The sequence below is a fragment of the Polaribacter sp. Hel_I_88 genome, assembly GCF_000687935.1.
In the GTDB taxonomy this organism is placed as follows: Bacteria; Bacteroidota; Bacteroidia; order Flavobacteriales; family Flavobacteriaceae; genus Polaribacter.
On record NZ_JHZZ01000001.1, the window covers coordinates 1,153,428 to 1,211,098 of the forward strand.

A 57,671-nucleotide genomic window follows, 5' to 3' on the forward strand; every position below is an offset into this window, starting at 1 on the left:
ACTTTACGTTCACAGTATAATCATAATGACGCATTGCCTTTATTAAATCTGGATCTTGTTGAGTTTCTTTTGGTAATTGTTTAAATTTAAGTGATAAATTAATATCATTATAATCTTCCATAAAATCGATAAACTCACCTAAATATTTTTTCTCAAATAAATTTAATAACGTTGATTTTTGCCCAGTTGTATAATTTTTACCAGCAGCTTGCCAATATAAATGATTGTATGCGTTTTTAAATGATGAATTTCGATCTATTTTATCTCTAAAACGTGCATCAATTAAATTGATTAATTCTGTAGATGCAAACTCAATTTTACGATATTGTGCTGATTGAAAACCACTTGCAGGCGTTAAAGTGTTTCTAAATTTTAAATATTGCTCTTTTTCCATGCCATCTGCCATCACATTAAAAGAACTGCAAAGCATATCAAAATATCTACTAATTCTATTTAAGTGCGTCGAAAATTTATCCGAAGAAACTTCTATTGTTTTTGCAACTTGATCAATTTCCCACAAAATCATTTTAAATAACAACTCGTTTACCTGATGATACATGATAAATACCATTTCATCTGGCTGATCTGTTCTTTGCGTTTGCAGACCTAAAAGTGAATCTGTTTGAATATAATCCCAATACGTAATTGGTGTGCTGTGCAATAAACCCTCTAACATTGCATCAACAGGAACACCTAATTTATCGTACTTTTCTTCAATTGCTTTTAGTATTTCGTCTCTTTCCATTACTTTTTAGAATCAGGATATTTTTTAGAACCAAGAAACAAGATGTTTTTGATTTTGAATGCAATTTACTACAATAATTGAAATTTAGTTGTGCATTGTTGATGAAGAATTTGTTAATTCCAAATATAGCGTACAATAGATTTAATTACTAAAGCTAAACAAAAAATTAAAAAAGTATGTACAAAAAATCTTAGAATAGGTTTTTCTTTAGTTCATTTTTCAACTAATTGAAGTGATACTTTTAGTGACCTATTCATTATTTTTCTGATTAGTTTTACTAAAATAAAGTAAAAATAGAAACTTAAAATACCTACAAGGTTTTTGAAACCTTGCAGGATAACTGTAAACTGCAACTAAAAACTGGACACTGTTTTAAAGTGTTCCTCTTTTTGCTTGTTCTCTTTCTATAGACTCAAACAGGGCTTTAAAGTTTCCTGCTCCAAAACCTCTTGCTCCCATTCTTTGAATAATTTCAAAAAATAAGGTTGGTCTATCCTCAACTGGTTTTGTGAAAATTTGCAATAAATAGCCTTCTTCATCTGCATCTATCATTATTCCTAACCCCTTTAGTTTTTCGATGTCTTCTCTTAATTCATGACTAAAAGTTTCTAATCTTCCTGGAACTGATTTGTAATATTCATCTGGTGGTGTTGATAAAAATTCGATTCCATTTGCTTTTAATTGCGATACTGTTTTTATGATATCATCAGTTGCCATAGCAATATGCTGCACTCCTGCTCCTTCATAAAAATCTAAATATTCTTCAATTTGAGAACGCTTTTTTCCTTCTGCTGGTTCGTTAATCGGGAATTTAATTCGCCCATTTCCATTGGACATTACTTTACTCATTAATGCCGAATATTCTGTATGAATCTGCTTGTCATCAAAAGATAAAAAGTTAACAAAACCCATAACATCTTCATAGAATTTTACCCAAGTATTCATTTGATTCCAACCCACATTACCAACCATATGATCTATGTATTTTAAGCCTGATGTTGGTGGATTATAATCTGATTCCCATTTTTTAAATCCTGGTAAAAATGCACCTTTGTAATTTTTACGTTCTACAAACATGTGCACAGTTTCTCCATACGTATAGATTCCTGCTCTTACTACTTCACCAAATTCGTCTTTTTCAACAGTTGGTTCCATGTACGATTTTGCGCCACGTTTTGTGGTTTCTTCATACGATTTTCTGGCATCTTCCACCCAAAGTGCAACCACTTTTACTCCATCTCCATGTTTTACAATATGATCGTTTATGGGTGATTTGCTATTTAATGGCGTTGTTAAAATAATTTTGATTTTATCTTGCGTTAACACATAACTTACAGAATCTTTTGCGCCAGTTTCTAAACCTCTATATGCGTAAGATTGAAACCCGAAAGCTGTTTTGTAGAAATGTGCGGATTGTTTTGCATTACCGACATAAAATTCTACATAATCTGTACCTAATAATGGAAGGAAATCTTGAGCTCCTTCAAATATTTTTTCTAATCCGTAATTAACTGACTTTATATCTTTTTTACTCATCTTTATCTTTATTGAAGAAAGAAAAGAGAAACAAGAAAAGAGACTTTTTATAGCTTATTTTGAAAGCCCATTGTCATCTTTTGGAATTCTTGAATCTTTAATTCAATCTTTGTTAATTGTTCTTTTGTTATATAACTTCGTTTAAAAGCTATTATTAATTGTGTTTCAAGCTCGAATGAAGAACCAAGGGAAATATCTAAAAAATGTGAAAATGATTTATCAGTTCTTGATGAACCTTCTGCAACATTACTTGGAATAGAAACCGAACATCTGCTAATTTGAGAGATTAAACCAAACCTTTCTTCTTTTGGAAAATCTTCAATAATAGCATAAACATTATCTACAATATCGATACCAATTTGCCAAATTTTCAAATTCTTGTAATTATGTCTTTTTCTCTTTTCCATTTTTCTAGTTTTCAAAGATTTCTCTCTTCTTTACTCTTTTTTCTCTCCTCTAATTACTCCAACCAACTCTTATAATAATCTTCATCCGCAATTTTCATGGCTTCTTCTGTAACTTGCAAAGGTTTAAAAGTATCTACCATAACTGCTAATTCTTCGGTTTTGGTTTTGCCAATACTTTTTTCTGCAGTCCCTGGATGTGGACCATGAGGAATGCCTGCTGGGTGCAAAGAAATATGTCCTTGATCTATATCGTTTCTGCTCATAAAATCGCCATCTACATAGTACAAAACTTCGTCTGAATCGATATTACTATGACTATAAGGAGCAGGAATTGACAGTGGATGATAATCGTACATTCTTGGTACAAAACTGCAAATTACAAACGCATTTGTTTCAAAAGTTTGATGCACAGGTGGTGGTTGATGAATTCTACCAGTAATTGGTTCAAAATCATGAATTGAAAACGCATACGGATAATTATAACCATCATAACCAACTACATCAAAAGGATGAGAAGCGTAGGTCATTTCTATAATTTCGCCTTGCTTTTTTACTTTGATTAAGAAATCTCCTAACTCATTATTGGTTTCTAACTCGTAAGGTCTTCTTAAATCTCGCTCGCAAAATGGCGAATGCTCCAACAACTGACCAAAATAATTTCTATATCTTTTTGGTGTATAAACAGGGCTGTAAGATTCAACAATAAAAAGGCGGTTATTTTCATCATCAAAATCTAGTTTGTAAATTATTCCACGTGGAATTACCAAATAATCTCCATATTTAAAATCTAAATTTCCAAGATGTGTTCTTAATTTTCCTGATCCTTTATGTATAAAAATTACCTCATCTGCATCTGAGTTTTTATAAAAATAAGATGTTGTTGATTTTTTTGGTGCTGATAAAATTATGTTACAATCCGAATTTGTTAAAACGATTTTTCTACTTTCTAAATAATCGTTTTCAGGCGGAACTTGAAATCCGATAAACTTATAAGACTGAATGTTATTTGCTTTGGCAATTTTTGGCTTTACAGAATATTGTTTCCCAATATTTTTGACCATGGTTGGTCTGTATTCGTGATAAGAATTGGTAGACATTCCATCAAAACCAATAGTACCAAACAATTGTTCGTAATATAGACTCCCGTCTTTTTTACGAAATTGTGTGTGTCTTTTTGGTGGGATTTTCCCTAATTTATGATAAAAAGGCATAAAATGTGTTTAATTGTTGAACTGTTAAATCGTTTAATTGTTTCCTGAATTATAAAACTTGTTGATGAGATTCTGAAACAAGTTCAGAATGACAAACTTATTCGGAAATAGAAAATACTATTCTGGATTTCGTTTTATTAAAAACTTTAGATGTATTAATAAGTCTTGAAACATTTCAATCGATTTCGTGATAAAAACAAAGATACAAAAAGTGATTCACAAATATTCATTGAAAATTTTTTGCATAAAAAAACCGAAACATTAGAGTTTCGGTTTTTAAAACTAATAAATATTAATTACTTAAATTGAGTTTAAATAGTTTACTATTTTTAACAAATCTTCCCTATTCTTTACATTTAAATTATTTCTTTTCATAAAGTCTTTTACGTTATTAGGTTTGTTTTGTAAAAAAGAGAAAAAATCTTCGTTTTTAGAAGGAACTTCAACAATTTCTTTATCAATCTTTATATATAATTTATCGCTCTTTCTTATAAAATTCGGTTCTATGCTTTTGTCGTAAGACGATGTTTGTTTTTTTCCTTTCTTGAATTCAACAATTTTTCTTACCAATAATTTTACATTTCTATCGTCCAATACTTCAAAATACTTCAGTTTTCCATTGAAATTAACAACTTGAAAGTAACTAGAAGAGTTTTTAAAGTATATTTTTTGACCAATTTCTTTTTCTAATGTAAATACTTTATCATCTTTCTCAAACTCCATTTCATCTGTAAAAATATTATACTTCACTTTAAACAACTCTGAATTACCATCTATTTTTGCTGATAAATAATCTGGAGATAAATACATTTTTGGTGCAATGCTATTTAGTATTTCAGAAGTATTCACATCTTTAAATGATGTCGATGATTGTGATTGTCCTGGTGCCAAAGCTGGAAAATAAAAAGGGCTACCTGAAGAATAGTATTGAGAAAAAATTGTTGTGGCTAAACAAATAAAAATAATGGTTAAATTTGTAGATAATGTTTTCATAATTTTAAATTTAATTAGTTATTATTAAAAAAAGTATGATTTATAAATAACAAAAATTGTACCAAAGTAAAAAATTTAATTAAGATTATTCTGTTGGTAATCTTTCATCAATCATTTTTAATGGCATTCCTTCCATTAAATCAAAAATATCTATGATGCTTCTAACAGTATCTTCTTCTTCTACTTGCTCGTTTACAAACCATTGCAAGAAAACCTCTGATGCAAAATCATCTGTATTTCTAGCTTTCTTAAAACATTTATAAATAGATTGTGTTACTTGTATTTCTTGATCTAACGATTTTTCATAGATTTCTCTTAAACCTTCAAATTCGTTATTTACATGAGGAATTGCTGGCGAAATTGCTGCTCCACCTGCATCGTTTACAAAGTTAAAAATTTTCATTCCATGTTCTCTTTCCTCTTCTGCTTGCTTATAAAAAAATGCTTTACTATTTACCAATTCTCTTTGGTCGCACCAAGAAGCCATTGCTAAATAAGATGCAGATGCGTGCATTTCTAATGCTATTTGTTCGTTTAACAAATCCATAACATCAGTGTTAATGGTCATTTGTCTTCTTATGGCTGTTTTCATATTTTCTAATGTTTATAATACAAAGATACAGGAAAATAAGGTTGATTTTGAATTGAAAACAAGATTTAAAGACAGTCTAAATAAAGATATTCGTGTTTTAGAAATCAGAAAAACAGTAGGCTAACTCTTCTTTTAAATCTAATAATTTCGGAACTTCTAAAAACACCAAGTGTTTTTTATCAGCAATAAACAGCAACACAAAATTTTCATTTTCGATGATGTTTTCTAAATTTTCTGTGGATGTTAAAATATTTACTTTATTTCTCAATTGAAGTACTTGTGGAAAAGTAAGTGTCATAATTTTGTCATCTATCTTTAATTGATAGTTGCAAAAAGTATGTTTTGTAAGCTGAATATTGAAAGTTACGTCACTTAATATTTCCATACCGCAAATTTAATTATTATTTAGAATAAATAAAAACAATAATCTATAAAAATTTGCTCTTTTATTAATAAAAAAAATTAAACAAAGTGTTCAACTCCAAATAACTGATATAAAGGAGTAAATACAACAATTGCAATCATTACAAATACTATTATTTTTGTGAAGTTTGATGTAGTTTTTTCTGCTACAATAAAGTTTGAATCTAAATTATTAGATTGTAGTAATATATCTTTTGATTGATAAATTGGAGCATCAATCTCTGATTTTGGAGTATTACTTTTCGGGATTTTGTTGTAATAAAGAAGTAAAATTGATATTAATACAAATGACCCTAAAAAAAACATTAATAAATCATAAAACGATAATGATTTAGTACCAAAATCACCACATAATATTTCTAATAAGCTATTTGTTTCTGACATAATTAATTTATAAAATCACTAAAAGGTTTTATCACAAAAACAATTATTAAAGAATAAATAATAATTTTTGAGGAAATTGACAATGATTTTTGAGAAAATAATAAACCATCATTGTTATTAATTGATTCTATTAAAAAATCTTTTGATTGATAAATTGGGTTATCAAGTTCTAGCTTTTGATTATTATTTCTTGGAATTTTATTGTAATAAAATATCAAGATTGATATTGTAAAAAAAGAACCTAAAGCAAAAACAATTAAAGCTTCTAAATCTAAACCATATTCGTAAGGAAAAAAATGTATTGTGTTTAAAGCTATCATAATTCTAATTTTCAACTAAAATAAGAAAATAAATCAAAAGACCTGACAGGTTTTAAAAACCTGTCAGGTCTGAATAACAATTTTAAACTTATCATTATTAAACCTCAAAGGGTTTGAAACCCTTTGAGGGTTCTCGTATCTTAAATTTACTCAATCTTTTTAACCACAGCTTTTGGTGCTTCTTTTCTTGTTCCGTCAAAACCATCTACGCCACCAACAGTTGTGTATTTCATTACATACTTTTTATCTGGAAAAATACGTTGGTATGCACTTTGACACATTAAAGTAGCTTCGTGAAAACCACAAAGAATTAGCTTTAATTTTCCTGGATAGGTATTTACATCGCCAATTGCGTAAATACCTGGAATATTTGTTTGATAATCTAAAGCGTTATTTACTTTAATGGCATTTTTTTCTATTTCTAATCCCCAATCTGCAATCGGTCCTAATTTAGGTGATAAACCAAAAAGCGGAATAAAATGATCGGTTTCAATGGTAAAAGGTTCTTCTCCTTTTTGTACCACTGAAACACCTTCTACTTTATCAGTTCCAACAATTCCTTTTACTTCTGCAGGAGTAATCATGGTAATTTTACCTGCATTTTTTAATTCTTGCACTTTATCTACAGAGTCTAAAGCGCCTCTAAATTCGTTTCTTCTATGAATTAAAGTTACTGATGAAGCAACATCTGTTAAAAATATTGCCCAATCTAAAGCTGAATCTCCACCTCCAGAAATCACAACTTTTTTATCTCTGTAAAATTCTGGATCACGAATAATATATTCAACACCTTTATCTTCAAAATCTGCGATATTTGGTATTGGTGGTTTTCTTGGTTCAAAAGAACCTAAACCTCCTGCAATTGCCACAATTTTTGCGTGATGTTTTGTGCCTTTGTTAGTCGTTACAATAAAGGTTTCATCTTCTTGTTTTTCGATAGTGTCTGCACGTTCTCCTAATGTAAAACCTGGTTCAAATTGTTTAATTTGTTCCATTAATTTATCAGTTAAATCTCCCGCCAAAATTTCTGGATACGCAGGAATATCGTAAATAGGTTTTTTGGGATATATTTCTGAACATTGACCTCCTGCTTGTGGTAAAGCATCTATTAAATGACAACGAAGTTTTAATAACCCTGCTTCAAAAACGGTAAATAATCCAGTTGGTCCTGCACCAATAATTAAGATATCTGTTGTAATCATTTTTTTATTTTTTAAAACCTTACAAGTTTTTATGCTTGTAAGGTTTTTTTTTAAAATTCTCTTGATTGCGTTAGGGATTGTAGTGACATCCTTTTTTGTTTTTCTCAAAAAAGATATAACGAAAAGCCCGACCTTTTTAGGGAACGCCCAAAACTATCATTTTATAATAGCTTAAAGACTTTTTCTCTTCAGCTTACGCCACGTTTATAACTTCTTGTATTTGTGGTGCGTATTTTTTTATGGTTGCTTCTACTCCGTTTTTCAACGTCATTTGGTTTACAGAACACCCCATACAAGCACCCTCTAACTGCACTTTTACAATAGCATCTTCTATGGAAAGTAATTTAATATTACCTCCATCGCTCACTAAAAAAGGGCGAATTTCTTCTAACGCTTTTTCTACATTATCATGTGTTTCTTGTGCTGTCATAATTTATTTTTTAACTGCGCTACAACCGCTCATTGTTGTAATTCTTACAACTTCGGTTGGTGGTAAGTTTTCATTTCTTTTTAATAACTCAGCAAGCATTTCTTTAGTAATATCATTAAAAGATTTTTCTAAAACTGTACCTTCTTGTAATGCTACAGGATGCCCAACATCTCCAGCTTCTCTAATACTTTGTACCAAAGGAATTTCGCCTAAAAACTTTGTTTTAATATCTTCTGCCAAGTTTTTTGCACCATCTTTTCCGAAAATGTAGTATTTATTTTCAGGCAATTCTTCTGGTGTAAAATATGCCATATTTTCGATAATTCCTAAAACTGGTACTTTGATGCTATCTTGTTGAAACATAGCAACTCCTTTTTTAGCATCTGCCAACGCAATATTTTGTGGTGTAGAAACTACAACTGCACCGTTTATTGGTAAGGCTTGTACAATTGATAAATGTACATCTCCAGTTCCTGGAGGCAAATCAATTAAAAGAAAATCTAATTCGCCCCAATCTGCGTCAAAAATTAATTGTTTTAAGGCTTTAGATGCCATTGGTCCACGCCAAATTACAGCTTGATCTGGATTTGTAAAAAAACCTAAAGACAATAATTTGACTCCATAATTTTCTATGGGTTTCATTTTTGAACGCCCATCAACATTAACAGAAAGTGGCCTAGACTTTTCAACATCGAACATGATGTGTTGTGATGGTCCATAAACGTCAGCATCTAAAACTCCTACACTAAAACCCATTTTTGACAATGTAATAGCAAGGTTAGATGTGATTGTAGATTTACCAACACCACCTTTACCAGAGGCAATTGCGATGATATTTTTTATATTCGGAATTTCTTGACCTCGAATTAAATTAGGGTCTTCTTTTGCAGCTGGTTTTTCTACTTTTAAATTGATTTTTACCTCAATTTTTGCATCAACATTGGTTTGGATCGCCTTTGTAATTTCAGCCTCAATTTTCTTTTTTGCCTGTAAAGTTGGATTACTGATGGTAACATCTACGTTTACTTCATCTCCAAAAATTACTACATTTTTAACATTATTACCTTCTATTAAACTTTTTCCTTCTCCAGGAGCTGTAATAGTTTCTAATGCTTTGTATATATCTTGTTTATTAAAACTCATTTGTTTTGCTATTTGCTTTTAGCTCTTGAGCTAATAGCATTATTTTTATTTAATCTCGATTACAAAGATACGTTTTAACAATAAGAAAATAAAGCTAATAAATTGTGAATATTTATGGTTTGATAAGTGGAAATTATAGACTATAATTTTAGTAAATAGTGAGTATTTTTTTAGACACGAATTTCACAAATTTCTCTAATTATATTTTATAATTTTCGATAAATTGAGAAATAATAAAATAAAGATTTTAAACTAAAGTTCTTCAGAAGGATTCCAATAAACTTTGTCTAGCTCTTGAATTTGGTTATCAATCACAACAATGCCTTCATTTTCTAATAATTGTTGCATTAAATTTGTGCCATCAAAATGATGTTTCCCTGTTAGCAAACCTTTTTTATTGACAACTCTGTGCGCAGGAACTTCCTCTTTTTGAGTGTGAGAATTATTCATGGCCCAGCCTACCATTCTTGCAGATTTTGCGGCTCCTAAATACGCACCAATGGCTCCATAGCTTGTAACTCTACCAAAGGGAATTTTACGTGCAACTTGATACACTTTCTCGAAAAAATTATCGGAATCTTTCATTTTAGGAAGGTAAAGATTATTTTAAAATATTTTACACAGAGATTCACAGAAAAAAAACATCAATAAAGAATATACAAAATTTATAACTTAAAAATCACTTCGACAAGCTCAGTGTGACATTTTGAGTTTTAACCGAAATTGTGTAAGATTTTTTCTTCCTGAAACCTGCATTTAGAGCAGACGAAATGGAAAAGTTAAGAGGGGCTATACTTTAATCGAAATTGAATATATGTAATTGGCTTATTAACTTCTAAATATTGGTTTTCGTAAAAAGTCTGAGTTTCTGTAACTTCTTTTGGAGCGCCTTCATTTTTATATACATTATGGTTTGCATATAAAATTTCATGACCTTCTCCATGCAATAACCCTAAAGTATAACCGTGCATAAATTCAGAATCTGTTTTTAAGTTCATAATACCATCTTCTTTTAAAATAGTGTGGTATTTTTTCATAAAACTAGCATTCGTCATTCTATGTTTTGTACGCTGAAATTTTATTTGCGGATCTGGAAATGTTATCCAAATTTCTGAAACTTCATTTTTTGCAAAAATAAAATCAACCAACTCAATTTGCGTTCTTACAAAGGCTACATTTGGTAAATTTTCTTCAGTAGCCGTTTTTGCACCTCGCCAAAAACGAGCACCTTTTATATCAATGCCTATATAGTTTTTGTTGGGGTTTTTTCTAGCCAAAGCAATTGTATATTCGCCTTTTCCACAACCCAATTCAACAATAATAGGATTATCGTTTTCAAAAAAAGAATACCATTTACCTTTTAAAGAAAAGTTAGTAATAACTTCTTCTCTAGTAGGCTGAATGACATTTTTGAACGTTTCATTTTCTTCGAAACGTTTTAATTTATTTTTACTTCCCAAATCGTAAAATTAGGCTCTATCTTCTGTTCCTTCGTCTACGAATCTTTTAGATTCTTTCATCCAGTAAGCGAATAAAACTAAAAGAACTAGTAAAAAACCAAAATTTGGAATGTTAGAAATCCACCAACCTGCATCTGCAGTAGCTATTTGTAGTCGCAACCACTCAAAAGGCAGGAACAAAATATCTGTGAACAAACTACCAATCCATTTAAAAATATTGCTTGCTATCATAACTTAATTATCTTTACAGTTGCAAAAATAACAAAAGAAACAATGCTAGCCAATTTTTTAAACAAATCTAAACCAATCAATTTTATTGGTTTGCTTATTTTATTTTTTATAGGCTTTCTATTTAGCGTTTTTTCTACCTTTTTTGCAGAGACTTTTAATGGCGATTTGTTTATTAAAAGTGTTGTTTTATTATTGCTTTTTATGCTTGTTTTTTTCGTGTATAATTTTATCATCAGTAAAAATAAATTAACGCACGACAATTCTTATGCTTACTTCTTTTTTACACTATTAACATTGTGTTTTTTGCAGGAACTATTAGAATATCGAGTTTTAATTTTAGCAACTATTTATCTTTTGTTTATCCGAAAATTATATAGTTTACGCTCTTCTAAAAAAGTTTTAGAAAAGCTTTTTGATAGTGGTTTTTGGTTGGGCATTTTATGTATTTTAGAACCACTAACTATTATTTTATTTTTATTAATTTATATAGCTAGCTATTTGCATAAAAAAATTACAATACACACTTTATTAGTGCCTATTATTGGTTTTATAACACCTATTTTTCTTTATTTTACGTATTTCTTTTGGTTTGATAGAACAGAGGAGTTTACCAACAATTTCAATTTTAACATTTATTTTGACGCTCAATTTTACACAGAGTCAAAATTTTATTGGGTGTTTAGTTGTCTATTAATTTTTACAATAATATCCATTTTCTTTAAATCGATTGGAGCATTATCCGTAAATAATACGTTTCGTAAAAATTGGATTTTAATAATCACTAATTTTTCACTCTTACTAACATTCTTATTATGTATTCCTGAAAAAACCGGGGCTGAAGTAATTTATATTTTATTTCCTATTTCCATAATTTTAGCAAATGGCGTGGAACTTATCAGTAAAAAAATACTAAAAAATATTGTTTTGTATTTCTTTTTAATCTGCGCAATTTCAGTTTGTGTTTTGTTATAATTTTTGACCAAAAGCTAAATCTCCAGCATCTCCTAAACCAGGTATAATATAGCCTTTTTCGTTTAAAGAATCATCAATAGTAGCAATCCATAAATGGGTATTTTCAGGAAAATGTTCTGCCACAAAATCTACACCTTCTTTTGCACCAATAACAGCTAAAATATGAATGTCTTTTGGAATTCCTTGTTTTTTAATAGCCTCGTAAACAGCCACTAAACTTTGCCCAGTTGCCAACATTGGGTCTGCTAATAACAAAGTTTTATTTTCAATTTCTGGTGATGCAAAGTATTCTACCACAATTTCAAATTCTTGGTCATTATTTGGGTGATGTCTGTAAGCTGAAATAAACGCATTTTCTGCTTTGTCAAAATAGTTTAAAAGTCCTTGGTGCAAAGGCAAACCAGCTCTTAAAATGGAACATAAAACCAAATCGTTTGTTGGTAATTGTACCTCTTTATTTCCTAATGGAGTTGTTACATCAACCTTATTATATGAAAGTGTTTTGCTTAATTCGTAGCTTAAAATTTCTCCTATTCTTTCGATATTTCTTCTAAAACGTAAAGAATCTTTTTGGATATTTTTATCTCTTATTTCTGATAAAAAAGTGTTTAAAACTGAATTATTTTCTGCTATGTGATGAATTGTCATTGTGTAAGAATTTTATCAAACTTACAAAAAAAGCAAATAAACTTTTAAAGTAAGTTGTGATAAATAGGTTTTAATCATTTTCGAACTGTTTTTTATACATCAGATTTAAAATTTATCATCAACTTTGCAAACTAATTTTTTTAGTAGTTTATAATGAACAAAAGAGTACTTGCCTTAATTGCAGTTTCTATAGCCACACTTATTTACGGATTAAATTACACCATTGCAAAAGAAGTGATGCCAACGTATGTAAAGCCTTTCGGTTTTATATTGATTCGAGTTTTAGGAGCTACTATTATTTTTTGGTTGGTAAGTTTATTTGTTAAATCAGAAAAAATAGAAAAAGGTGATTACAGCAAAATTTTTATTGCTTCAATTTTTGGTGTTGCCTTAAATATGCTAACTTTCTTTAAAGGTTTAAGTTTAACTACACCTATTAGTGCCTCTGTAATGATGGTGATGTCACCAATTATGGTGCTGATATTTTCGAGTATCATCATTAAAAAAACGATTGGAAAACAGCGAATTTTAGGTGTTTTCATTGGCTTAATTGGTACTATTTTACTAATTACGTATGGTAGTTCTAACAATTCGACAGCTACTAATAGTAATTTTGGTAACTTTTTGGTTTTTATAAACGCAGCTTCTTACGGTTTGTATTTGGTTTTAGCCAAAGATTTAGTTAAAAAATACCATCCAATTACGTTTATAAAATGGTTTTATTTGTTCGGACTAATTTTGGTATTTCCTTTTGGATTTCATGAATTTTCCCAAATTTCTTGGCAAGAAATGCCTACAAATATTTATTGGAACATAGGTTTTGTCGTTATTTTTACAACTTGTATTACCTATCTTTTTAATTTGTATGGCTTATCGAAATTAAAACCTACAACTGTAAGTGTTTTTATTTATTTGCAACCTGTAATTGCCACAATTTATGCGCTAATTGTTGGAAGCGATTCTTTGAATATCATAAAAATTATTGCAACTATTTTTATATTTTTTGGTGTTTATTTGGTTACAAAACAGGTTGATAAATCTACCAAATAAAAAGTATCTTTGCATTTCATTTAAAAAATGAATTTATATGATTCAATCTATGACTGGTTATGGAAAATCTGTGTTGCAATTGCCAACCAAAAAGGTAACCATAGAAATAAAATCTTTAAACAGTAAAAATTTAGATTTAAACGTTCGAATTCCTTCTTATTACAAAGAGAAAGAATTAGATGTGCGTAAAAAATTGGCAAAGTCTTTAGTAAGAGGAAAAGTAGATTTTTCTATTTTTGTTGAAATGACTGCTGATGAAACGTCTACAACTGTAAACACTGGCGTTGTAAAACAATACATGCAGCAGTTAAGAAATGTTGTTCAAACAGGAAGAACAGATGATGTTTCGCTTTTAAGAATGGCAATTTCTATGCCTGATGCTCTAACAACTGCACGTGAAGAATTAGATGAAAATGAGTGGAGTATTATAGATAAACATATTGATGAAGCACTCAAAAACATTATACAATATAGAGTGGATGAAGCTGCTTCTTTAGAAATTGATTTTAGAGAAAGAATTACCAACATTAGACACTATTTAGAAGAAGTTAAAAGTTTTGATGCTGATAGAGTTGAAAACGTAAAAACACGTTTGCAAAAAGCTATCGACGATTTAAAAGTGGATACAGATCAAAATAGATTTGAACAAGAATTGATTTATTATCTAGAAAAATTAGATATTAATGAGGAGAAAGTTCGTTTGGAAAATCATTTAAATTATTTCATAGAAACTTTACAAACAGAGGATTCTAATGGTAAAAAATTAGGATTTATTGTCCAAGAAATGGGAAGAGAAATCAACACAACAGGTTCTAAAGCAAATTTTGCACCTATGCAAAAAGCAGTAATTCAAATGAAAAACGAGTTAGAACAAATTAAAGAGCAAATTTTAAATGTGCTTTAAACAAGCTGAATTTATTTCAACTTTTTATTTTATGAAATTACAGTAAAACTTACTGCAAGGTTTCAAAAATCTTGCAACTATTTAAATTCTAATTACAAGATGCTGAATCAAAATCAGCATGACAAATACTAAAATATATGTCAGACTTTAAAGGAAAATTATTTGTGTTTTCAGCACCTTCTGGTTCTGGTAAAACCACAATTGTTCGCCATTTATTACAACAAGAAAAATTTAATTTAGAATTCTCAATATCAGCAACTTCTAGAGAACCAAGAGGTTTTGAAAAAGATGGTGTAGATTATTATTTTATCTCTTTAAAAGACTTTAAAAATCATATTAAAGCTGATGATTTTTTGGAGTGGGAAGAAGTGTACAGAGATAACTTTTATGGCACTTTAAAAAGCGAAGTAGAAAGAATTTGGGCACAAAAAAAACATGTTATTTTTGATATTGATGTAGTTGGTGGCTTACGAATAAAAAGGAAATATCCGAACGAAACATTGTCCGTTTTTGTGAAACCACCAAGCGTAGATGAGCTAAAAATTCGACTTAAAAAACGTAAAACAGAAAGCGAAGAAAAAATTAATATGCGAATTGCAAAAGCTTCTGTAGAATTAGCAACAGCTCCTCAATTTGATAAAATTATAAAAAATTACGATTTAATAGATGCTTTAAAAGAAGCTGAAGATTTGATGAGTGATTTTTTGGGATTGGAAAAATAAGTTAGAAGCTGGAAGTATGAAGCTGGATGTTGACAAACTTGCTCCTTCAAACTCCCTGCTTTAAACTTTAAACTATAATTTATGAGCAAAATAGGTTTATACTTTGGCACTTTTAATCCCATTCATATTGGTCATTTAATTATTGCCAATTATATGGTTGAAAACTCTGATTTGGACGAAATTTGGATGGTCGTAACACCTCATAATCCTTTTAAAAAGAAAAAATCTTTGTTGGATAATCACCATCGTTTTGAGTTGGTTTATAGAGCAACTGAAGAATATATGAAGATTAAACCTTCGGATATTGAGTTTAAATTACCTCAGCCAAATTATACCGTTTTTACGTTAGCACATATTGCAGACAAATATCCTGACAAAGAATTTTGTTTGATTATGGGTGAAGACAACCTGAAAAACTTCCATAAATGGAAAAATTATGAGGTTATTTTAGAACATCATCATATTTATGTGTATCCTAGAATTGCTGATGGAGAAGTTGAACATCGATTTAAAAATCACCCAAAAATTCATAAAGTTGATGCACCAATCATGGAAATTTCATCAACCATGATTAGAAAAGGAATACAGCAACAAAAGAACGTAAAACCGATGTTAACCAAAGAAGTTTGGCAATATATAGACGAAATGAATTTTTATAAAAAATAGTTTCGCTATTTTTACGTTCTTATATAAATAACAATTTCAAACATAATTTTTTTTGAAAAAACAAAGCAAAAAAAAAGGAAAACTTAAACAAAAACTAACTGATAAATACAGATTAGTCGTTTTAAACGAAGACACTTTTGAGGAACGTTTCTCTTTGAAACTATCACTTTTAAATGTATTTGTGTTGGGTGGTGTTTTGTCTTTTTTATTGATTTTGGTAACCACATTTATCATCACTTTTACACCTGTTAAAGAATATATTCCTGGATATTCATCTACCGAATTAAAAATAAAAGCCACAAAACTAGCTTTCCAAACAGATTCTTTAAAAAGAAAACTAGATATTTTACATGATTATACCATTGCTTTAAGACCAATATTAACTGGCGAAATAAAGCCTAACATTTTAGACTCTGTAGAAATTGAAGCTGAAAAAGTAATTATTAAAGATAGTTTACTAAATGCAAGTAGGGAAGATTCTATTTTTAGAGAAAAAATTGAAAGTCAAGATCGTTTTCCCATTCAAAATAATGCCACAAGCAATGTAAAAATTGTATTTTTTGCACCTTTAAATGGTACAATTTCGCAAGATTACGACTCAAAAACAAAACATTTGGCTGTAGATATTGTTGCCAAAAAAAATTCGCCAGTAAAAGCCACTGCTGATGGTAGCGTAATTTTTTCTGGCTGGACCACAGAAACTGGGTATGTAATTATTTTAAAACACGCTTACAACTATATTTCTGTGTATAAACACAATGGAAACTTACTAAAACAACAAGGAGATTTTGTAAAATCTGGCGAAGTTATTGCAAGTGTAGGTTCTACAGGAGAACTCTCTACAGGACCTCATTTACATTTTGAACTTTGGAGTGATGGTTATGCAGTAAATCCAACAAATTTGATTGATTTTAAATAATGAGTATAAAATCCTTTTTTGCAATTCCGTTTGCTAAATTCGCCACAAGAAGTGTTTATAAATGGGCAAATAACCCTCATAAAACACAAGACAAGGTTTTTAAAAATTTAATATCAAAAGCAAAAAACACTGCCTTTGGTAAAGATCATGATTTTAAAAATATTGTTACGTATACTGATTTTAAACAACGTGTAAAAGTTACTGATTACGAAGGTTTACGACCTTATGTTGATAGAATGGTTGCTGGTGAGGAAGATATTTTGTGGCCAGGAAAACCATTGTACTTTGCAAAAACTTCGGGTACAACATCTGGCGCAAAATACATACCAATCACCAAAGAATCGATGCCAACACATATTAAAGCAGCAAGAAATGCTTTGTTGTTTTATATCGCAGAAAAAAATGATGCAAGTTTTGTTGATGGTAAAATGATTTTTTTACAAGGAAGCCCAGTTTTACAAGATAAAAATGGGGTTAAATTGGGTAGATTAAGTGGAATTGTAGCTCATTATGTACCTCAATATTTATTAAAAAACAGATTGCCAAGTTGGGAAACCAACTGTATTGAAGATTGGGACACCAAAGTAAATGCCATAGTTGAAGAAACTGTAAATGAAGATTTGTCTGTTATTAGCGGAATTCCTTCTTGGGTGCAAATGTATTTTGAGAAACTGATTGAAAAAACAGGAAAGCCGATTTCTGAAACCTTCCCAAATTTTAATTTCTTTATTTATGGTGGTGTAAATTTTGAACCTTATAAAAATAAGTTCGAAAGTTTAATTGGTAAAAAAATTGATTACATAGAATTATATCCAGCATCTGAAGGTTTTATTGCCTACCAAGATTCGCAAACCGAAAAAGGAATGTTGTTGCAGTTAGATTCTGGAATTTTCTATGAATTTATTCCTGCAACTGAGTTTTTTGATGAAAACCCAACAAGAATTTCTTTAAAAGACGTAAAAATTGGCGTTAATTATGTCATCATTTTAAATACAACTGCTGGTCTTTGGGGTTATAATATTGGCGATACTGTAGAATTTACATCAACAAAACCATACAGAATTAAAGTTACAGGACGTATAAAACACTTTATCTCTGCCTTTGGCGAACATGTTATTGGTAAAGAAGTAGAGAAAGCTTTAAACGATTCAATTTCTGGAACTAACATCAATATTAGTGAGTTTACAGTAGCTCCTCAAGTAAACCCAGAAAATGGTTTGCCTTACCATGAATGGTTTATTGAGTTTACAAACGAGCCAGAAAATTTAGAAGAATTTGCAACCAAAATTGATATTGCTATGCAAGCCCAAAATATTTATTATTTAGATTTAATTACGGGTAAAGTTTTACGACCTTTAATTGTTAGAAAAGTAAAAAAGGGTGGTTTTCATGAATATATGAAATCGATTGGAAAATTTGGTGGGCAAAATAAAATTCCACAATTGTCTGATAATCGAAAAATTGCAGATGTTTTACAGAATTTTTTAGAAAAATAAAAAATATAAAAAATGGGAGGAGATTATTTATTTGCAGTTTTAGCTATAGGCTTAGTAATTGTATATTTTTACAATAAATCTAGAGGTAACAGACGTAAATAACATCAGCATAAAAAAAATCGTTTTGAGTGATTTTGATTTTCTTTAAATCGAAACATTTTTAAATTACATCATCAATAAAAAAATATGAGTACAATTAGAATTACAAAACAATTTAATTTTGAAACAGGACATGCCTTATATGGTTATGATGGAAAATGTAAAAATGTGCACGGACATTCTTACAAACTTTCTGTTACTGTTTCTGGAAAGCCAATTAATGATAATACAAATGTAAAGTTTGGTATGGTGATCGATTTTAGTGATTTAAAAAAAATTGTAAATGAAGAAATTGTAGATGTTTTTGATCATGCAACCGTTTTTAATAAAAACACACCTCATGTAGAATTGGCAAAAGAATTAATGGATAGAGGACATGATGTTTTATTGGTAGATTACCAGCCAACAAGTGAAATGATGGTAATTGACTTTGCTGAAAAAATAAAGAAAAGATTACCAAAAAACATCAAACTGCATTCTATAAAACTACAAGAAACAGATACAAGCTTTGCTGAATGGTTTGCAAAGGATAATTAATTTTTAGTAAAACAGTAACGTTCTAAAAGTTTTAATAAAACTATATTTACCAAAATTTTGTACTGATGAAAAAAATAAATTTTATTATATGTTTATGTATTTCTGCAATTTTAGTAAGTTGTGGAGATGATAATAGTGATGATCGCTTGTTGATAACAAATGCTAATTTACAAGGCACTTATCAAATGGGCGCTTTTAATCAAACAATCGATGAATCTGCAACCTCTTCTTCAGGTGCTACTGTTAACCTATCTTCAACGACTAGCGTTGGCGATATTTACAATTTAGATATTATTATCAATGAAAACGGAACCTATTCTGCTTCAGGACAATACACATTTGATTTTGTTACAACACCTAATGGAAGTGCTCAAGTAACAGGCTCAACTATAGTTGATGTTGAAGTCTTAGGAAATTTTACAATAAATTCTTTAGAGAACACTATTACTTTTATAGATTCAACTTCTATAGAAGATGAATTCCTTTCAGGTACTTACAATATTGTGCTTCTAAATTCAAATACGTTAAGTTTAGTTCAAGAAATTGAAATTTCTAATGGATCTTTAAATAATGCTACCAAAACTAGTTTTAGTTTTATAAAGTAATATTATTCAGTTTAAAATATGAAGCTGTCTTAATTAGACAGCTTTTTTTATGGTTAAAATTTAATTTATTATTTACCATTAAATTCGTTCATGGTATTGCTTAAACCTGCAGTACCAAAAGAAGTAATTATTTTTGCTGATGTTGGTAAACGCTCAATTAGCAAACTAGTTTCCTCCTTGTTCCATTCGCCTAAAACATAATCTACTTGACGCCCTTTTGAGTAATTTGCGCCAACTCCAAAACGAAATCTTGGGTATTTGTTAGTCGCTAATTTATCTTGAATATCTTTTAACCCATTATGACCACCATCAGAACCTTTTGCTTTAATTCTAATTGTTCCAAAATCGATATTTAAATCATCTGTAACTACCAATAAATTTTCGATAGCAATATTTTCTTTGTTCAACCAAAACTTTACAGCTTTGCCACTTAAATTCATATAAGTATTTGGTTTTAGAAGGATAAACGTTCTTCCCTTAAAACGAAAACTAGCTACATCTCCTAATGTTTCTGTTGTAAAACTAACCTTGTGTTCTTCTGCAGTTTCATCAAGAATTTTAAAACCAATATTATGACGTGTATTGGTATATTTTTCGCCAATATTTCCTAAACCAACTATTAAATATTTCTTCATTTCATCTTCTTTTGTATCAACTTTTACATCAAATATATTAGAGAAAAAGTTTTTCAAATTCATCGCCCAAAAATAAGAAGAAATAAACAATGTTTCTTATTCAATATTTGATTTTGCATCGAAGCATTATTGCAAACAAATTAAATTCTATTGCTTAAAATTAAAAAGTTTGATAAACTTTTACTTATAAAATTTAAGGGTAAAAAAAAGCGTTACAAAAATGTAACGCTTTTAATATATCTATTTTTAAGACTAACTATTCAGTTGCAGTTGCTCCTTCTTCAGTAGCTTCTACATCTTCATCTTCATCATCTTCTACTGCAGTTGCATTACGTGAAGTTCTTACTTGCACAACTACTGTATTCTCTGGATGCATAAATGTATAATCTTCATTAATTAAAGATTTGATCACTAATTTATGACCAATTTTTAATTTAGAAATGTCTGCACTTACAAAATCTGGTAAGTTAGCTGGTAATGCTTTTACTTTTAATTTACGGTTTGTAAAACGTAAAGAACCACCATTTAATACTCCTGGAGAAGTACCAACTAATTTTACAGGAATATTCATTGTAATTTCTTTATCATCAAATAATTGATAAAAATCTACATGTAAGATAGTATCTTTTACTGGGTGAAACTGAATATCTTGTAAAACCGCGCTTATTTTTTGTCCATCAACATTAAGACTTGCAGTATATACATTTGGAGTATATACCAAGTTTTTAAACGCTTTTTCTTCTGCTGAAAAGTGTATTGGTGTTTCTCCTCCGTAAATAACGCAAGGAACCATACCAGCATTACGTAAGGCTTTGGTAGCTACCTTGCCCACGCTTTCTCTTTTTGATCCTTTAATTGTAATTGATTTCATTACTTTATACTTAATTTAAATTAATTTTTCCATTCTTCTTATTTTATAAAGATAGAGATGAAGTTTACATTAAAAATTGTCCACTTATTGAGGTGTTATCTTGAACTTTGTGCATAACATCAGCGAATAAGGGCGCGCAAGATACAACTTTTATTTTAGAAGTCTCCTTCTTTAAAGGAATTGTATCTGAAACAATTAACTCTGTTAATGCAGAGTTTTCAATTTTCTCATAAGCGCCTCCAGAAAGTATGGGATGTGTACAAATTGCACGTACACTTAAAGCCCCTCTTTCCATCATTAAATTGGCTGCGTGTGCTAATGTTCCTCCAGTATCAATCATGTCATCTACCAAAACAACATTTTTACCTTCAACATCTCCAATTAATTCCATATTAGCAATTATGTTGGCTTTTATTCTTTGTTTGTAACAAATTACAACATCAGACATTAAATGTTTTGAATACGCATACGCTCTTTTAGAACCTCCCATATCTGGAGATGCAATTGTTAAGTTTTCTAAATTTAAGCTTTTTATATAAGGTAAAAATATAGTTGATGCGAATAAGTGATCTACTGGTTTTTCAAAAAATCCTTGAATTTGATCTGCATGTAAATCCATGGTCATAATTCTAGTTGCACCTGCTGCTTCTAAAAGTTTTGCAACTAATTTTGCACCAATAGCAACTCTAGGTTTGTCTTTCCTGTCTTGTCTTGCCCAACCAAAATAAGGCATAACTGCAGTAATATGTCTTGCAGATGCTCTTTTTGCAGCATCTAACATTAATAACATTTCCATTAAATTGTCTGCATTTGGGAATGTAGATCCAATAATAAAAACACGTCTTCCTCTTACAGATTCTTCAAAAGCTGGCTGAAATTCGCCATCGCTAAAATAGGTTGTATCTACTTTACCTAATGTTGTGTTGTATTCTTTGGCAATTTTTTCTGCTAAAACTGTACTTTGTCTACACGCAAATAACTTTGGTGTAAGTTGATTTTCAGACATTTGTTTGTTTTTTTGTTGTGTTGTTGTTTTGACTACAAAAGTAGAAATTATTTATTGCGTGTGAAATTTATTTTTTGACTTTAAAATTAAAAATATTTAGTAAGTTTGCATTCTCAAAAGTTTAGGACTTAAGTTGATTTTTAAATCTATTGAAAATTAAAAATTTTTTCTAACACTATTGCAGCTCAAGTGGCGGAATTGGTAGACGCGCTGGATTCAAAATCCAGTTCTTTCGGGAGTGTGGGTTCGATTCCCACCTTGAGTACTAAAAACCTATTAATCAATTGATTAATAGGTTTTTTTACCTCTAAAAGGATTCAACTTCTATTAAAGCAATCTCAACACATCATTTAAAATAGGATTTCCATTTTTCTGATTCCAAATTACGGAAAGTGTTGTTTTCTGCTGAATTTTATCTAACTCTATAAATTTAATTTTGTAACCTCTTTTTTTTGCTAAAGATTTGGGAACTATTGAAACTCCAAAACCGTTTTCAACTAATTTAAAAATAGAACTAGAGTGAATAGTGTTATGAGAAACTAAAGGTGTAAAACCACAATCATCAAAAATTTGCATCACTTTTTCGTAATAAGAAGCACTATATTTTGCATCAAAGAGTATAAAAGATTCATTTTTAAATTCCCCTAAATTTTTATAATTTTCTTGATTAGTTTTATGATTTTTTGGAAGAACCAGACAGAAATTCTCTTTTAAAATTGACTTTATTTCTAAATTTCTTGGCACTCTTTCCAAACGCACAAAACCGATATCTAAATCAAAAGAAAGCAAATCTTTAATTTGTTTTTGATTATCTATTTCTTTTAAATTGAATAGTATATCTGAATTATTTTTTTCAAATTTTAATAACAAATTCGGAATTACATCTTGCATAGCAGAACCCACATACCCAATTTTTAAAGCTCCCTTTTTTCCAGTTTCAAACAATTTTGCATTCTCTAAAGTGTGAGATAGTGTGTTTAATTGATTTGTAAATTCTTCTTTTAAATATTCACCAACCTTTGTTAAAACAACTCTTCTGTTATGTCTTTCAAATAAAGTGACCCCCAATTCATCTTCCATCTGTTTAATTTGTCTACTTAAACCTGGTTGAGAAATAAATAATTTTTCGGCTGCTTTTCTAAAATGTAATTCCTCTGCAACTGCTAAAAAATATTTTAGATGACGTAATTCTATTTGATGCTTCATAATTATCAATATAGATATAAAATGGTATTATAAAGCATTAAAAGTAATGATAAATTTGTACTTATACAATTCAACAGAAAATGACATTTAAATACGGAATAGAGCAACTTACACTTCAAAAAGTAAATGACATTGCAAATGGAAATTTACAAGCTATTATTAATGATGAAGCTAAAGAAAAAATAATTTCTTGTAGAAAGAAAGTAGAAATGATTACTAAAAACAACAAAGCCGTTTACGGAATCAATACAGGTTTTGGTCCTTTATGTGATGTGCAGGTTTCTGCAAAAGAAACTAATCTACTTCAAAAAAACTTATTAATTACACATGCAGTTGGTGTTGGAGAAAATATTGATAGTAAATTATCTAAAATTATGATGATTTGCAAAGTTCATGCACTTTGCCAAGGTTTTTCTGGTGTACGATTAGAATTGATAGAACGTATCATTTACTTCATAGAAAACGATTTATTGCCAACTGTACCAAAACAAGGCTCTGTTGGTGCTTCTGGAGATTTAGCTCCACTTTCTCATTTATTTTTACCTTTAATTGGAGAGGGTGATTTTTGGATTGAGAACCAAATTATTCCTGCTAAAAAAGTGTTAGAAAATCATCATTTAAAACCTTTAGAGTTAAAAGCAAAAGAAGGTTTAGGGTTGATAAATGGAACGCAATTTATTTTAGCACATACCATTACTGGCTTACTAAAAATGGAGTATTTATTAGATTTAGCAGATATTTCTGGAGCTATGAGTATTGAAGGTTACAAAGGAAGTGAATCTCCTTTTAGAGAAGAACTACACAAAATAAGACCTTTTAAAGGAAGTTTAAAAGTGGCTGAAAGAATGCGAATGTTATTTAAAGATTCTCAGAACGTAACATCGCATTTAGATTGTGAGCGTGTACAAGATCCATATTCTATGCGTTGCATTCCACAAGTTCATGGTGCCTCTAGAAATGCATTTAATCATTTATTAGAATTGGCAGAAATAGAAATGAATTCTGTGACAGACAATCCAATAGTTTTAAGTGAAACTGAAGCAATTTCTGGTGGTAATTTTCATGGACAACCTTTGGCAATGGCTTTAGATTATTGCTCTATTGCTGCAGCAGAATTAGGTAATATTGCTGATAGACGTTGTTATTTGTTGCTGGAAGGCAAATATGGTTTACCAAGATTACTTACCAAAAGTGGTGGCTTAAATTCAGGTTTTATGATTCCACAATATACAACTGCAGCTTTGGTTACAGAGAATAAATCTTTGTGTTTTCCTCCTTCTGCAGATAGCATTCCAACTTCTTTAGGACAAGAAGATCATGTTTCTATGGGAAGTATTTCTGGGAGACAATTCAATGAAATTTTAGGAAATTTAGAAAAAATACTAGCCATTGAGTTGCTATATGCTGCCCAAGCTTTAGAATTTAGAAGACCAAATACATTTTCTAAAATTATTGAAAAAAATCATAAAATAATAAGAGTAAAAGTTGATAAATTGGAAGAAGATAGATTGTTAAAAGTTGATATTAACAACATGATTCAATTGGTAAAAACTAAAAAATTTATTGTAAAGTAAAATTAGACATGACATTTAAAGAACAAATCTTACAAGGAATTCCAGATAAATTACCAGCAAAAAAAAGCTATCCAAAAGATGCAAACAGTGCTCCAAAAAGGAAAGATATTTTATCAGTAGATGAAAAAAAACTAGCATTAAAAAATGCGTTGCGATATTTCCCTAAAACATGGCATAAAGAACTAGCTATAGAATTTACGAACGAATTAAAAGAATTTGGCAGAATTTACATGTATAGATTTAAACCAGCTTATAAAATTTATGCAAGAAATATTCAAGATTATCCTGCAAAAACAACACAAGCAGCAGGAATTATGTTAATGATTCAAAATAATTTAAATCCAGATGTTGCTCAACATCCAGAAGAATTGATCACTTATGGAGGAAATGGAGCCGTTTTTCAGAATTGGGCACAATATCTTTTAGTGATGCAATATTTAGCAATAATGACAGAAAAGCAAACTTTGCATTTGTATTCTGGTCATCCAATGGGCTTATTTCCATCCTCTAAAAATGCGCCAAGAGTTGTGGTTACTAATGGAATGACAATTCCAAATTACTCAAAACCAAATGATTGGGAAAAAATGAATGCTTTAGGCGTTTCTCAATATGGACAAATGACAGCTGGTTCATTTATGTATATTGGGCCTCAAGGAATTGTGCATGGAACCACAATTACAGTGATGAACGCATTTCGAAAAATCTTGAAAAAAGATGAAAATCCGAATGGGAAAATATTTTTAACAGCAGGTTTAGGAGGCATGAGTGGTGCACAACCAAAAGCAGGAAATATTGCTGGTTGTATAACTATTTGCGCAGAAGTAAATCCAAAAGCTGCCACAAAAAGACACGAACAAGGTTGGGTAGATGTTTTAATTGATGATATCAATGTTTTAGTTGAAAGAACTGTAGAAGCTCAAAAAAATAACGAAGTTGTTTCCATAGCTTTTATAGGAAATGTAATTGATGTTTGGGAAAAATTTGATGAAGAAAATATATTTATCCACATTGGTTCAGACCAAACTTCACTTCACATTCCTTGGACTGGTGGTTATTATCCTGCAGATATATCTTATGAAGAATCTAATATTTTAATCAAAGAAAACCCTGAATTATTTAAAGAAAAAGTTCAAGAATCTTTAAGAAGACATGCAAAATCCATCAATAATCACACTAAAAAAGGAACGTATTTTTTTGATTATGGAAATGCATTTTTATTAGAATCTTCAAGAGCTGGAGCAGATGTGATGGCTGAAAATAATATCGACTTTAAATACCCTTCTTATGTGCAAGATATTTTAGGCCCTATGTGTTTCGATTATGGTTTTGGTCCTTTTAGATGGGTTTGCGCTTCTGGAAAACAAAAAGATTTAGACAAAACTGATGAAATTGCAGCCAAAGTTTTGAAAAAGTTGATGAAAAAATCGCCCAATGAAATTAAATTGCAAATGCAAGATAATATCACTTGGATCAAAAACGCAAAATCAAACAAAATGGTGGTGGGTTCTAAAGCAAGAATTTTATATGCAGATTCAGAAGGACGTATTAAAATTGCGAAAGCATTTAATAAAGCCATTAAAAAAGGTAAAATTGACCCAGTAATTTTGGGCAGAGATCATCATGATGTAAGTGGCACAGATTCTCCTTTTAGAGAAACTTCTAACATTTATGATGGTAGTAAGTTTACTGCAGACATGGCAATTCATAACGTAATTGGCGATAGTTTTAGAGGCGCAACTTGGGTTTCCATTCACAATGGTGGTGGTGTTGGTTGGGGAGAAGTTATTAATGGAGGTTTTGGAATGTTTTTAGATGGCTCTAAAAAAGCTACTAAAAATATAGAAAACATGCTTTTTTATGATGTGAATAACGGAATTGCAAGAAGAAGTTGGGCAAGAAATGATGAAGCTATTTTTGCTATTAAAAGAGAAATGAAAAGAACTCCCAACTTAAAAGTAACTTTACCTAACTTAGTAGAAGAAAACCTTTTAAAAGACTTGTTTTAATGAGAACCCTTTTTAAAAATATCAAAGAATTAATTCAGGTTAGAGAAGAAAAAATAACATTTCTTTCTGGTGCGGCAATGAGCATTTTACCAACCATAAAAAATGCTTTTTTAATTGTTGAAAATGAAACCATTTCAGACTTTGGAAAAATGGAAAATTGTCCAAAAGAAAATTTTGATAAAACAATTGATGTTACAGGTAAAATGGTTTTACCTTCTTGGTGCGATTCTCACACACATCTGGTTTTTGCAGGAAATAGGGAAAGCGAATTTGTAGATAGAATTAAAGGTATTTCTTACCAAGAAATTGCAAATAATGGTGGTGGAATTTTAAATTCAGCTAAAAAATTACAAGCAACTTCAGAAGATGAATTATATAACCAAAGTAAAGTTCGTTTAGAAGAAATTATACATTTAGGAACTGGTGCTGTAGAAATTAAATCAGGTTATGGTTTAACAAAAGATGCAGAACTAAAAATGCTGCGAGTTATTAAAAAACTCAAAGAAAATTATCCCATAGAAATAAAAGCAACTTTTTTAGGTGCACATGCAGTTCCTTCCGAATTTAAATATAACAAAAGTGGTTATCTACAAATGTTGATTGATGATATTCTGCCAACAATCAAAAAGGAAAACTTAGCAGATTTTATAGATATTTTTTGTGAAACTGGGTATTTTTCTGTGGATGATACCAACAAAATTTTAAAAGCAGGAAAAGAAGTTGGTTTGGTTGGTAAAATTCACGTAAATCAATTTAATTCTATTGGAGGCATTCAAGTTGGTGTAGAAAATAAGGTGCTTTCTGTAGATCATTTAGAAGAAATGCGAGAAGAAGATTTTGAAGCCTTAAAAAACACCAAAATAATGCCAGTTGCTTTGCCAAGTTGTTCATATTTTTTAGGAATACCATACACGCCTGCAAGAAAAATAATTGATGAAGGTTTGCCATTAGCTTTGGCAACTGATTACAATCCAGGTTCTACACCTTCTGGAAATATGAATTTTGTAGTTTCAAGTGCTTGCATTAAAATGAAAATGACTCCAGAAGAAGCTATAAATGCAGCAACTATTAATGGTGCTTATGCTATGAATTTACAAGATAAAGTGGGTTCTATTACTAAAGGAAAATTGGCAAATTTAATAGTAACCAAAGAAATTAATTCTTATCATTTTATTCCTTATTCTTTTGGAAATCATTGTATAGAAAAAGTGTTTCTGAAAGGAAAAGAAATCAAAAAATAAAACTATGGATTTTTTTAAAGGTTTAAATGTTGATTATAAAGCTGGAAATAAAGATGATTATTCTGGAAGAAATTCTAAAAATGAAGATCAATATTGGCACGAAAACATTAAAGTTAATTCTATAGAAAATTTAGAAATTGATATTGGCATCATTGGCTACGTTTGTGATGAAGGCGTACAAAGAAATCAAGGTAGAATTGGCGCTAGAAAAGGCCCTAGAAGTTTACGAAATCAATTAGGAAAACTTCCCATTCATTTTGAAAACAAAAATATTGTTGATTTTGGTGATATTGTTTGTGTTGATGAAAATTTAGAAAACTGTCAAACTGCACTTTCAAAAATGATCTCTAAATTAATTACAAATAAAGTTTTACCAATTGCCATTGGTGGAGGGCATGATATTGCTTACGCAAACTTTAACGGAATTAAAGATGCCTTAAAAAATTCAACAAAAAACAACATCGGAATTATAAATTTTGATGCTCATTTTGATTTGAGAAAGGTTGAAAATCAGCCAAATTCAGGAACACCTTTCAATCAAATTTTATCAGAAAATAAAAATGCAAGTTATTTTGCAATTGGAATTCAACAACAATCAAACACGAAAGAATTATTTGAAATTGCAGCAAAAAATAATGTTTCTTTTGTTTCTAATTTTGAATGTGAAACTTTTAATATCGACTTAAAAAATAAGTTAAATTCATTTATTGAAAAAGTAGATTATGTATACATCACTATAGATTTAGATGGATTTTCTTCTGCTTTTGCTTCAGGAGTAAGTGCTCCTTCTTCACTGGGTTATTCTCCAAATTTCGTATACCAAGTACTCACTTTTCTATTCCAAAGTAAAAAAATAATTTCTTGTGATATAGCAGAATTAAACCCAGATTTTGATATTGACAACTCCACAGCAAAATTAGCTGCAAAATTGTTAGATTTTATGGTTTTGATTTCTTAATTATTACAATCTGTTATCAATAATACTTTGCACAACTTCTGTGCTTTACAATGAGAAATCCTTCAATTTGTTCTTAATTTTTTTCCATGCAATCCTGATTTGCTGTATTTGTGTATTAATTTTCCAACCACTTTAGAAATGGAAGGAATTAATAAAAAAACTCTAACTTTTCAGCTAGAGTTTTCCTCGTTTTAAAGTAATTCAACTTAAACTAGCTCCTTAAATTTTTAATAATATTTAAAGCTTCTCTAGTTGTACTTTCTATTTTAGCATAGTCAAAACTACCATCTGCAGTTTTAGACATTAATTTTGAGCCCATTCCAACACAAGTTACACCTGCATTAAACCAGCCTTCTAAATTCTCTTTGGTTGGTGATACACCTCCTGTTGGCATAATCGAAGTCCAAGGTTGTGGACCTTTAATCCCTTTTACAAATTGAGGACCATAAATATCACCAGGAAATAACTTTACGATTTCGCAACCTAATTCTTCTGCTCTAGCAATTTCTGTTAATGTTCCACAACCTGGAGACCATAATACTTTTTTACGGTTACAAGCTATGGCAATATCTTCTCTTAAAACTGGAGTTACAATAAAATTTGCCCCTAAAGCCATGTATAAAGAAGCAGCTGCTCCATCTGTTACAGAACCTACACCCATTACCATTCCTGGTAATTCAGCAATTGCATATTTTGTTAATTCGCCAAAAACTTCGTGAGCGAAATCTCCTCTAGCAGTAAACTCCATTAAACGAGCTCCACCATCATAACATGCTTTTAATACTTTTTTACTTACTTCTATATCTTTATGAAAAAACAAAGGAACCATTCCTGTATCTTTCATTACTTGTGCTACTTCTAATCTTGTAAATTGAGCCATAATATTGTGTAATTGTTTATTGTGTAAATGTGTAATTGTTGTTAATCTTAATAATTATGCAAATTCTAAAACACTTACACAATTAATCGTTTCAACAATTAAACCCTTTTTAACGAGCTACTCTACCAGAAGCATCTCCTCCCATTAATTTTTCAACTTCTGCAACAGTTGCTAAATTTGCATCACCTTTAATTGTGTGTTTTAAACAAGATGCAGCTACTGCAAAATCTAATGCATTTTGATCATCTTCTGGGTATTTTAACAATCCGTAAATTAAACCTCCCATAAATGAATCTCCACCACCAACTCTATCTACGATATCTGTAATTTGATATTGACGCGTTTGTAATAATTGTTTTCCATCATATAAAACACCAGCCCAAGTATTATGAGATGCAGATATAGAACCTCTTAAAGTAGTAATTACTTTTTTAGCTCTTGGAAATTTCTCCATCATTTGTTCACAAACAGATAAAAATGCTTCTGCTTTTACATTATGCCCTTCTGTTTGTACAGAAATTCCTGCTGGTTTAATACCAAAGTGCATTTCTGCATCTTCTTCGTTTCCTAAAACAATGTCACAGTAAGAAGTTAATTCCGTCATTATTTTTTCTCTGTGAGCATCATCACAAAAATTCCAAAGTTTTGCTCTATAGTTTAAATCTGTAGAAATTGTAATTCCTTTTGCACTAGCAGCTTTTACAGCTTCTAAACACACATCTGCAGCTCCTTGAGAAATTGCAGGCGTAATTCCTGTCCAATGAAACCATTCTACTCCTTCAAAAACGGCATCCCAATCAATCATTCCAGATTCTATTTCTGCAATTGCAGAATGTGCTCTATCATAAACAACTTTAGATCCTCTTGAAACTGCACCAGTTTCTAAAAAGTAAATCCCTAATCTGTCTCCACCATACACAATTTTATCTACTTTTACGCCTCTTTTACGCATTTCCATCATTGCACAAGCACCAATATCATTTTTTGGCAAACGTGTTACAAAATCTACATCTACTCCATAATTTGCTAAAGAAACTGCTACATTAGATTCTCCTCCTCCATAAACAACATCAAAACTACTTGCTTGAGAAAATCTTAAAAATCCTTGTGGAGCTAATCTTAACATAATTTCTCCAAACGTTACTACTTTACCCATTTTGTATATAATTTATAAGTTAAATTTAATTGGTTAAACGTTTAACCAAATTCTCAAAATAAAATCAAAACCCATATTTTGCTATTTGTTTTGATTATTCTAATTCAAACACTATATTTGTTTAAACGATTAAGCAAATATATAAAAATTTGGCAATTAAAAAGAAAACTACGATAAAAGATATTGCAAATGTTTTAAATATCTCTGCAGCTGCTGTTTCGAAAGCACTACATAATGATCCTAGAATCAGCGAAAAAACTAAAAAAGCAGTTAGGCAGGTTGCTGAAAATTTAAACTATCAGCCCAATCATTTAGCAAGTGCTTTAAGAAGTGGGAAAAGTAAATTAGTGGGTGTAATTGTCCCTAGAACAAATAGCAACTTCTTTTCTTCTGCAATTCATAATATTGAAGAAGGTTTAGATAAAGAAGGTTATAATGTGATTATTACACAATCTAACGAATCATTTAAAAAAGAATGCAAAAATATTGATACACTTTTGTATTTACAGGTTGATGGAATTATAGTTTCTATGGCAAATGAAACTGTAAATTTAGAATATCTTGAAAAGGTAAAAGCTGCAGGAATTCCGTTAATAACTTTTGATAGAGGAGAAAACGATTTAAATGTAGATTATATTGGGATTGATGATTACAACAGCAGCCATTTAATTGTGAATCATTTAGTGGAGCAAGGTTGCAAACGAATTGCACATATTGGAGGTTACAAAAGAACAAGAATTTATAACAACAGAATTCGTGGTTATGTGGATGCTCTTAAAAAGCATAATTTACCTTTAGATGAAGAACTTTTAATAGAAACCAACTTAACTATTGAAGATGGTAGAGAAAAAATGCTCGAATTATTAAAGTTGAAAAACAGACCTGATGCTATCTATGCTGCTGGAGATTTTGCTGCTTTAGGTGCTTTGCAAATTTTAAATGAACAGAATATTAAGGTTCCTGAAGAAATTGCTTTAGTTGGTTTTGGTGACGAACCTTTTACAGCTATGGTTACACCAACAATAACGAGTGTAAATCAACATGCTTATAAAATAGGTAAAATTGCTGCAGAAACTTTTTTAGAATACTCAAAAAAAACAAACACCAAACAATCATTAAATAAAATAATTTTAGAAGCTGAATTGGTAATTAGAGACTCTTCTTTGAAAAGGAAATAAATTAAAATTCAACCTCTTCTGAAATGATATGTATTACTAGTATTTAGGCACTTTCAGAATTAAATAAACACTTGTTTATCAGTTAAATAAGTTGTATTTTAGATAAACCAAACCCCGTAAATAGGCAAAAAGCCTAAAAAACGGGGTTTTTCTTTTTTACAAATATGAAAATACGAAGAATTTCTGACTTCCAGTACTCTTTTTCTTTTTTATCCTCTACAGAGGAATTAGAAAAATTCAAAGCACGTTTTTTAATGTCTGATTTAGGTAAAATTTACAGTGCAATTCCTTGGAAAAATTTAGTCAAATCATTTAAAATTACAGAAGCTATCAAAGGACCAGACTGTATTTTTAGCCCTCAAGGAAAATTAGGTTTAATGTTTTTAAAACATTATGCTTGTTGTTCTGATAAGCGTTTGATTGAGCAGTTGAATTCCAATTATAATTATCAGTTTTTTTGTGGTATTTATTTAGGATTTGATACCCTTGAAAACTATAAAATAGTGAGTCAAATACGTTGCGAATTAGCTGCTGATTTAAACATTAGTTCAACAGAAAAAATACTATTTAATTATTGGAGTAAATATATTGATGAACAAGAAAAAGCAACAACAGATGCCACTTGTTATGAGAGTGAAGTTCGCTATCCAACAGATCAAAAACTATTGAAAGAATCTGTTGACTGGTGCTATAAACAAATGAAGATAATTTGTAAATCTTTAGGTGTAAAACTTCCTAGAACCAAATACTTGAAATGGTCAAAAAGATATGTTGGTTATAGTAAAATGCGAAGAAAAACAACAAAGAAAAGAACCTCCATAACAAGAGCTTTTTTAAAACTATTACGCAAATTATTAGCGGAGATTAAAACTCTTGAAAAACAACATTATTTTACAATGCCAAATCGTTTTTATAAAACACTAAATACAGTAAAAAAAATATTCTCACAACAGTATTTACTGTTTGAGAAAGGAGAAAAACCAAAGAATAGAATCGTAAGCATAAGCAAAGATTACTTACGTCCAATAGTGAGAGGAAAAGAGATAAAAAAAGTAGAATTTGGGGCAAAAGTAAACAAACTTCAAATTGATGGAATTAACTTTATACAGAAAATAAGTTTTGATAACTTTAATGAAGGGACACAATTTAAAAATACAGTTTATAAGGCACAAGGATTAACCAATAGGAAAATTAAAATACTTGGTGCAGATGCTATTTATGCAACGAATAAGAACAGAGTTTTTGCAACTTCAAACCATATACAAACAGACTTCAAACCTAAAGGAAGACCTTCAAAGCATCATAAAGAGCAAAAAAAGCTCAAAAAAATGATTACCAAAGAAAGAGCTTCTAGATTAGAGGGGGGTTTTGGTAAAGAAAAGGAACATTATCATCTAAAAAAGATAAAAGCGAAAACCAAACCAACAGAAATACTTTGGATATTCTTTGGTATTCATACTGCAAATTGCCTTGAAATTGGCAGAAGAATGCAAAATCAAATTTTACAAAAAGTAGCCTAAATTTTTAAAATAAAAATTAAAAACACAGGATAACTATGCAATAAGGTTACTGCGAAACATAAAAAAGGTATATAAATTAAAAAAGTGATAGAAAATTATAATTTTCTATCACTTTTTTAAAATAATTTTCAAAAAATTAAACTACTTCTGAAAGTGCCTATTTAAAGTTAAGTCGAGTTCAATAAAAAATCCTTTTAAAATACTCCCTATAAGATTAGTACACCATCCAAATGCAAACATTTGACCATAATAATAAACAATTTTTCGATTTCTTTTACACTTCTCTTTTCATAATTTTAATAATAAAATAATGGAATTTACTATCATAAAGTAAATGACTTTAGAGCAAAAAAAGGGTTGTTAAACACAACCCTAATTCTATAACTTAAAAATATAGTTCAAAAAAACTATGTATAAATTATACTCAACTATAATTTATTATCAATAATATTCTGAACTACTTCTGGATTTAACAATGTAGAAATATCACCTAAATTATCCATTTCATTAGAGGCTATTTTACGTAAAATACGTCTCATAATTTTTCCTGAACGTGTTTTTGGCAATCCCTCAGAAAATTGAATTTTATCTAATTTTGCAATAGGGCCAATTCTATCCGTAATTAACTGGTTGATTTCTTTTCTTAAATTATTATGATCTCTACTTTCTCCAATATCTTTTAAAGTTACATAGCCATACAAAGCACTTCCTTTAATGTCATGAGGAAAACCAACAATCGCAGATTCTGCAACTGCAGGATGTTCATTAATAGCATCTTCAATGGGTGCAGTGCCTAAATTATGACCAGAAACAATAATTACATCATCTACTCTACCCGTAATTCTGTAATAACCAACTTCATCTCTTAAAGCTCCATCACCCGTAAAATACATTTGTTCATAAGCAGAAAAATAGGTGTCTTTATAACGTTCGTGATTTCCCCAAATGGTTCTTGCCATACTTGGCCAAGGAAATTTAATACACAATCTTCCTTCTACTTGATTTCCTTTTAATTCCTGTCCATTTTCATCCATTAAAGCTGGTTGAATGCCTATAAAAGGCAAGGTTGCATAGGTTGGTTTGGTTGGAGTTACATAAGGAATTGGTGTTATCATAATGCCACCAGTTTCTGTTTGCCACCAAGTATCGATAATTGGGCTTTTCTTCTTACCAATCGTATCATTATACCAATGCCAAGCTTCTTCGTTGATTGGTTCTCCAACAGAACCTAAAACTTTTAAAGTTGATAAATCGTATTTGTCAACCAATTCTGTTCCATGTTTTGCCAAAGCTCTAATGGCTGTGGGTGCTGTATAAAATTGAGTTACTTTATGCTTTTGTACGATTTCCCAAAAACGGCCAAAATCAGGATAACTTGGCACACCTTCAAACAAAACTGTAGTTGCTCCATTGGCTAAAGGTCCGTAAACAATATACGAATGTCCAGTAATCCAACCAATATCTGCTGTGCACCAGTACACATCATTTTCTTTATATTGAAAAGCATTTTTAAAAGTATAAGCACTATACACCATATAACCTGCAGTTGTATGCACCATTCCTTTTGGCTTGCCTGTAGAACCAGAAGTATATAAAATAAACAGTGGATCTTCTGCATTCATAGTTGCTGCTAAACATTCTTTAGATGCTTTATCTAACAAAGGTTGTAACCATTGGTCTCTTCCTTGTTTCATGTTGATGTTAGAATTGATTCTTTTTACCACCAAAACTGTTTTAACTCCTGGGCAATTTTCTAAAGCTTCATCTACAATTCCTTTTAAATCGATTGATTTTGCACCTCTAAAAGAACCATCAGAAGTAATAACCAATTTACAATCAGAATCATTAATTCTAGAGGCTAATGCCGATGATGAAAAGCCTGCAAAAACCACAGAATGAATAGCACCAATTCTTGCACAAGCTAACGTTGCAACTGCCAACTCAGGAATCATGGGTACATAAATACAAACTCTATCACCTTTTTTTACACCTTGTTCTTTTAAAACATTGGCAAATTTATTTACTCTTTCCGATAATTGTTGGTAGGTAATATGTTGAGCTGGTTCATCTGGGTTATTAGGTTCGAATAAAATAGCTGTTTTATTGGCTCTTGTTCCTAAATGTCTATCAATACAGTTTTCTGTAATGTTTAGTTGTGCTCCAGAAAACCATGTAACCTCTGGTTTGGTAAAATCCCATTCTAAAACTGTATCCCATTTTTTTCTCCATAAAAAATGTTCTTCAGCAATTTCTTCCCAAAAATTTTCTGGTTCTCGAATCGATTTTCTATATACTTGATAATATTCTTCTAAATGTTTTATGTGATAATTGCTCATGTATATTTTTTTTAATTTTTACTTACTCCAACTTTTAATTTTATGTCCCCAAATTGCAAACAAAAGAATAATTGCATAACAAGGAATCAAAATCCAATAACTTTCTGTAGAAGCAATTGCTGTAGCATCAATTTCTTGAAAACCGTTTTCAATTAATCCTTCTTTAATTCCATCAACAATTCTACCATACAAAGGCGGAATTATTGCGCCTCCAGAAATTGCCATAATTAAAAGTGCTGAACCTGTTTTTGTAAACTTCCCTAAACCATCCAACGTTAAAGGCCAAATTGCTGGCCAAACCAACGCATTTGCAATTCCTAAACCTGCCACAAATAAAACCGATATAAAACCAGTAGTATTTAAAATGCAAAAACTAAACACAATTCCTAAAACTGCACTTGCAATTAAAGCAGTTTTCTGTTTTACATATTTTGGGATTAAAAAGACACCCAAAGCATAGGTTGCAACCATTGCTAAAAGCGTGTATGTTGTAAAATATTTTGCTTCTTCTCCTGTAAAACCTAATGAAATTCCGTAGGCAATAATAGTATCTCCAGCAATAACCTCTGCTCCAACATACACAAAAAGTGCTAAAACTCCCAACCATAAATTCGGGAATTGAAAAATACTTGTTTTGGCTGTTTGTCCTTCAATAATTGTTTCACTTTCATCTGCTTCTACATTTGGTAAAGGTGCTTTTCTGATTAGAATTCCTAACACAAATAACACAATTGCCATAATTATGTAAGGCATAAAAACGCTATCAGCCATGGTATCTAAAAGGATATTTTTTTCTTCTGAAGTTGCTCCAGCTAACTTTTCTTTAGTTTCATCAATTCCTGATAATAAAATAGCTCCAAAAATTAAAGAACCTAAAGCACCTGCTGTTTTATTGGCAATTCCCATAATTGCAATTCTTTTTGCACCACTTTCTATAGGTCCTAAAATTGTTATATATGGATTTGATGCTGTTTGCAAAATCGTCATTCCTAAGCCTTGAATAAAAATTCCTGTTAAGAAAACCCAATAGGTTCTTGCTTCTGCAGCAGGAATAAAAACCAATGCTCCAATTCCCATAATAATCAATCCTAAAGACATGCCTTTTTTATAGCCAATTTTATTTAGGATGTAAGAAGCTGGCAAAGCCATCACCACAAAAGAAATATAAGAGGCAGATGCCACCAAATAAGATTGCGCATCTGTTAATTCGTTAATGGTTTTCATAAAAGGAATTAACGCTCCATTAATCCACGTTACAAAACCAAAAATGAAAAATAAACTTGCAATAATTACAATTGCTGTGGTGTTATTTTTTTGTTGCATGTTCTTTTTTTTATATTGATAAAACTACGTGAATTTAACTGATTTTCCACTATTTTCAAATATCAGAATTTATCCTGCAAGGTTTCTTTTTAGACCTTAGGTATTATTTCTTAGTTTTAAAGAAAAAAAGACCTACAAGGTTCTTGTGCTGAATTTATTTCAGTATCAAACCTTGCAGGTCATGTTAAATTATATTTTTTTTCTGTAAAACTTTCCATCAATTTAAATTGATTTTTAGCTCTGTCTAAATTATGTTCTAAATAATCAGTTTTATAATATGTATCTTTATTTAAATAATCTGTTAAAAAACGAAGTGCCATAATAAAAATCATTGTTTTTGCTGCTAAAGGCAAATATTTTAACTCGATTTCTGAAAGCGAATCTACTGTATTTTCTAAAAAACCTTTTTTATACGCTTTGTAAAACGCTAAATTGAATTCAACTTTTGATAAGTCTTTTTCATCTTCTGCTGCTGTGTTGCAAATTGTTCTTATGGCATCACCAAAATCGTAATGAATAATTCCTGGCATAACAGTATCAGTATCAATAATACAAATTCCTTGGTTATTTTCATCAAACAAAGAATTTGAAATTTTTGTATCATTATGCGTAACTCTTGTTGGTATTTTACCAGTTTCTTTTAACGTTTGCAAAATGTGCATTTCGTCTTTTAAATCAGCTACTATTTTTATGTATTTTGATGCTTTTTCCAATCTTTCTTTGGAGGCACTTTTTAAAGAGGCATTGTATTGTTGAAAACGAAAAGTCATGTCATGAAAATTCGGGATTACATCAATTAATTTATCGCTTTCAAAATCGGATGTTTTGTTTAAAAAATCGCCTAAAAGTTTTCCAGCTTCAAAAGCTATTTCTTTATTTTTTACAATTTCATGAGTAATGCTATCATCAATAAAAATCATTAAGTTCCAATAATTTTCCCCGTCTTTCAAGTAGTATAAATTGCTGTTTTTTATTTTTACAAAACGCAACACTTTATTCGTAATTTTTTCTTCGGATGTATTTGAATATTTACTTTTTAGATGATTACTTACCAGAACTTTGTTATTCACTAATCCTGGCACATCTTTAAAAATTGTATGATTTATTCTTTGTAAAATATAGTGAGTTTCACCACCAGTTTTAACTAAAAAAGTATCATTTATATGTCCTGATTTTAATTCAGAATGGCTTTTATAAGCATGTTGATGCTCAAATTCATCAAAAATAAACTGTAACTTTTTTGCTTTCATTTTAAGACCATAGTTTTGTAGGATACACTTCTTGCTCAGTCAAGTTCTGAATTTCTTTTTCTACTTTTTCTTTGTCCTTACTATAGGTTACTCCAAACCATTTTGAATCTGATTGCAAAACTTTTACGGTTGCCTTATTGGTTTTTAGCATTTTATTTACAATTGTTGGCAAATAAAATTCTGCTTTTAAATCCTCTTTATTTTCTTCTAAAAATTCCAAAAAATACGTTTCTGCAAATTCGAAACAATTGGGTGTAAATCCCCAAAAATTCATAGAAACAATGGTGTTTTCATCTATGGGAATCATGTTATTTTGTTCGTTTTCACTTTTTAAAATTCCATTAATTTTTTCGATTCTAACACGTTCTGTAACGTCTTTTAAAAAACTATTTTCATCAATAGTACATTCGCCTCTAGATACATAACCATTTTCTGAAAGTGTGTTTTTTAAAGAATAACCAACCATGCTGAAATTGCAACTATTTTTGTCGGTATTTTTTAATTGATTTGCAATCGTTACAAAAGCTTCTCGTCCATAAAAATCATCTGCATTAATAATGGCAAAATTTTCTTTAATATTCTTTTTTGTCATCAATAAAGCATGACCTGTTCCCCAAGGTTTAATCCTGTTTAAATTGATATATTCTTTTGGAACATTATCTAATTCTTGATATACATATTCAACCTCTATTTTTCCATCTAATTTTTTGTTGAAATTTGCTTTAAACTCCGCCTTAAAACTTTCTCGAATCACAAAAATAACTTTTCCAAAACCTGCTTGAATTGCATCATATAAAGAAAAATCTATAATAGTATCTCCTTTTGGTGTAAAAGCATCCATTTGCTTTAAACCACCATATCTACTGCCCATTCCTGCTGCCAAAATTACCAATGTGGGTTTGTTGTTAGTTATCATTAATCTTTCGCTATTTAAAATTTTATTAGTTTTTAAATATATAAAAAAATTGAGACTATTTTAAATGCAAAAAAGAGATTGCATCACTGCAATCCCTTTTATAAATTTCTCTTATTCAAAATAATGGTATTGTTTTCTTTAAATATAAAACATCACTAAAAACATTTAATAAACAGCTCTTAATAATATACTTCTAGTATTTTACCACTATCAGATTTTAAGGTTACATCATTAACAGTTGCTGGTAATAAAATTGTTTCTCCCGTATTTATTTTATAGCGCTCTTTATCTGAAAAAATTTCCACAGAACCTTCTACACATATATAAATTACAAAAGAATCTAAATTACGATAGTCTTTTTTTACATCGTCATTAATTTCTAAAATATTCGTTTTAAAATAAGGTGAATGTACTAATTTGTTAGAAGTATTTTTCTCTAATTGATACTGAGTCTTATAATTTTCATGGATTTCAAAATCAATCACATCCATTGCTAAATCGTTGTGTAAATCTCTTTTTTGTCCTGTTTTTGCATCTACTCTATCATAGTCATAAATTCTATACGTAACATCTGATGTTTGCTGAATTTCTGCTAATAAAACACCTGCTCCAATAGCATGAACTCTACCTGTAGGAATATAAAAAGTATCACCTTTCGTAACATTTTCATGATGCATTGTATCTAAAATAGTGTTATTTTCTAGATTATTTTTATAACTTTCTGTCGTTAATTTTTCATCAAAACCAACTATTAATTCTGCATTTTTATCAGCTTGCATAACATACCACATTTCATTTTTTCCAAATGAATTATGGCGTTGTTTTGCAATTTCGTTACTTGGATGTACTTGAATTGACAAAGGTGTTTTGGCATCAATAAACTTAATTAACAACGGAAATGCTTCTCCAAACTTCTCGTAAACAGCATTACCAACAAAATCTCCTTTAAATTGTTGCGTTAACTCTTTTAAAGTTTTACCTTTTAACGAACCTTCTTCAACGATTGTTTCATCTCCAGAAACATCAGATATTTCCCAAGATTCACCGATATTTTCTTCTGTATACTTTTTATTTAGTTTCGTTTTCAATTTATCACCACCCCAAATTCTATATTTAAAAACTGGTGTAAATTTTAAAGGATATAATTTCATTTTAAAAATTTTTATACAACAAATATAAAGATTCTTGCTCCCTTTTTAAAGTCTTATTAGGAAAGAACTTAAATGTGTCTAAATAAAATTTAACTTGCTAAATGATTTATTTAAGATTGATGCATCATCAACTTGAAGCCATTTATCTAAAATTGTAGCATATATAGTTCTAAAATCTACAGTGTGCATTAAATCTCCATTAGAGTCTAAATTTCCCAAATTAGGAGCATCATTATAAAAGCCTTTTTTCTTTAAATTTTCACCAATTAAAAACACATTGTTAGCTGCTCCATGATCTGTTCCTCCAGCAGCATTTTGTTGCACTCTTCTTCCAAATTCAGAAAAAGTTAAAATTAAAGTGTCTTTAAAAGTATCGTTTTTCTTTAAATCGTTTACAAAAACGGCTATAGATTCGCTATACGTTTTTAATAACCTACTTTGTCTGTTTACTTGATTTGCATGCGTATCAAAACCACCCATAGAAACATAATACACCTTGCTATCTAAATCTGAATTTATAAATTCGGCTGTTGTTTTTAACTGTTTTCCAAAAGGATTATTAGGATATTCTAAATTACTTTTATACGTTTTAGATGTTTCGTAAATATATTTTGCTGATGACTTTGCTTCAATCATCGTTTTGTATAAATATCCTAAATTATGTTCACTTAAATGTGCATCTGTTTGCTGTTCCAGCACTTTTTTAAAATACGCTGTGTTTGTATTTGCAAATAAAATATTTGGATTCTTAGTAGCAATTCCGTTTACATTTTCTCCTTTCATAATTAAGGAAAGACTGTCATCTAACTCAATTCCTGTGTAGGGATTTTTACCATATTTTTCGATAAATCTACCAACCCAACCTGAGGTTACATATTCATCAGCACTACTTGCTGTTTGCCAAATATCTGTAGATCGAAAGTGAGATCTGTTAGGGTTTGGATACCCAACATTATTTATAACTGATAAATATCCTTGATCATACAAATTTTTTAATGGAGCTAAGTTTTCGTGAAAGCCAAGCTCATCAGTAGCTTTTATAATGTTATTTTTTGGGATGGCTAACTTTGGTCTATTTTTAAAATAAAAATCGTTTGTGTAGGGAATAATGGTATTTAAACCATCATTACCTCCAGATAATTGAATAATTACTAGCTTTTTATGTTTGAATGTGCTTTTTGAAACATTCTCAAAAGCTTTTACAAAATTCGGAACAAAAAACAAACTGCTTGCTAACGTGCTTTGTTTTAAAAAATCTCTTCTTTCCATATTTTTAAATTAACAAAGTTGGTATTCTGGAATCGACATTAACTGCACACAAAAATTTCTATTCGATTTTATTTCTAAATTTTCTAAAAAAGTTGCTGTGTCTTTATCTAGTTTCGATAAGATTAATAAATCTATTAGTTCTTTTGATGATAAATTTTGATTTTGCTTATCAAAAAACTCCCAATTTTTTGTGATTTTCAAATATTTATTACGTTGTTTTTCGCCTTTATAATATTTTTCAAAAGAATCTTCAAACTCGCCTTTTTCCTCTAAATTAATAATGGCGTTGCTTAACAATAAAGAAGGTAGTTTCATTCTAAACATTAACGTATTAGAGTCTATCCAACTTTTTCCACCTTTCCAACCAGCTACATTATCTGGGTATAATAAGGTTTGTCCCATCATTTTTTGCAAATAATTTAACTGTTGTTTTTTATCAAAAGTAACAGGAACAACTTTTTGAATGCCTACCAATAATTCAATAGGCGATTTTATTTTTACCCCAATATTTTCATCATTATAAAACCATTTTGAGGTAAAAATGTGTTCCATTAAATTACTGATATTATAATCTTTATAAAATATGTTGGTAATTTCTTCCAACCTTTTTTTATCTACTTTAGGGTTTATAAAATACCTATAAATTTTATCACAAATAAAACGTGCACATTGTTTTTGTTCTAAAATGATATCAATAATATCATCTCCATCAAAATTACCTGTTTTACCAAAAAAAGTTTTTTCATCAAAATCATGTTGACTTTTCTGTAAATAAAAATCTCCATTTTTTTTATGTGTCCAACCTGTAAAAGCTCTTGCAGATTCTTGTATGTCTTGCTCAGTATAATTGCCAACACCCAGCGTAAAAAGTTCCATTAATTCTCTGGCAAAATTTTCATTTGGTTTCCTTTTTTTGTTTTGCTTATTATTTAAATACTTAAGCATAGAAGGTTGTTTGGCAATTTGCTTTACAAAAACTCTAAAATCTCCTAAAGCATATTTTCTTAATGTATTATTATAGTCTTGTATAAAGAAAACATCATTATCCCTACACACAAAAACATTCGCCCAAAAAAGCGTCATTTTTTCTCTTAATAAGGATTTTGGTTCACTTAATCTATAAATCCAAGCATAATTTAAATCTCTTACTTTTCTATTTCTTTTGTTTGTTAATTTTTGAAGTTCTTCTTCCGTAAATTTATCCTTTAACTCTTTGTAAGATTTGTATTTTATGGAATCAAATTCAGATAAATCTAACTCAAGATTTTTAAACTCTTTAGAATCCGTAATTAATTTTGAAACTATCTTTTTTTTAGAAGTAGATTTTAAACTTTCAAATTGTTTAACATCTATACCAAAACTAGCTCTCCAATATAAATGTTGAATGTGTTTTTGCTTCATAAGTAAGAATATATATGTAAGACTTTAAAAAATGTATAAAGTTTAAATAAATTTTAAAAATCCGTTAGTAAATTACGAAAAGAATTTGAATAATTTGATCTTAAAATTATGTTGCTTTTTATTAGAATATATAAATTTATTCCACAAAAAAAGAGGCTGAAAAATTCAGCCTCCAATAGTCACAACTTATAAATCCCCCAACTTATAATTGTTACTCAAAGAAACAACTATTCTATGTTATTGTGGGTGAAAATTCGTTTATTGGTTTTTTACGTTCGACTAACATTAAAAAAGTGTCGCTGAACTGACAAAATTATACTATAAGAAGTTTAACTTGTTCATTAATTCGCTTTTGTTAGCTCTACTAACTGGCACAACATCTTTCTTTATTAACACTGTATTATCTTCAATATCTATAATTTCTTTTATATTGATAATAAAAGATCTATGTACTTTAAAAAAAGAGTCTGAAGGTAATTTATCTTCAATTTTTTTTAGTGTAGAATGTACAATATAGTTTTTTTCCTCTGTTTTTATATTGATATAATCGCCTTTTGCCTCAATTAAATAAATACTTGGTATGTTTACTTTTACCAATCTTCTATCTACATTAACATAAATAAAATCTGATGTATTTTTTTCTTTTATGATATTTTTTTCTTGAGTAGATAAAGAATCTAATTTTTCTAATGATTTTGTAAAACGTTCTTTTGTAATTGGTTTTACCAAATAATCTACCACACTTTTATACTCAAAAGCTTCAAGAGCTAAGTTTTTATCACTTGTCGTTAAAATTATTTTTGGCGAGTTTTTTAGTGTTTGCATAAAATCGAAACCAGAAAAAGTAGGCATATGAATATCTAAATATATCAAGTCTACATTTGTTGTATTTAGGTATTTAATAGCATCTATTGCAGATGAAAATTCTTCAAGTACATTAATCTGCTCAGATTTTAGGCAAAGTTGTTTTGTAATTAGCCTTGCAGTTGCGTCATCATCAATTATTATACAATCCATATTCTGATAAAAAGTAATTTTTATTCGTATAAATATACATGAATTTTATCTAAAATTTCTAAAAAATTATGATGCAATTTTAAATTTCCTTGTTTTAACTCTATTTCAAATTGTGATGCAGTTTCCAAACCTTTTTTTAAACCTAACAAACTTATTTTATGTTTAATTTTATGGACGTTATTGGACGCTTCAAGATAGTTTTTTCCCTCAAAATTAGTCTTAAATAGGTTTACCTCTTCAGGAAATTCTAATTTGATAATCTCTACTATACTATTTTCAAATTCAATATCGTTTCCCGAAATTTCTTTTATAACAGACAGGTTGGGTAGTTCCATTAAATAATTTTAAAAACTGAACAGCAAAGTTACATAAAAATTAAAATGCACAGCATAAAGCTTTACGATGCATTTGTTCTTACAGATAAACTTGCCTTATTCCAATATTCTAGTAAAAAAATAACACTTTTACTATACTCAGAAAATTGTAAAGGTTTTGTAAAATAACCAGAGATTGCGAATTCATAACATTTATCTAAATCAACTTTATTTTGCGATGTAGACATAATTACAATTGGTATGTTTTTAAATTTAGAGTTCTTTTTTAAAGTAGCTAAAAACTCAAAGCCATTCATTCTGGGCATGTTTAAATCTGAAATAATTAAATCAAAAGGAGTTGTACAGTTATCTAATAATGCCAAAGCTGTTTCACCATCTTTTGCTTCAAAAATGTTACTTTTAAAACTAACTTCTTGACAAACTTTTTTAAATTTTAATCTTTCAATTTTATCATCATCTACTAAAAGGATAGATAGGGATCTCATTTAAGGATTTTTAATTATTGACAAAAATGAAATAAATACAACAACTATCAACTACTTATTTGATAAGTAGTTAGCAAACATCCTTAAGTGGTTCTATATAATAGGTAAGTTGTTTTTTGCTAAATACTTATCTGCCTATCAATTTGTTGATCTAAAGAAATAAATGTTTCTGTTCTTGATACACCTTTTATATTCTGAATATTCTTATTTAAAAGATGCATTAAATCTTCATTATTCTTGCATAATATTTTAACAAAAATAGCGTAATTACCAGTTGTATAGTGACTTTCTACCACTTCTGGAATTTCTTTTAATCTTTTTATTGCTGATGAGTAAAAACTTGAAGAATCTAAAAAAACACCCACAAAAGCTGTTGTATTATAGCCTAAAGATTTTGGATTAATCGTCATTCTATACCCATCAATCAATGCCGATTTTTCTAATTTCCTTAAACGTTGATGAATGGCTGCTCCAGAAATACCAACTTCTCTGGCAATACTTAATACAGGCGTTCTTGCGTCTTTTACCAACATTTTTATAATAATTTTATCAATACCATCAATTTTCATAGTTCAAAAGTTTAACTATAAAGATAAAAAAAAGAGAATACAAAAATGTATTCTCTTTTTTAAATAGTAATTTATAATGATTTTTAAGCTTTATACTTCCATTTTAAAATCTTCCATAAACTTTGTAGTATAGTTTCCAGAAACATAATCTGGATGATCCATTAACTGTCTATGAAAAGGAATTGTGGTTTTTACGCCTTCAATAACAAACTCATCTAATGCTCTTTTCATTTTATTAATTGCTTCTTCTCTTGTTTGAGCAGTAACAATTAATTTAGCAATCATAGAATCGTAATTTGGTGGAATCATATAACCTGCATATACATGTGTATCCATTCTAACTCCATGACCTCCAGGCGTGTGTAATACTGTTATTCTTCCAGGAGCTGGTCTAAAATTATTATGAGGATCTTCTGCATTTATTCTACATTCAATTGAATGTAATTTTGGATAGTAATTTTTACCAGAAATTGGCACACCAGCAGCAACTAAAATTTGCTCACGAATTAAATCGTAATTTACAACTTCTTCAGTAATTGGGTGTTCTACTTGAATACGAGTATTCATCTCCATAAAGTAGAAGTTTCTGTGTTTATCAACCAAAAATTCTACTGTTCCTGCACCTTCATATTTAATAAATTCTGCAGCTTTTACAGCTGCATCTCCCATTTTTTCTCTCAATTCATCTGTCATGAAAGGAGAAGGTGTTTCTTCTGTTAACTTTTGATGACGTCTTTGTACAGAACAATCTCTTTCAGATAAATGGCAAGCTTTTCCATAAGAATCCCCTACAATTTGAATTTCGATATGTCTTGGCTCTTCAATAAGCTTTTCCATATACATATCGTTATTTCCAAAAGCGGCTTTAGATTCCTGTCTAGCAGAATCCCAAGCATCTTTTAAATTTTCCGCTTTCCAAACAGCACGCATTCCTTTACCTCCACCACCTGCAGAAGCTTTTAACATTACAGGATATCCTGTTTCTACAGCTAATTTTTTGCATTCTTCAAAGTCTTTAATAACTCCTTCAGAACCTGGTACACAAGGCACTCCTGCTCTAATCATCGTAGACTTAGCATTTGCTTTATCTCCCATTTGATCAATCATTGCACCAGTTGCACCAATAAATTTAATGTTATGTTCTTCACATAAATTAGAAAATTTAGCGTTTTCTGATAAAAATCCATAACCAGGATGAATGGCATCTGCATTTGTAATTTCTGCAGCAGATATAATATTAGACATTTTTAGGTAAGACTCTGCACTAGAAGGTGGCCCAATACAAACAGCTTCATCTGCAAAACGAACGTGTAAACTTTCTGCATCTGCAGTAGAATATACTGCTACCGTTTTTATACCCATTTCCTTACAGGTTCTTATTACACGTAATGCAATTTCACCTCTGTTGGCAATTAATATTTTTTTAAACATAGTATATGAGTTTTGAATTATGAGTTATGAGTTATGAGTTAGAAAATCTACTATCTAAACTCCAAAAACTAAACTATATTTATTATGATGGATCAACCAAAAATAAAGGTTGGTCAAATTCTACTGGAGAAGAATCATCTACTAAAACCTTAACAATTTTACCTGATACTTCAGATTCAATTTCATTAAATAATTTCATTGCTTCAATAACACAAACTGTATCACCTACATTAATATCTGATCCTACCTCAACAAAACTAGGTTTATCTGGAGATGGTTTTCTGTAAAAAGTTCCAATAATCGGAGATTTTACAGTAATGTATTTAGAATCATCACTTTCTACTTTTACAGGAGCAGCAGCTTGTGGTGCAGCAGCTTGTGGTGCTGGAGCAGCAGCCTGAGGTGCAGTAGCCATTGGTGCAGCTTGCACTATTGTAGTTTCTGTTTTCTCAGAACCTGTTTTAATTGTAATCTTTATATCTTCCATTTCTAGTTTTACCTCGCTTGCGCCAGATTTTGCTACAAATTTTATAAGATTTTGAATTTCTTTAATATCCATATTTCCTACTATTTAGTTAATTAGTTTTTTAAGAATTATAAGCCCATTTTAGGTAAATAGCTCCCCATGTGAAACCACCACCAAAAGCGGCAAAAATTAAATTATCTCCTTTTTTTAATTGTACTTCATAATCTGCCAATAAAAGTGGTAATGTTGCAGATGTTGTATTTCCATATCTATGGATGTTCATCATTACTTTTTCAGAACCAACGCCTACTCTTTTTGCTGTTGCTTCTATGATTCTTTTATTAGCTTGATGTGGTACTAACCACTGAATATCTTCTTCTGTAAGGTTATTTCTAGTCAACATTTTTTCTGATACATCTGCCATATTAGAAACTGCGTATTTAAACACTGTTTTTCCTTCTTGGTAAACAAAATGCTTTTTATCTTTTACGGTTTCTAAGGATGGAGGCAAAATAGAACCACCTGCTTCAATTCGTAAAAAATCTCTACCAATTCCATCACTTCTCATATACTCATCTTGTAAACCTAATCCTTCGTGATTAGGTTCAAATAAAGCAGCTCCTGCTCCATCACCAAAAATAATACAAGTTGCTCTGTCTTTATAATCTATAATTGATGACATTTTATCTGCACCAATTAACAATATTTTTTTATATCGACCAGATTCTATATAACTAGCAGCTGTAGACATTCCATATAAAAAGCTAGAACATGCAGCTTGCAAATCGTAAGAAAAAGCATTTACAGCACCAATTTTTGAAGCCACATATGCAGCTGTAGAAGCTACTGGCAAATCTGGTGTTGCAGTTGCAACAATTACCAAATCTATTTCTGCTGCATTTCCTTTTGATTTTTGCAATAAATCTTCTGCTGCTTTTATTGCCATATAAGAAGTACCTAACCCTTCTCCTTTAAGAATTCTTCTTTCTTTAATACCTGTTCTAGAAGTAATCCATTCATCATTAGTTTCTACATAGGTTTCTAACTCTTTATTTGTTAGAATGTAATCAGGAACATATTTTCCTACTGCTGAAATTGCTGCAGTGATTTTTGTCATAATTAAAGTTTAGTTTCTAAAGTTTAGAAGATTCAAAAGTAGTGAAAAATAATTCACCTTTTAAGGTAAATTTCACCAAAAGTATTCGTTTTTGACTATAAAACGTAAAAAAACCCTCAAAATTGAGGGTTTTCGTAGAATTTTGAAAAGCGTTTTTTTAAGCTTCTGCAGATGCAGATGCTGATTCTAAAACAACTTGTCCTCTATAATATAGTTTTCCTTCATGCCAATGAGCTCTGTGATATAAGTGAGCCTCACCCGTTGTTGGATCTTTAGCAATCTGTTGATAAGATGCCTTATAATGTGTTCTCCTTTTATCTCTTCTTGTTTTGGATATTTTTCTTTTAGGATGTGCCATTTTATGTCTTTTTTTCTGTTATTAAATTCTTTAATTTATCCCATCTTGGGTCTGTAATTTCTACAGTTTTTACTTTTTTTATCTCTAGCTCTTTTAACTTTTTTAATGCTTCAGATTCCATGGTGCCATCTAAAACTTTTGGATGCACTCTTTTATTAGGAACTGCTAAAACAATCATTTCGTAAATAAATTGAGCCACATTAAACTCATAAGCTTCATGAGGCAATATTAAAATCTCCTCATTATCATCATTAAATTCTGGCCCAAACTTTACAACTAATGGTAATTCTGAATCTATTTCTTGATCATATAACTCATTTGTTACATCACAAGGAACTTCAACAGAACCCTCTGCAATAAAAACCAGCTCAAACAATGTGCTTTTTTTTACAAAATTTAAAGAAACTTCTATAGATGAACTTACATATTCATCAAAATTAAAAGCTTCAAAGAACTTATTATCAATTGAGTACTTAAACTCGTGTTTACCTTCTTTTAATCCTACAAACTGTATGCTGAATTCTTTCAAGCCTTTCATAATCAAACATCAATTGAGCGTGCAAAGATACAAAAAAATGTATTTCTGCAATATTTTATATTAAAAAAGAATAATTTTTAACTATACCTTACTAACAAAGGGTTTCCTGTTAATTCTTTATATTCTTTTCGCTTTTTAAAAATTTCTATAGCACTAAATAACGCTTCTATAAACGAAGATGGGTTCGCTAAATTTTTACCTGCAATATCATATCCTGTTCCATGATCTGGAGAGGTTCTTATATGACTTAAACCCGCTGTAAAGTTAACTCCTTTTCCAAAAGATAAGGCTTTAAATGGCGCTAAACCTTGATCATGATAGGTTGCTAAAACTCCATCAAATTGTTTATAGGTTTCTGAACCGAAAAAACCATCTGCTGCATAAGGGCCAAAAACTAATTTACCTGTTGCTGCAATTTCTGCGATTGTTGGCACTATAATATCATCATCTTCTTTACCAATAACACCTTTATCTCCACAATGTGGATTTAAAGATAAAACTGCAATTTTGGGTTTATTTATTCCAAAATCTTGTTTTAACGAATTGTACATGGTTTCTACTTTGCTTTTAATCAATTCTGGAGTTATAGATTCTGCAACTTTAGCAATTGGAATATGACCTGTTATTAAACCAATGCGTAATTCGCTGGTCATTAAAATCATTAAACTCTTCCCTTCTAAATTTGCTTCTAAATATTCTGTATGTCCAGGAAAATTAAAAGTTTCAGACTGTATATTTTCTTTGTTGATTGGTGCTGTTATTAAAACATCAATCGTATTATTTTTTAGATGTTCTACTCCAGAAGCTAAAGATTTTGCTGCATATTCTCCAGATATTTTAGTTGCTGTGCCTAATTCAATAGCAACTTCTTCTTTCCAAATATTTAAAATATTTATTTTAGAGTGTGTTACTTGATTAATGGATGTAATTCCATGCACAGGAGTTTCTATCCCTAAAACTTTTTTATGATAAGAAATTGTTTTTGTTGCGCCAAATAAAACTGGCGTGCAAAATTCTAACATTCGTTTGTCTTCAAATGTTTTCAAAATTACTTCAATACCAATTCCATTTAAATCGCCAATTGAAATTCCAACGATTATTTTATCAGTTTTATCCATAGTAAACCTTGTAATATGCTTATTTTTGTAAAGTACAAAAGTAACCAATTTTAACGATATGTTTACAGGAATTATAGAAACACTTGGCACAGTAACAAATGTTGTAAAAGAACAAGAAAATGTTCATTTAACAATTAAAAGTAGCATTACTAATGAACTTAAAATAGACCAAAGTGTAGCTCATAATGGTGTTTGTTTAACAGTTGTAAACATTAATAATGACGAATATACAGTTACTGCCATAAAAGAGACGTTAGATAAAACCAATATTGGTAAATTAAAAACTGCTGATATTGTAAATCTTGAACGTGCCATGAAATTGGGTGATCGATTGGATGGACATATTGTGCAAGGTCATGTTGATGAAACTGGTATTTGCAAAAGCCTAAAAGACGAAAATGGAAGTACTGTATGTACTTTTAGCTACAATTCCGATAAAAATAACATTACTATAGAAAAAGGTTCAATTACTATAAATGGAATTAGTTTAACTGTTGTGAACTCCAAAAAAGACGAATTTTCGGTTGCTATTATACCTTATACTTGGGAAAACACCACTTTTAAAAATTTACAGGTAAATGATGTTGTGAATTTAGAGTTTGATGTGATTGGAAAATATGTGGCTAGATTAACGAATTTTTAATTCAGTTTAAAAACTAAACCTTCTCTTCTTTCTTATGCAAAAACCTCGTCAATTTCATTGATAAATCTAACAAGATAATTTTTGCATTTCCATTTCTTTCTATATGATACATGGCTTCACCAATTTCTTTTTCGATATCTAAAATATTTCCTGAATGTACAAAAGGCGCAAATTTAGACAAATCAAAACCAGATTTCGATTCCATAAACACCAACTGATCAGACTTATAATTTAATAAAAGTGCCTGTCTAAAAAATTGTAAGCAATATTCTAAAAATTGTTTTTGGGTTTCTCTTCCAGTTTTTGCAATCGTTTCTGACCATGAAATTAATTGTTGAATTACAGCTGCATTTCCTTTGGCTTTAAAAGCAGTTCTTATCCAAGCAACAAACCATTCTTCAAAAACTAGGTCTGACGAATCGTTTTGTAAAAGATGCAAAGCTTTGTTGTAATTTCCTTCAGATTGATGTGCAATTTTGTTCGCATCGTTTTCTGAAACTTGATGATTAACCTGCAAAGCACTTGCAATATCTTCTTCGGATAATTTAGGAAAATGTAAGGCTTGACATCTAGATCTTATCGTTCCAATAATCTGCTCTTCATTTTCTGTAATCAGTAAAAAAACCGTTTTTTCTGGTGGCTCTTCAATCAGTTTTAATAGTTTATTGGCTGCAGCAATGTTCATTTTTTCTGCCATCCAAATAATCATCACTTTAAAACCACCTTCGTAACTTTTTAGTTTTAGCTTTTTTACAACAGCTTCAGCTTCATCAACACCAATTAAACCTTGCTTATTTTCTACACCAATGTGTTGCAACCAATTAAACAAACTTCCATAAGATTGTGAGTTTAAAAACTCGCGCCAATCTTCTAAAAACAAATCACTTACTGCATGTTTTTTTACAGAATCGTTTGTAGTTACAGGAAACGCAAAATGCAAATCTGGATGTTGTAATTTGTTACATTTTATGTTACAAGCATCTGCATCATCAGAAAAATTACACAACAAATATTGTGCATACGCAATTGCCATTGGCAGAGTTCCACAACCCTCTTTACCCACAAATAATTGTGCATGAGGAATTCTGCCATTTTCAGCAGATGTTTGTAGATGTTTCTTAATATGTTCTTGACCTATTATTTGGTTGAAAAGCATGCACAAATATAAAGTTTTAGAAAGTTCTTCTTCTAAATTTTTGTTACTTTTATATAAATTTTATCAAAACAAAATCATGAAAAAAATACTACAAATAGGAAATGGAATTGCTTTTGTTTCGGTCGTTTTTATAAATTACCTTTCAAATACTAGACTTTTAAACAACACAACTATTGGCGAAATTTCAAAAGATTTAAACTCACTTTTTACACCTGCTGGCTACGCTTTTGCAATTTGGGGACTGATTTATTTACTATTATTGGGTTTTGCTATTTACCAAGGTAGAAGCTTGTTTGTAAGGGTAAGAAATGATGATTTTGTACTAGAAACTGGTCCTTGGTTTATAATCTCGTGTGTTTTTAATTGTGCTTGGATTTTCAGTTGGATTTACGAATACACAGGGCTTTCGTGCATTTTTATCTTTCTATTATTATTTTCTTTATTAAAAATTGTTTGGAAAAACAGGATGGAACTTTGGGACGCTCCTTTTTCTGTAATTCTATTTCTATGGTGGCCCTTTGTAATGTATAGTGGCTGGGTTACTGTTGCAAGTATTGCAAACGTATCTTCTTATTTAGTGAAAATTGACTGGAATGGTTTTGGAATTTCTCCTGAAATTTGGACGTTAATTATGATTGTAATTGCAACTGCCATCAACATCATCATCACTTGGAAAAGAAATATGAGAGAATTTGCAATGGTGGGTGCTTGGGCTTTAATTGCTATTGGAATTGCTAATAATAATGATAATGTACTGATTGCATATACTGCTTTTACAACTGCTTCAATTTTAATTATCAACAGTACTGTGCACGCTTTTAAAAATCGAGATACAAATCCTGTTAAAAGAATGATGCAAAAGAAATAATATTTTTGCTTGGTAATTTCTGCGAACACCTTGTTTCATAGAAATTTATTTACGCAAACGTTAACTTAACTTTTCAATTTTCAATTTCTTTAACGATAAATAAAAAAGTATTTTTGTTGAAAATACAACCGATATGAAAACACTAAACGATTTTAATTTTAAAAATAAAAAAGCCATTATTCGTGTGGACTTTAATGTGCCTTTAAACGATAAATTTGAAGTTACAGATGCAACCAGAATTGAAGCTGCAAAACCAACTATTATCAAAGTTTTAGAAGATGGTGGAAGTTGTGTTTTAATGAGCCATTTAGGAAGACCAAAAGGAAAGCAAGAAGAATTTTCTTTAAAACATATTGTACCTAAAATTATTGATATTATTGGTTGCAACGTAAAATTTGTAGATGATTGTGTTGGCGAAAAAGCAGAAAAAGCGGTTGCTGATTTAGAAGATGGAGAAATTTTATTGTTAGAAAACTTACGTTTTTATGACGAAGAAACAAAAGGTGATGTTGCCTTTGCTGAACAACTATCTAAATTAGGTGATATTTACGTAAATGATGCTTTTGGAACTGCTCACAGAGCACATGCATCAACAACAATTATTGCCCAGTTTTTTGAGGATAAAAAATGTTTTGGTAATTTATTAGCACAAGAAATTGAAAGTATTGATAAGGTTTTAAACAATTCTGAAAAACCAGTTTTAGCGATTTTAGGTGGTGCAAAAGTATCGTCTAAAATTACTGTGATTGAAAATATTTTAGACAAAGTAGATCATTTAATTATTGGTGGTGGAATGAGTTTTACCTTCGTAAAAGCACAAGGTGGAAAAATTGGAAACTCAATTTGTGAAGATGATAAAATGGGCTTGGCTTTAGAAATTTTACAACAAGCTAAAGACAAAGGTGTTCAAATTCATATTCCTGTTGATGTAATTGCTGCTGATAATTTTAGCAACGATGCAAATACTAAAGTTTGCGATATTAATGCAATTCCTGATGGTTGGGAAGGTGTTGATGCTGGTCCAAAATCGCAAGAAATTTTTGACGGAATTGTAAACCAAGCCAAAACTATTCTATGGAATGGCCCTTTAGGTGTTTTTGAAATGGAATCGTTTGCAAAAGGAACCATTGCTTTAGGTCATTCTATTGATAATGCAACAAAAAACGGAGCATTTTCTTTAGTTGGTGGTGGAGATTCTGTTGCTGCTGTAAAACAATTTGGTTTTGCTGATAAAGTAAGCTACGTTTCTACTGGTGGTGGAGCCATGTTAGAAATGTTAGAAGGAAAAACGTTACCAGGAATTGAAGCGATTTTGAAGTAAAAGCCCATCTTAATATTCCCAAAGGGAAGAAACACTCTTGTGAAATTAGCAAGTTTGTTTTATATAATAATTAGCGTGTAATTTTTAATAATTGCACGTTTTTTTGTTTTGAGTGATTTTTATACTGCCATTAAATTTGCCACGAATTCACAAATAAAAAGTTTTCATTTTTTGATATATTTTTAATTCCAAAGGAATTCTTAAATTCATGAAAATTATTTTTCATCAGAATAAACAATTCGTGAATTCGTGGCTAAAAAAAACATTACAAATCCAAAAAGTAAATTATCTGTTAAAAACAATCATTTATTCTTTTGCTAAAAATTAAGTTTTTAATTTAGCTAAAAGTTTATCATCGATTACACGATTAAACAATCCAACAATTACACATCAAAAAAAATGAAATACACAACATTACCAAATACGGACGTAAAAGTTTCTAAAATTTGTTTAGGAACCATGACTTGGGGAAATCAAAATACAGAAGCTGAAGGACATGAACAAATGGATTATGCACTTGAGAATGGTGTAAACTTTTTTGATGCTGCAGAGTTATACCCTGTACCTGCAAACCCTGAAACTTATGGAGGAACAGAACGTATTATTGGAACTTGGTTTAAAAAAACTGGCAACAGAGAAAAGGTTGTTTTAGCAAGTAAAATTGCTGGTGGTGGAGATTATACTGCTCATATTAGAAATGGTGGTTTAAGCAAAGAAAATATTTTTGATGCTATTGATAAAAGTTTACAACGTTTGCAAACAGATTATATAGATTTATACCAATTGCATTGGCCAAATAGAGGTGTAAATTGTTTTGGTGTGCGTGAATTTCCTTTAAAAACTGCCAATGACGAAGTTGAAAATTATTTAGAGATTTTAGAAGGTTTGCAAGAGTTAATTAAACAAGGAAAAATAAATCACGTTGGTTTATCGAACGAAACTCCTTGGGGAACTATGAAATATTTGCAAGCTTCAGAACAATATAATTTACCTAGACCTGTAACCGTTCAAAATTCATATTCTATGATTCATAGAGGTTATGAAGTGGGAATGAGCGAAGTTTCTATGAGAGAAAATATTGGCTTATTGGCTTACTCTCCTTTAGCTCAAGGTGTGTTGTCTGGCAAATATTTAGATGGCAATTTACCTGAAGGTGCAAGAGGAACATTATTCCCAAGATTTATTGCACGTTATAAAAACGAAAGTTCTGAAAGAGCTGTTATTAAATACCAAGAAATTGCTAAAAAACACAACTTAACGTTATCGGAATTATCATTAGCCTTTGTAAATCAATTGCCATTTGTAACAAGTAATATTATTGGCGCAACAAAATTGAGTCAGTTAAAAGAGAATATCAATTCTATTAAGGTTGATTTATCTGATGAAATTTTACAAGAAATTGAAGAGGTGCATAAGGAAATTCCGAATCCTGCTCCATAAGCCCCTTTAATTCCCCAAAGGGGAAAATTGATGCTGTTAAAATATTGCTATGAGTTTTTTAAAAAATTTATTTAACAAAGAAAAAGATGCACCTATTAAGTCTTATCAAGATTTTTGGGATTGGTTTTTAGTGCATGAAAAGGAGTTTTATAAAATTGTCAATAAAGGAGATGAAGGTAAAATTACTACTCAATTCTTTGATAAAATTGCACCAAAATTAAACGAATTAAAGGAAGGTATTTGGTATTTAACAGGAATGTTAAATGATAATACAGCTGATTTAATTTTAACTGCTGATGGAGAAATTCAGAATTTTTATGTAATTGAAGAATTAATTTCTCATGCTCCAAAACTAAATAATTGGAAATTTAGAGCACTAAAACCAGAACACGAAATAGAAAATGTGGGCATTAATATGGCTGGTTTTTCTTTTACTAGTGAAAACATCTTTTTTTATGCTAATGATTTAAAAGAGTATCCTGATGAAATCGATATTACTTTAATTCACGAAGATTATAATGAAGAAAATAAAGCTGATATTATAAATGGTTGTTATTTGTTTTTAGATCATTATTTAGGAGAATTAAAATCAATAACAATTATTGATAATATAGAGTTTAAGAATAAAAGTGAAGCCGAAAAAGAATTAATACCGATAGAAAAATTAAAGAGTTATATTATTTGGCGAGAAAAAGAATTTGTAGAAAAATACGAAGGAATCAGAAAAAACACTGAAAATGATAGTTATTCAGGCTTGGAAGCAACTTTAAAAAGTGGTAATAAAATGGTTGCAGTTTTAAATACAGATCTTTTAAATTGGGATTCAAAAGCCTCTCATCCATGGATTTTGATATTTGAAATACAATTTAATGGAGAAAATAATAATGGATTTCCAGATGAGGAAACTTACAACTTTTTAGAATCTATAGAAAAAGAAATCAATTTAGAATTAAAAGATTTTGAAGGTTATTTAAACATTGGCAGAGAAACTGCAGAAAATGTTAGGGAGATTTATTTTGCTTGTAAAGATTTTAGAAAACCATGTAAAATTGCAGATGCAATTATATCTAAACATTCTAAAAATCTAGAAGTTAACTACAACATTTATAAAGATAAATATTGGAGCTCTTTCGAAAGATTTTTGCATTAAAATTTGTTGCATTTTCTTAAATAGGAAACACAAAAAATAGCTCTATTTTTTTAGTTAGGCACTTTCAGAAGTAGTTTAATTTTTTGA

The 57,671-nt window shown here is 29.9% G+C and carries 60 protein-coding genes and 1 tRNA gene (1 of these 61 only partly in view); 21 read left to right on the forward strand and 40 right to left on the reverse strand.

Features of this window, described 5'->3' with window-relative positions; translation table 11 throughout:
- From P161_RS0105110 to P161_RS0105185, 15 genes are all read right to left on the reverse strand, one after another.
- Positions 1 to 745 carry the 5' portion of a tryptophan 2,3-dioxygenase family protein gene (locus P161_RS0105110; RefSeq protein ID WP_026775973.1) on the reverse strand. The gene continues 173 nt to the left of window position 1, outside the view, so 745 of the gene's 918 nt are visible here — the first part of the coding sequence; it begins with the start codon at positions 743 to 745; the stop codon falls past the left edge of the window.
- A gap of 372 nt (positions 746 to 1,117) precedes the next feature.
- Positions 1,118 to 2,281 carry a 4-hydroxyphenylpyruvate dioxygenase gene (hppD, locus tag P161_RS0105115; protein WP_026775974.1) on the reverse strand — a complete coding sequence of 388 codons (1,164 nt, stop codon included), beginning with the start codon at positions 2,279 to 2,281 and terminating at the stop codon, positions 1,118 to 1,120.
- 47 nt (positions 2,282 to 2,328) lie between these two features.
- Positions 2,329 to 2,688, reverse strand: a complete 360-nt coding sequence (locus tag P161_RS0105120; RefSeq protein WP_026775975.1) for a four helix bundle protein — start codon at positions 2,686 to 2,688, stop codon at positions 2,329 to 2,331.
- Between the two features lie 53 nt (positions 2,689 to 2,741).
- Positions 2,742 to 3,899 (reverse strand): homogentisate 1,2-dioxygenase, encoded by a 1,158-nt coding sequence (locus P161_RS0105125; RefSeq protein ID WP_026775976.1) that lies wholly within the window; start codon positions 3,897 to 3,899, stop codon positions 2,742 to 2,744.
- 300 nt (positions 3,900 to 4,199) lie between these two features.
- The gene (locus tag P161_RS0105130; protein ID WP_026775977.1) at positions 4,200 to 4,892 is read right to left on the reverse strand and encodes a hypothetical protein; all 693 of its coding nucleotides are present in this window, start codon (positions 4,890 to 4,892) and stop codon (positions 4,200 to 4,202) included.
- An 85-nt stretch (positions 4,893 to 4,977) separates the two neighbouring features.
- On the reverse strand, positions 4,978 to 5,484 hold the full coding sequence (locus P161_RS0105135) for a ferritin (protein WP_026775978.1): 507 nt from the start codon (positions 5,482 to 5,484) through the stop codon (positions 4,978 to 4,980).
- Positions 5,485 to 5,581: 97 nt separating this feature from the next.
- Positions 5,582 to 5,869, reverse strand: coding sequence for a hypothetical protein (locus P161_RS0105145; RefSeq protein ID WP_026775979.1), 288 nt, complete (start codon positions 5,867 to 5,869; stop codon positions 5,582 to 5,584).
- 77 nt (positions 5,870 to 5,946) lie between these two features.
- Positions 5,947 to 6,291: a hypothetical protein gene (locus tag P161_RS0105150; protein ID WP_026775980.1), complete on the reverse strand. Its 345-nt coding sequence runs from the start codon at positions 6,289 to 6,291 to the stop codon at positions 5,947 to 5,949.
- Positions 6,292 to 6,293: 2 nt separating this feature from the next.
- The gene (locus P161_RS0105155; RefSeq protein WP_026775981.1) at positions 6,294 to 6,611 is read right to left on the reverse strand and encodes a hypothetical protein; all 318 of its coding nucleotides are present in this window, start codon (positions 6,609 to 6,611) and stop codon (positions 6,294 to 6,296) included.
- A gap of 146 nt (positions 6,612 to 6,757) precedes the next feature.
- A complete protein-coding gene (locus P161_RS0105160) occupies positions 6,758 to 7,813 on the reverse strand; it encodes an NAD(P)/FAD-dependent oxidoreductase (protein WP_026775982.1) in 1,056 nt (351 codons plus the stop codon).
- Between the two features lie 193 nt (positions 7,814 to 8,006).
- Entirely contained in the window at positions 8,007 to 8,243 is a 237-nt protein-coding gene (locus tag P161_RS0105165; protein WP_026775983.1) for a NifU family protein, read from the reverse strand.
- Positions 8,244 to 8,246: 3 nt separating this feature from the next.
- Complete coding sequence (locus P161_RS0105170; protein WP_026775984.1) at positions 8,247 to 9,386, reverse strand: Mrp/NBP35 family ATP-binding protein; 1,140 nt, start codon at positions 9,384 to 9,386, stop codon at positions 8,247 to 8,249.
- A 252-nt stretch (positions 9,387 to 9,638) separates the two neighbouring features.
- Entirely contained in the window at positions 9,639 to 9,971 is a 333-nt protein-coding gene (locus tag P161_RS0105175) for an MGMT family protein (protein WP_026775985.1), read from the reverse strand.
- Positions 9,972 to 10,165: 194 nt separating this feature from the next.
- A complete protein-coding gene (gene trmB / locus P161_RS0105180; RefSeq protein ID WP_026775986.1) occupies positions 10,166 to 10,846 on the reverse strand; it encodes a tRNA (guanosine(46)-N7)-methyltransferase TrmB in 681 nt (226 codons plus the stop codon).
- Between the two features lie 9 nt (positions 10,847 to 10,855).
- Positions 10,856 to 11,077: a hypothetical protein gene (locus P161_RS0105185; RefSeq protein WP_026775987.1), complete on the reverse strand. Its 222-nt coding sequence runs from the start codon at positions 11,075 to 11,077 to the stop codon at positions 10,856 to 10,858.
- Between the two features lie 42 nt (positions 11,078 to 11,119).
- Here P161_RS0105185 and P161_RS18070 point away from each other — a divergent pair, with 42 nt between their 5' ends.
- Complete coding sequence (locus P161_RS18070) at positions 11,120 to 12,049, forward strand: DUF6427 family protein (RefSeq protein ID WP_036841257.1); 930 nt, start codon at positions 11,120 to 11,122, stop codon at positions 12,047 to 12,049.
- Here the strand turns inward: P161_RS18070 and upp are convergent.
- The gene (upp, locus tag P161_RS0105200; RefSeq protein ID WP_026775989.1) at positions 12,044 to 12,697 is read right to left on the reverse strand and encodes a uracil phosphoribosyltransferase; all 654 of its coding nucleotides are present in this window, start codon (positions 12,695 to 12,697) and stop codon (positions 12,044 to 12,046) included. The genes P161_RS18070 and upp overlap by 6 nt on opposite strands.
- A 153-nt stretch (positions 12,698 to 12,850) precedes the next feature.
- Between upp and P161_RS0105205 the strand changes: the two genes are divergently transcribed.
- The 8 genes from P161_RS0105205 (at position 12,851) to P161_RS0105245 (ending at position 19,695) form a co-directional block, all read left to right on the forward strand.
- Positions 12,851 to 13,747 carry a DMT family transporter gene (locus tag P161_RS0105205; protein WP_026775990.1) on the forward strand — a complete coding sequence of 299 codons (897 nt, stop codon included), beginning with the start codon at positions 12,851 to 12,853 and terminating at the stop codon, positions 13,745 to 13,747.
- Between the two features lie 37 nt (positions 13,748 to 13,784).
- Positions 13,785 to 14,651 carry a YicC/YloC family endoribonuclease gene (locus tag P161_RS0105210; RefSeq protein ID WP_231494703.1) on the forward strand — a complete coding sequence of 289 codons (867 nt, stop codon included), beginning with the start codon at positions 13,785 to 13,787 and terminating at the stop codon, positions 14,649 to 14,651.
- A gap of 137 nt (positions 14,652 to 14,788) precedes the next feature.
- A complete protein-coding gene (gene gmk, locus P161_RS0105215) occupies positions 14,789 to 15,373 on the forward strand; it encodes a guanylate kinase (RefSeq protein ID WP_026775992.1) in 585 nt (194 codons plus the stop codon).
- Positions 15,374 to 15,454: 81 nt separating this feature from the next.
- Positions 15,455 to 16,039 (forward strand): nicotinate (nicotinamide) nucleotide adenylyltransferase, encoded by a 585-nt coding sequence (nadD, locus tag P161_RS0105220; RefSeq protein ID WP_026775993.1) that lies wholly within the window; start codon positions 15,455 to 15,457, stop codon positions 16,037 to 16,039.
- A gap of 52 nt (positions 16,040 to 16,091) precedes the next feature.
- Positions 16,092 to 16,958 carry a M23 family metallopeptidase gene (locus P161_RS0105225; RefSeq protein ID WP_026775994.1) on the forward strand — a complete coding sequence of 289 codons (867 nt, stop codon included), beginning with the start codon at positions 16,092 to 16,094 and terminating at the stop codon, positions 16,956 to 16,958.
- A complete protein-coding gene (locus tag P161_RS0105230; RefSeq protein WP_026775995.1) occupies positions 16,958 to 18,454 on the forward strand; it encodes a GH3 auxin-responsive promoter family protein in 1,497 nt (498 codons plus the stop codon). The genes P161_RS0105225 and P161_RS0105230 overlap by 1 nt, the downstream gene beginning before the upstream one ends.
- Before the next feature lie 186 nt (positions 18,455 to 18,640).
- Positions 18,641 to 19,090 carry a 6-carboxytetrahydropterin synthase gene (locus P161_RS0105240; RefSeq protein ID WP_026775996.1) on the forward strand — a complete coding sequence of 150 codons (450 nt, stop codon included), beginning with the start codon at positions 18,641 to 18,643 and terminating at the stop codon, positions 19,088 to 19,090.
- A gap of 65 nt (positions 19,091 to 19,155) precedes the next feature.
- A complete protein-coding gene (locus P161_RS0105245) occupies positions 19,156 to 19,695 on the forward strand; it encodes a hypothetical protein (protein WP_026775997.1) in 540 nt (179 codons plus the stop codon).
- A 68-nt stretch (positions 19,696 to 19,763) separates the two neighbouring features.
- Here the strand turns inward: P161_RS0105245 and pth are convergent, their stop codons facing one another.
- The 3 genes from pth to P161_RS0105260 form a co-directional block, all read right to left on the reverse strand.
- Positions 19,764 to 20,393: an aminoacyl-tRNA hydrolase gene (gene pth, locus P161_RS0105250; protein ID WP_051605670.1), complete on the reverse strand. Its 630-nt coding sequence runs from the start codon at positions 20,391 to 20,393 to the stop codon at positions 19,764 to 19,766.
- Between the two features lie 193 nt (positions 20,394 to 20,586).
- Positions 20,587 to 21,201, reverse strand: a complete 615-nt coding sequence (locus P161_RS0105255; RefSeq protein WP_026775999.1) for a 50S ribosomal protein L25/general stress protein Ctc — start codon at positions 21,199 to 21,201, stop codon at positions 20,587 to 20,589.
- A 64-nt stretch (positions 21,202 to 21,265) separates the two neighbouring features.
- The gene (locus tag P161_RS0105260; protein WP_026776000.1) at positions 21,266 to 22,207 is read right to left on the reverse strand and encodes a ribose-phosphate pyrophosphokinase; all 942 of its coding nucleotides are present in this window, start codon (positions 22,205 to 22,207) and stop codon (positions 21,266 to 21,268) included.
- Positions 22,208 to 22,390: 183 nt separating this feature from the next.
- On the opposite strand from P161_RS0105260, the gene P161_RS0105265 reads away from it, so the two are divergent.
- Positions 22,391 to 22,472, forward strand: a tRNA-Leu gene (locus tag P161_RS0105265).
- Between the two features lie 62 nt (positions 22,473 to 22,534).
- Here P161_RS0105265 and P161_RS0105270 read toward each other — a convergent pair.
- Positions 22,535 to 23,413, reverse strand: a complete 879-nt coding sequence (locus P161_RS0105270) for a LysR family transcriptional regulator (protein WP_026776001.1) — start codon at positions 23,411 to 23,413, stop codon at positions 22,535 to 22,537.
- Positions 23,414 to 23,493: 80 nt separating this feature from the next.
- On the opposite strand from P161_RS0105270, the gene hutH reads away from it, so the two are divergent.
- Genes hutH through hutG form a run of 4 tightly spaced genes read left to right on the forward strand, consistent with a single transcriptional unit; the run spans position 23,494 to position 29,192 of the window.
- Positions 23,494 to 24,987 (forward strand): histidine ammonia-lyase, encoded by a 1,494-nt coding sequence (gene hutH / locus P161_RS0105275; protein ID WP_026776002.1) that lies wholly within the window; start codon positions 23,494 to 23,496, stop codon positions 24,985 to 24,987.
- Positions 24,988 to 24,995: 8 nt separating this feature from the next.
- The gene (locus tag P161_RS0105280) at positions 24,996 to 26,993 is read left to right on the forward strand and encodes a urocanate hydratase (RefSeq protein ID WP_026776003.1); all 1,998 of its coding nucleotides are present in this window, start codon (positions 24,996 to 24,998) and stop codon (positions 26,991 to 26,993) included.
- The gene (hutI, locus tag P161_RS0105285) at positions 26,993 to 28,234 is read left to right on the forward strand and encodes an imidazolonepropionase (RefSeq protein WP_026776004.1); all 1,242 of its coding nucleotides are present in this window, start codon (positions 26,993 to 26,995) and stop codon (positions 28,232 to 28,234) included. The genes P161_RS0105280 and hutI overlap by 1 nt, the downstream gene beginning before the upstream one ends.
- Before the next feature lie 4 nt (positions 28,235 to 28,238).
- The gene (gene hutG, locus P161_RS0105290) at positions 28,239 to 29,192 is read left to right on the forward strand and encodes a formimidoylglutamase (RefSeq protein WP_026776005.1); all 954 of its coding nucleotides are present in this window, start codon (positions 28,239 to 28,241) and stop codon (positions 29,190 to 29,192) included.
- 211 nt (positions 29,193 to 29,403) lie between these two features.
- Here hutG and P161_RS0105295 read toward each other — a convergent pair whose 3' ends face one another.
- Both P161_RS0105295 and P161_RS0105300 read right to left on the reverse strand, forming a co-directional pair.
- Entirely contained in the window at positions 29,404 to 30,072 is a 669-nt protein-coding gene (locus tag P161_RS0105295; protein ID WP_026776006.1) for a bifunctional 4-hydroxy-2-oxoglutarate aldolase/2-dehydro-3-deoxy-phosphogluconate aldolase, read from the reverse strand.
- Positions 30,073 to 30,181: 109 nt separating this feature from the next.
- Positions 30,182 to 31,228: a sugar kinase gene (locus tag P161_RS0105300; RefSeq protein ID WP_026776007.1), complete on the reverse strand. Its 1,047-nt coding sequence runs from the start codon at positions 31,226 to 31,228 to the stop codon at positions 30,182 to 30,184.
- A gap of 149 nt (positions 31,229 to 31,377) precedes the next feature.
- On the opposite strand from P161_RS0105300, the gene P161_RS0105305 reads away from it, so the two are divergent.
- Together P161_RS0105305 and P161_RS19885 are read left to right on the forward strand one after the other, a co-directional pair.
- On the forward strand, positions 31,378 to 32,406 hold the full coding sequence (locus P161_RS0105305) for a LacI family DNA-binding transcriptional regulator (protein WP_026776008.1): 1,029 nt from the start codon (positions 31,378 to 31,380) through the stop codon (positions 32,404 to 32,406).
- A 164-nt stretch (positions 32,407 to 32,570) separates the two neighbouring features.
- Positions 32,571 to 33,926 carry a transposase gene (locus tag P161_RS19885; RefSeq protein WP_026775079.1) on the forward strand — a complete coding sequence of 452 codons (1,356 nt, stop codon included), beginning with the start codon at positions 32,571 to 32,573 and terminating at the stop codon, positions 33,924 to 33,926.
- 428 nt (positions 33,927 to 34,354) lie between these two features.
- On the opposite strand, the gene acs is transcribed toward P161_RS19885, so the two are convergent.
- From acs to pdxA, 17 genes are all read right to left on the reverse strand, one after another.
- Positions 34,355 to 36,262, reverse strand: coding sequence for an acetate--CoA ligase (gene acs / locus P161_RS0105315; RefSeq protein ID WP_026776009.1), 1,908 nt, complete (start codon positions 36,260 to 36,262; stop codon positions 34,355 to 34,357).
- An 18-nt stretch (positions 36,263 to 36,280) separates the two neighbouring features.
- A complete protein-coding gene (locus P161_RS0105320) occupies positions 36,281 to 37,585 on the reverse strand; it encodes a sugar MFS transporter (RefSeq protein ID WP_026776010.1) in 1,305 nt (434 codons plus the stop codon).
- 179 nt (positions 37,586 to 37,764) lie between these two features.
- Complete coding sequence (locus P161_RS18075) at positions 37,765 to 38,835, reverse strand: phosphotransferase enzyme family protein (protein WP_036841261.1); 1,071 nt, start codon at positions 38,833 to 38,835, stop codon at positions 37,765 to 37,767.
- 1 nt (position 38,836) lies between these two features.
- Positions 38,837 to 39,751 carry a sugar phosphate nucleotidyltransferase gene (locus P161_RS0105330; RefSeq protein ID WP_026776011.1) on the reverse strand — a complete coding sequence of 305 codons (915 nt, stop codon included), beginning with the start codon at positions 39,749 to 39,751 and terminating at the stop codon, positions 38,837 to 38,839.
- 179 nt (positions 39,752 to 39,930) lie between these two features.
- On the reverse strand, positions 39,931 to 40,902 hold the full coding sequence (locus P161_RS0105335; RefSeq protein WP_026776012.1) for a type I phosphomannose isomerase catalytic subunit: 972 nt from the start codon (positions 40,900 to 40,902) through the stop codon (positions 39,931 to 39,933).
- Positions 40,903 to 40,980: 78 nt separating this feature from the next.
- Complete coding sequence (locus P161_RS0105340; protein WP_026776013.1) at positions 40,981 to 42,171, reverse strand: DUF1501 domain-containing protein; 1,191 nt, start codon at positions 42,169 to 42,171, stop codon at positions 40,981 to 40,983.
- A 9-nt stretch (positions 42,172 to 42,180) separates the two neighbouring features.
- Positions 42,181 to 43,572 carry a DUF1800 family protein gene (locus P161_RS0105345; RefSeq protein WP_026776014.1) on the reverse strand — a complete coding sequence of 464 codons (1,392 nt, stop codon included), beginning with the start codon at positions 43,570 to 43,572 and terminating at the stop codon, positions 42,181 to 42,183.
- Between the two features lie 318 nt (positions 43,573 to 43,890).
- Positions 43,891 to 44,589 carry a LytTR family DNA-binding domain-containing protein gene (locus tag P161_RS0105350; protein WP_026776015.1) on the reverse strand — a complete coding sequence of 233 codons (699 nt, stop codon included), beginning with the start codon at positions 44,587 to 44,589 and terminating at the stop codon, positions 43,891 to 43,893.
- Positions 44,590 to 44,609: 20 nt separating this feature from the next.
- Complete coding sequence (locus tag P161_RS0105355; RefSeq protein ID WP_026776016.1) at positions 44,610 to 44,924, reverse strand: Hpt domain-containing protein; 315 nt, start codon at positions 44,922 to 44,924, stop codon at positions 44,610 to 44,612.
- Between the two features lie 62 nt (positions 44,925 to 44,986).
- Positions 44,987 to 45,409, reverse strand: coding sequence for a response regulator (locus tag P161_RS0105360; protein WP_026776017.1), 423 nt, complete (start codon positions 45,407 to 45,409; stop codon positions 44,987 to 44,989).
- A 119-nt stretch (positions 45,410 to 45,528) separates the two neighbouring features.
- The gene (locus tag P161_RS0105365) at positions 45,529 to 45,978 is read right to left on the reverse strand and encodes an Lrp/AsnC ligand binding domain-containing protein (protein ID WP_026776018.1); all 450 of its coding nucleotides are present in this window, start codon (positions 45,976 to 45,978) and stop codon (positions 45,529 to 45,531) included.
- Between the two features lie 90 nt (positions 45,979 to 46,068).
- The gene (accC, locus tag P161_RS0105370; protein ID WP_026776019.1) at positions 46,069 to 47,409 is read right to left on the reverse strand and encodes an acetyl-CoA carboxylase biotin carboxylase subunit; all 1,341 of its coding nucleotides are present in this window, start codon (positions 47,407 to 47,409) and stop codon (positions 46,069 to 46,071) included.
- An 82-nt stretch (positions 47,410 to 47,491) separates the two neighbouring features.
- Positions 47,492 to 47,968, reverse strand: coding sequence for an acetyl-CoA carboxylase biotin carboxyl carrier protein (gene accB, locus P161_RS0105375; protein ID WP_026776020.1), 477 nt, complete (start codon positions 47,966 to 47,968; stop codon positions 47,492 to 47,494).
- A gap of 28 nt (positions 47,969 to 47,996) precedes the next feature.
- Positions 47,997 to 48,992 carry a beta-ketoacyl-ACP synthase III gene (locus tag P161_RS0105380; protein WP_026776021.1) on the reverse strand — a complete coding sequence of 332 codons (996 nt, stop codon included), beginning with the start codon at positions 48,990 to 48,992 and terminating at the stop codon, positions 47,997 to 47,999.
- Between the two features lie 157 nt (positions 48,993 to 49,149).
- Positions 49,150 to 49,350 (reverse strand): 50S ribosomal protein L32, encoded by a 201-nt coding sequence (gene rpmF / locus P161_RS0105385; RefSeq protein WP_026776022.1) that lies wholly within the window; start codon positions 49,348 to 49,350, stop codon positions 49,150 to 49,152.
- Between the two features lies 1 nt (position 49,351).
- Entirely contained in the window at positions 49,352 to 49,888 is a 537-nt protein-coding gene (locus tag P161_RS0105390; protein ID WP_026776023.1) for a DUF177 domain-containing protein, read from the reverse strand.
- A 77-nt stretch (positions 49,889 to 49,965) separates the two neighbouring features.
- Positions 49,966 to 51,006: a 4-hydroxythreonine-4-phosphate dehydrogenase PdxA gene (gene pdxA / locus P161_RS0105395; RefSeq protein WP_026776024.1), complete on the reverse strand. Its 1,041-nt coding sequence runs from the start codon at positions 51,004 to 51,006 to the stop codon at positions 49,966 to 49,968.
- A 58-nt stretch (positions 51,007 to 51,064) separates the two neighbouring features.
- Here pdxA and P161_RS0105400 point away from each other — a divergent pair, with 58 nt between their 5' ends.
- Positions 51,065 to 51,649 (forward strand): riboflavin synthase, encoded by a 585-nt coding sequence (locus P161_RS0105400; protein ID WP_026776025.1) that lies wholly within the window; start codon positions 51,065 to 51,067, stop codon positions 51,647 to 51,649.
- Positions 51,650 to 51,662: 13 nt separating this feature from the next.
- Here the strand turns inward: P161_RS0105400 and P161_RS0105405 are convergent, their stop codons facing one another.
- Positions 51,663 to 52,805 carry a DNA polymerase III subunit delta' gene (locus tag P161_RS0105405; protein ID WP_026776026.1) on the reverse strand — a complete coding sequence of 381 codons (1,143 nt, stop codon included), beginning with the start codon at positions 52,803 to 52,805 and terminating at the stop codon, positions 51,663 to 51,665.
- Positions 52,806 to 52,881: 76 nt separating this feature from the next.
- Between P161_RS0105405 and P161_RS0105410 the strand changes: the two genes are divergently transcribed.
- From P161_RS0105410 to P161_RS0105425, 4 genes are all read left to right on the forward strand, one after another.
- A complete protein-coding gene (locus P161_RS0105410; RefSeq protein ID WP_026776027.1) occupies positions 52,882 to 53,673 on the forward strand; it encodes a hypothetical protein in 792 nt (263 codons plus the stop codon).
- Between the two features lie 133 nt (positions 53,674 to 53,806).
- Entirely contained in the window at positions 53,807 to 54,994 is a 1,188-nt protein-coding gene (gene pgk / locus P161_RS0105415; protein WP_026776028.1) for a phosphoglycerate kinase, read from the forward strand.
- Positions 54,995 to 55,393: 399 nt separating this feature from the next.
- A complete protein-coding gene (locus tag P161_RS0105420) occupies positions 55,394 to 56,434 on the forward strand; it encodes an aldo/keto reductase (RefSeq protein WP_026776029.1) in 1,041 nt (346 codons plus the stop codon).
- A 49-nt stretch (positions 56,435 to 56,483) separates the two neighbouring features.
- Positions 56,484 to 57,584: a DUF695 domain-containing protein gene (locus P161_RS0105425; protein WP_026776030.1), complete on the forward strand. Its 1,101-nt coding sequence runs from the start codon at positions 56,484 to 56,486 to the stop codon at positions 57,582 to 57,584.
- Positions 57,585 to 57,671: the final 87 nt, after the last annotated feature.

Bases quoted from the DNA above. Each gene is read 5' to 3' on its own strand.
- hppD (WP_026775974.1), bottom strand. From the start codon at position 2,281: ATGAGTAAAAAAGATATAAAGTCAGTTAATTACGGATTAGAAAAAATA.
- P161_RS0105120 (WP_026775975.1), bottom strand. From the start codon at position 2,688: ATGGAAAAGAGAAAAAGACATAATTACAAGAATTTGAAAATTTGGCAA.
- P161_RS0105125 (WP_026775976.1), bottom strand. From the start codon at position 3,899: ATGCCTTTTTATCATAAATTAGGGAAAATCCCACCAAAAAGACACACA.
- P161_RS0105130 (WP_026775977.1), bottom strand. From the start codon at position 4,892: ATGAAAACATTATCTACAAATTTAACCATTATTTTTATTTGTTTAGCC.
- P161_RS0105135 (WP_026775978.1), bottom strand. From the start codon at position 5,484: ATGAAAACAGCCATAAGAAGACAAATGACCATTAACACTGATGTTATG.
- P161_RS0105145 (WP_026775979.1), bottom strand. From the start codon at position 5,869: ATGGAAATATTAAGTGACGTAACTTTCAATATTCAGCTTACAAAACAT.
- P161_RS0105150 (WP_026775980.1), bottom strand. From the start codon at position 6,291: ATGTCAGAAACAAATAGCTTATTAGAAATATTATGTGGTGATTTTGGT.
- P161_RS0105155 (WP_026775981.1), bottom strand. From the start codon at position 6,611: ATGATAGCTTTAAACACAATACATTTTTTTCCTTACGAATATGGTTTA.
- P161_RS0105160 (WP_026775982.1), bottom strand. From the start codon at position 7,813: ATGATTACAACAGATATCTTAATTATTGGTGCAGGACCAACTGGATTA.
- P161_RS0105165 (WP_026775983.1), bottom strand. From the start codon at position 8,243: ATGACAGCACAAGAAACACATGATAATGTAGAAAAAGCGTTAGAAGAA.
- P161_RS0105170 (WP_026775984.1), bottom strand. From the start codon at position 9,386: ATGAGTTTTAATAAACAAGATATATACAAAGCATTAGAAACTATTACA.
- P161_RS0105175 (WP_026775985.1), bottom strand. From the start codon at position 9,971: ATGAAAGATTCCGATAATTTTTTCGAGAAAGTGTATCAAGTTGCACGT.
- P161_RS0105185 (WP_026775987.1), bottom strand. From the start codon at position 11,077: ATGATAGCAAGCAATATTTTTAAATGGATTGGTAGTTTGTTCACAGAT.
- P161_RS18070 (WP_036841257.1), top strand. From the start codon at position 11,120: ATGCTAGCCAATTTTTTAAACAAATCTAAACCAATCAATTTTATTGGT.
- upp (WP_026775989.1), bottom strand. From the start codon at position 12,697: ATGACAATTCATCACATAGCAGAAAATAATTCAGTTTTAAACACTTTT.
- P161_RS0105205 (WP_026775990.1), top strand. From the start codon at position 12,851: ATGAACAAAAGAGTACTTGCCTTAATTGCAGTTTCTATAGCCACACTT.
- P161_RS0105210 (WP_231494703.1), top strand. From the start codon at position 13,785: ATGATTCAATCTATGACTGGTTATGGAAAATCTGTGTTGCAATTGCCA.
- gmk (WP_026775992.1), top strand. From the start codon at position 14,789: ATGTCAGACTTTAAAGGAAAATTATTTGTGTTTTCAGCACCTTCTGGT.
- nadD (WP_026775993.1), top strand. From the start codon at position 15,455: ATGAGCAAAATAGGTTTATACTTTGGCACTTTTAATCCCATTCATATT.
- P161_RS0105230 (WP_026775995.1), top strand. From the start codon at position 16,958: ATGAGTATAAAATCCTTTTTTGCAATTCCGTTTGCTAAATTCGCCACA.
- P161_RS0105240 (WP_026775996.1), top strand. From the start codon at position 18,641: ATGAGTACAATTAGAATTACAAAACAATTTAATTTTGAAACAGGACAT.
- P161_RS0105245 (WP_026775997.1), top strand. From the start codon at position 19,156: ATGAAAAAAATAAATTTTATTATATGTTTATGTATTTCTGCAATTTTA.
- pth (WP_051605670.1), bottom strand. From the start codon at position 20,393: ATGAATTTGAAAAACTTTTTCTCTAATATATTTGATGTAAAAGTTGAT.
- P161_RS0105255 (WP_026775999.1), bottom strand. From the start codon at position 21,201: ATGAAATCAATTACAATTAAAGGATCAAAAAGAGAAAGCGTGGGCAAG.
- P161_RS0105260 (WP_026776000.1), bottom strand. From the start codon at position 22,207: ATGTCTGAAAATCAACTTACACCAAAGTTATTTGCGTGTAGACAAAGT.
- P161_RS0105270 (WP_026776001.1), bottom strand. From the start codon at position 23,413: ATGAAGCATCAAATAGAATTACGTCATCTAAAATATTTTTTAGCAGTT.
- hutH (WP_026776002.1), top strand. From the start codon at position 23,494: ATGACATTTAAATACGGAATAGAGCAACTTACACTTCAAAAAGTAAAT.
- P161_RS0105280 (WP_026776003.1), top strand. From the start codon at position 24,996: ATGACATTTAAAGAACAAATCTTACAAGGAATTCCAGATAAATTACCA.
- hutI (WP_026776004.1), top strand. From the start codon at position 26,993: ATGAGAACCCTTTTTAAAAATATCAAAGAATTAATTCAGGTTAGAGAA.
- hutG (WP_026776005.1), top strand. From the start codon at position 28,239: ATGGATTTTTTTAAAGGTTTAAATGTTGATTATAAAGCTGGAAATAAA.
- P161_RS0105295 (WP_026776006.1), bottom strand. From the start codon at position 30,072: ATGGCTCAATTTACAAGATTAGAAGTAGCACAAGTAATGAAAGATACA.
- P161_RS0105300 (WP_026776007.1), bottom strand. From the start codon at position 31,228: ATGGGTAAAGTAGTAACGTTTGGAGAAATTATGTTAAGATTAGCTCCA.
- P161_RS19885 (WP_026775079.1), top strand. From the start codon at position 32,571: ATGAAAATACGAAGAATTTCTGACTTCCAGTACTCTTTTTCTTTTTTA.
- acs (WP_026776009.1), bottom strand. From the start codon at position 36,262: ATGAGCAATTATCACATAAAACATTTAGAAGAATATTATCAAGTATAT.
- P161_RS0105320 (WP_026776010.1), bottom strand. From the start codon at position 37,585: ATGCAACAAAAAAATAACACCACAGCAATTGTAATTATTGCAAGTTTA.
- P161_RS18075 (WP_036841261.1), bottom strand. From the start codon at position 38,835: ATGAAAGCAAAAAAGTTACAGTTTATTTTTGATGAATTTGAGCATCAA.
- P161_RS0105330 (WP_026776011.1), bottom strand. From the start codon at position 39,751: ATGATAACTAACAACAAACCCACATTGGTAATTTTGGCAGCAGGAATG.
- P161_RS0105335 (WP_026776012.1), bottom strand. From the start codon at position 40,902: ATGAAATTATATCCTTTAAAATTTACACCAGTTTTTAAATATAGAATT.
- P161_RS0105340 (WP_026776013.1), bottom strand. From the start codon at position 42,171: ATGGAAAGAAGAGATTTTTTAAAACAAAGCACGTTAGCAAGCAGTTTG.
- P161_RS0105345 (WP_026776014.1), bottom strand. From the start codon at position 43,572: ATGAAGCAAAAACACATTCAACATTTATATTGGAGAGCTAGTTTTGGT.
- P161_RS0105350 (WP_026776015.1), bottom strand. From the start codon at position 44,589: ATGGATTGTATAATAATTGATGATGACGCAACTGCAAGGCTAATTACA.
- P161_RS0105355 (WP_026776016.1), bottom strand. From the start codon at position 44,924: ATGGAACTACCCAACCTGTCTGTTATAAAAGAAATTTCGGGAAACGAT.
- P161_RS0105360 (WP_026776017.1), bottom strand. From the start codon at position 45,409: ATGAGATCCCTATCTATCCTTTTAGTAGATGATGATAAAATTGAAAGA.
- P161_RS0105365 (WP_026776018.1), bottom strand. From the start codon at position 45,978: ATGAAAATTGATGGTATTGATAAAATTATTATAAAAATGTTGGTAAAA.
- accC (WP_026776019.1), bottom strand. From the start codon at position 47,409: ATGTTTAAAAAAATATTAATTGCCAACAGAGGTGAAATTGCATTACGT.
- accB (WP_026776020.1), bottom strand. From the start codon at position 47,968: ATGGATATTAAAGAAATTCAAAATCTTATAAAATTTGTAGCAAAATCT.
- P161_RS0105380 (WP_026776021.1), bottom strand. From the start codon at position 48,992: ATGACAAAAATCACTGCAGCAATTTCAGCAGTAGGAAAATATGTTCCT.
- rpmF (WP_026776022.1), bottom strand. From the start codon at position 49,350: ATGGCACATCCTAAAAGAAAAATATCCAAAACAAGAAGAGATAAAAGG.
- P161_RS0105390 (WP_026776023.1), bottom strand. From the start codon at position 49,888: ATGAAAGGCTTGAAAGAATTCAGCATACAGTTTGTAGGATTAAAAGAA.
- pdxA (WP_026776024.1), bottom strand. From the start codon at position 51,006: ATGGATAAAACTGATAAAATAATCGTTGGAATTTCAATTGGCGATTTA.
- P161_RS0105400 (WP_026776025.1), top strand. From the start codon at position 51,065: ATGTTTACAGGAATTATAGAAACACTTGGCACAGTAACAAATGTTGTA.
- P161_RS0105405 (WP_026776026.1), bottom strand. From the start codon at position 52,805: ATGCTTTTCAACCAAATAATAGGTCAAGAACATATTAAGAAACATCTA.
- P161_RS0105410 (WP_026776027.1), top strand. From the start codon at position 52,882: ATGAAAAAAATACTACAAATAGGAAATGGAATTGCTTTTGTTTCGGTC.
- pgk (WP_026776028.1), top strand. From the start codon at position 53,807: ATGAAAACACTAAACGATTTTAATTTTAAAAATAAAAAAGCCATTATT.
- P161_RS0105420 (WP_026776029.1), top strand. From the start codon at position 55,394: ATGAAATACACAACATTACCAAATACGGACGTAAAAGTTTCTAAAATT.
- P161_RS0105425 (WP_026776030.1), top strand. From the start codon at position 56,484: ATGAGTTTTTTAAAAAATTTATTTAACAAAGAAAAAGATGCACCTATT.